Below are 53,547 nucleotides of genomic sequence, written 5' to 3'. Positions count from 1 at the left end.
CTGTGGAGTCTCATGACTTAATGGACGTTTCTGTCTCAAGACATCGTGGACAGTGTGTCTCAGGACATCGTGGACACTCGGACCGGTTTTGCTCGGGTCATGAGCAAAATGCACCCCGATATCAAGATCCGGCATTTGGTGGCGACATGGCCTGACGACGCTGAGAGGGGTGCGGTTACACAGTTCTGCGAACGTCATAAGGTGTCCCGGGCCTGGTTTTACAAGATCCGGGCCGCGGCTGCCGCCGGGGGGACGATCAAAGCCTTGGAAACTGCCTCGACCAAGCCGGCGACCAGCCCGGCCAAGGTCGATGCCTCTTTGGCGCAGCTGGCTCTCGCGACCCGGGAGTCCCTGAAGAGCCTCGGCTATGACTACGGGCCGCTGAGCGTCGCCGCCAAACTCCGACGCCAGGGGGTCCAACCGCCATCACGTGCCACCTTGGCCCGGATCTTCACCCGGGCCGGAGTCGTGGTCCCGGAACCGAGGAAGAAACCGCGCAGCGCCTACCAAAGATTCGTCTATCCAGAACCCAACGGCTGCTGGCAGATCGACTCGACGGAGTGGCTGCTGGCCGGCGGAGCCAGGGTGGCCATTTTCCAGCTCATCGACGATCATTCCCGCCTGGCACTGGCATCGCTGGTCGCAGACGCAGAGACATCCGAAGCGGCCATCCGGGTGGTGCGAATAGCTATCGATCGCCACGGAGTGCCCCAAAAGTTCCTATCGGACAACGGGGCGGCGTTCAATCCCACACGGAGGGGCCGCACCGGGGCCCTGGTGGAATACCTCAAGGCTCTCGGCGTCGTGCCGATCACCGGAAAACCCTACAAACCCACCACCCAGGGCAAGAACGAACGCTTCCACCGGACCCTGCACACCTACCTGAACCGCCATCCCCAGGCCGCGACCGTCGCCGAACTACAGGCCCGTGTCGATGTCTTCGACACGTACTACAACACCGAGCGTGAACACCAGGCGCTGCCGCCGGGCACGACCCCGGCCGAGGCGTGGAACGCCAGAAATCATCAGCCACCCGCGCCCGCCCAAAGGAACCGTCTACATCGGCCTCAACGGCACGGGCAGGCAACCGTCCACGAAGTCCTGAGACATGAACCGTCCACGATCAGTTGAGACATGAAGTGTCAACGATGAGGTGAGACAGCACAACGCCGAATGACGACCAGGACTGATAGCGCAACCAGGTTAGGCAGGGTGGATTTAGTAGGCCTTGACCCGCTGTTCGACGATGAGGTGGACCAGGGCGAACACACCGTCCCGGTCGATGGCGGCCAGCGCCGCCTCGAGGGCGGCCGGCACATCCTTATCCTCGGTGACGGTGATGCCGAAACCGCCGAACGCCCGGGCCATCATGCCGAAGTCGGGGTTCTTCAGCTGAGTGCCTGACACCCGGGACGGGTAGTGGCGTTCCTGATGGGTGCGGATGGTGCCGTACTCCTGGTTATCCATCACGATGATCAGCGGCGTGGCTCCGTACTGGGCGGCCGTGGCGAGCTCCTGGCCGTTCATGAGGAATTCTCCGTCGCCCGCGATGGTGACCACCCGGCGCTCCGGGCTAGCCAGGGATGCGGCGATGGCCGAGGGCACCGAGTACCCCATGGAACCGTTCCGGGCGCTGATCATCGAGGCGTAGCGCCGGGTGGGGAAGTACCGGTGCGCCCAGTTGGTGTGCTCGCCCGCCCCGAACGTCACCAGGGCGTCCTGCGGCAGCAGCGGCACAAGGTTCGCCATCAGGGTGTCCATCTTCGCGGGACCGGCACCGGGGACGGACGGCGGCAGGCTGGCGAAGGAGCACTGCTCGGCGCGCATCCGGGCCGTCCACGCCTTCCACTCCTGCCTGACGGGCAGGTCGATGTTGACCAAGTCCCGGACGAAGGCGTCCGGCTTGGCCAGGATCTGGCGGGAGACCGGACCGGAGCGGCCGCGCAGCGAGGGATCGATGGAGACGAGGAAGTTGTTCTTGTTCCAGTCCTGCCGGCAGACGAAACCGTCCGTGATCACGTCCCCCGGGACCGTCCCGACGAAAACGAGCAGATCGGTTTCCTCCAGGAGGTCATACGTCGGGCGGGGCCTGCCGTAGCCGATCGGCCCCACGTAGCTGGGCGAATCAAAGGAGACGGTCCCCTGTGTACGCCACTCCGCCGCGGCCGGGATGTGGTGCTTTTCGAGCCAGCGGGTTAGTTCCGAGGCGGCTTCCTGGGTCCAGTCGTTCCCGCCGGTGACAAAGAGCGGCTTCTTCGACTGTGCCAGCGCCTCAGCCAGCGCACCGGCATCGGTGCTGCTCATGCCGCCCGCGGCAACCGGGATGGCCGGGTGCAGGGCCGGATCAATCTGTGCGCGGATGATGTCCTCCGGCAGGCCCACCACCACGGGCCCGGGACGGCCGCTCATGGCCGCGAACATTGCCTCCGCGACAATTTCGGAGGCCCGCTCGGGGTGGTCGAGGACCATCACGCGTTTGGCGCCGGTGTCGAACCACGCCTTGATGTCGAACTCCTGGAACGCCTCGCGGTCCCGGTGCGCGAACGGAATCAGTCCGACGAAGAGCAGCATCGGGGTGGAGTCCTGCCACGCGGTGTGCAGGCCCACGTGGGCGTTCGCTGCCCCGGGGCCGCGGGTGACCATGGCGACGCCGGGGCGCTGGTTCATCTTGCCGTCTGCCTCGGCCATGTAGGCGGCGCCGCCCTCGTGCCGGCAGACCACGGTCTCGATCTCAGAGCCGTGCAGCCCGTCGAGGACGTCCAGGAAGCTTTCCCCCGGGACAACAAACGTGCGTTCCACCCCGTGCGCCGCGAGCGAATCAACAATCACGTGGCCGGCGGACTTGAGGGTGCTGGCGCCGTTGCGGTTATCCAGGACAGCCCCTGGGGCCGTCTGAAGGGGTTTGATGGTGTCGCCTTCAACTGGGTGCGTGTCGGTTGCGGTCATTGTGGATGCAGACTCGGTTTTCATCACTACTTGTCTTCTTGGGTTGGGTTGGCGGGCATGGCATGTCCACTGAATCCAGCGGAACGGTGGCTAGTCTGTTTCCGGTCCGGTGCAGAAGAAGCAGCCGTCCTCGCAACTGTCGTTCGACGCCGGCGGCTTGTCCTTGTGCGCGTCTGGCGGGCGGCGTTCCTGCAGAGTGCTGGTTCGGCCGGGACTCAGCGGGTTTAGTGGCTTCATGAAGGCTTTCGCGTTGGGTGCCGGGTTGCGGGATTGGTCGGCACTGGGATGTTCGATTAGCGGATTGGAGTCCGGTTGGCCAGCACGGGCGCGGCGCCCGTGAAGCCGTCGCGGGTTTCGGCGATGTCGTGGATTTGTTTCCGGCAGGCGTACCAGCCGCCTACCATCAGCGCGCAGGCCACCAGTGTCACCAGCAATGTGAGCGGGGAATCGATGAAGACCATGACGAGGACGCCGAGCAGGAATACCAGGGAGAGGTACCCGGTGTAGGGGGCGCCGAACATCCGGAAAGAGGGGCGCTCAAGCCAGCCTTTGTCTGCCCACCGTTTGAGCTGGATCTGGCAGAGCACAATGGTGGCCCAAGTGACGACGATGCCTACGGCGGCGACGTTCAGGACGATCTCGAAAGCCTGGCCGGGGACCAGGTAGTTCAGCGGGACCCCGAGGAGGGAGACTCCGGCGGTGATGGCGATGCCGCCGTAGGGGACACCGGCCTTGTTCATCCGCTGGGCGAACTTCGGGGCCGATCCGGCCACTGACATGGAACGCAGGATGCGGCCGGTGGAGTATAGGCCGGCGTTCAGCGAGGACAGGGCGGCTGTGAGGACCACGAGGTTCATGATGACGTCCACGCCTTGGATACCGATGGATCCGAAGAACGTCACAAACGGGCTGACGCCTTTTTCATACGAGGTGTAGGGCAGCAGCAGGGCGAGCAGAATGACCGAGCCGACGTAGAAGACGGCGATCCGGAAGACCACGGAGTTGATGGCCTTGGGCATGATTTTTTCGGGGTTTTCGGTTTCGCCGGCGGCGGTACCGATCAGTTCGATCGAGGCGTAGGCGAACAGCACGCCCTGCATGAGGATGATCATGGGCAGCAGGCCGTTGGGGAAGAGGCCGCCATTGTCGGTGATGAGGCTGAATCCGACTTCCTGGCCTTCCACGGGCGTGCCGAACATGACGAAGTAGGTGCCGACCAACAGGAACGCGACCAAGGCCGCGACCTTGATCAGGGCGAACCAGAACTCGAGCTCGCCGAACACCTTGACGGAGACGAGGTTGAGGCAGAGGACCACGACGAGGGCGATCAGCGCCCACGCCCACTGCGGTACGGCCCCCATCCAGGGGATGTATTTGCCGAAGAAGTTCATGTAGAGGGCCGCGGCGGTGATGTCCACGATGGTGGTGGTGGCCCAGTTGATCCAATAGAACCAGCCGGAGATGAACGCGGCCTTCTCTCCGTAGAATTCGCGGGCGTAGGACACGAACGATCCTGACGAGGGCCGGTGCAGCACCAGTTCACCCAGGGCGCGCAGGATCAGGAACGCGAAGAAGCCGCAGACGGCGTAGGCGATGACCAATGACGGGCCGGCCGCGTTGAGCCGGCCGCCGGCACCCAGGAACAGGCCGGTTCCGATGGCCCCGCCGATCGCGATCATCTGGATCTGCCGGGGCTTCAGGCTCTTGTGATAGCCCGAGTCCTCCGCGTGGATCAGGGCATCCGAAGCGTGGGCGTGGCCGCCATCGGCCTGGTACAAGCCAACCTCGTCATTGGGGTTGTTGGGCATGGGTGTTCCTTTCGATCTGTCAGAGATCTAAATGGGGTTCTGGAGTGAGATTGTGGGGACAGCCGGGCGTCAGATCAGAAAATCGACCACCCGGTCCGGTCGGACAGGTCAGCGAGAGCCGCCGTGCCTGCCAGGGAATTTCCTTTGGAATCCAGCCGGGGGCTCCAGACGCAGATGGCGCACTCCCCGGGGACGATCGCCAGGATGCCGCCGCCTACACCGCTTTTCCCGGGAAGTCCCACGCGGTAGGCGAACTCGCCGGCTGCGTCATACATGCCGCAGGTCAGCATGATGGAGCCGATGCGCTTAGCCTCGCTCCTGGAGATCACCGCGCCTTGTACTCCACGACCATCCTGCGCGAGGAATAGACCCGCCTTGGCCACCTCCACGCAGGTCATCATGATTGAGCACTGCCTGACGTAGTTCTCCACCACTGCCTGTGCGGGCCGCCGCAGGTTGCCGAATTCCTTCAGGAAGTGGGCGAGGGCCAGGTTGCGGCTGCTGCTGGAGAGTTCACTCTTTGCGGCCATTTCGTCGATGAAAGGACCCTGTCTTCCATTCTGGTGACCCACCTGGCCGGTGAGGAAACGCAGGACCTGGGCGGCGGCGTCGGGAGTTCTTTCCATCAGATGGTCGGTGACCACCAGGGCGCCCGAGTTGATGAACGGGTTCCGGGGGATCCCGTGCTCGACTTCAAGCTGGACCAAAGAGTTGAAGGACGTGCCTGAAGGCTCGCGAAGGACCCTGGACCACAACGAGCCGGAGTCATCGGCGCCGAGCGCCATCGCCAGGGTGAAGACCTTGGAGATGCTCTGGATCGAGAACGGAAGATCGGCGTCGCCGGAACTGAATAGTTCCCCGGACGTCGTGGCAACCGCGATGCCGAAACGGTCGAACGGCGGGGACTGCATGTGGGGAATGTTTGCGGGGACTGACCCCGCTTCCGTCCGGGGCCGGTGGCCGCGGACAATGTCATCCAGTAATAAGGCAAGCGGCGGCGAATCAAGTGTTGTCATCATTTCTTGCCCACATGCTCCTTCTGCGTGCCGGACCACTCCTGAACATGCAGCAGCGCGACCAGTGCATGGCGGGGATTGCCGAAGTCCAGGCCGGTGACCCGGCTGACCTTGCCGATCCGGTAGTAGACGGTGTTCTTATGCAGCTGCATCCGCTTCGCGCACTCGGCCACGTCGAGTGACGCGTCGAAGAAGGCACGCAGGGTTACGGCCAGTTCCGCGTCGTCGCGGAGCAGGGCCCAGAGGCTGCGGTGCCGGAAGGCCGCCGTCGTAAAGTTCTCCACGGCGTCGTGGAAGAGGATCTCGGCTTCGAAGTCGTCCACCGTGGCAACCGAAACTTCGCCGGAGCGGCGCATGCAGCCCAGCAGCGCTTCGCATATTCCGGTCACGGAATGGATTGATAGCAGATCGGGAACAGCGGGGCCGACGGCGGCAAAGGGGCTGATGCCGAGGTGCTTGTTGGCGTCCTTGACGATTGCCTCGGCCAGGCTCCGCAGACCAGCCCCGGCGTTGGCGGACTGCAGCCCGGGAAGGATCACGGCGGTGTCGCCGTGAAACTGTCCCACGATGGCTGAGGACTTGTAGGCGGCTGCATGGATTGAAGCGAGGTTGGCCAGCTCGCCGTGTTTGAGTGCGGCGTCGTTCTCCTGGGCTTCGGACGCCGAGAGGCCAATCAGGATCAGGGCCGCGGGGCGGTCCGCAGGGATTTTCTCGCTGTGCGCGCTCGCCGCAGCCTCCGCGGGACCCGAAAGGAGGCGCACGATCCGGTCCTCGCGCATGTGCACGGATTGCTGGTTGCGGTACCGGATCAGCTCGGCGGAGGCCCGCGCGGCCGAGCCGGTGAGCACATAGTCGACGTCGTCGCCGAAGCCGCCGCCGGTTTCCTGGAGCCAGATGTAGCCCATGATGCGGTCACCGGCGAACAGGCTGATGGCGACGCGCTCCCGCAGGCCGTCCTGGGGCCGGGCGGGAACCCGGACCGGCAGGCGCGTCCGGTGCAGCTCGCGGTAGGCGCCGAGGTCCTTGAGGAGGAGTTCGTATTTGCGCGGGCCGCGCCGGGCCAGAATCGAGGCCTTGCGCAGTTCGTCAATGGCGTTGGTGACCGTGGAGTAGGCCAGGACCTTGTTGGCGGCGTCCTCGATCACCACGTGGCTGGAGGTCAGGCGGGCCGTGGTCTGGGCGATGGCGAAGAGGTCTTCTTCGAGCAGGGTCAGCACTTCGCGCTGGTAGCTGGGCGGCTGGATTCGGTCCTTGGCGATGGACAGCAATCGGTCCCAGTCTGCCGCCGGGTCCACCAGCAGCAGCCCGGTTCCGGCGGCGCGCAGCAGCTCTTCCGCTTCCACCAGTTCCTCGTGGCTGCCCTTGACGGCCAGGACCAGGGGCGGGCTTTTCAAGAGGCGCCGCACTGCGGGCAACGCGGAGCGTCCGCGCACGCCGATCAGCAGGACAAACGCAGACCCGCCGTCGGCGGTCTCGTCGTCAGCGTCGACGATCAGAAAGCGTTCGATCGCAGCATCCGTGCGGGACGGCCGAAGCATCAGGCTGGCGAAACCCAGCGGAAGATCCGCGAGGATGTCGTCCACTGTAGCTGCGGCCATGGGCTTCTTTCTGACATTGGCACCGCCCGGACGGCTTTGTCCGGACACCTCAGCCTATCCAGCAGACATCGCCGAAAGTATGGAAAAGCTCCTAAATTACGCGGCCCGTTTTAGGTCTACGGACCAAGGCGAGGTCTGCAGAGCTGCGGGGCCCCATCGATTGCTTCGTAAGTGCCGTAATCACTCGTCAAAAGGGCAACTACGGAGCAACCGACGGGGTTTGAGGACCGGAAGGGGACCGGTCATCATGGAGTGTTGGTGCGTCATTGCGGAACCCGACGTCCGCCGCACCCGCCGCCACTGGCGCTGACGCCCCTAGGAGAACCCATGGAGACGCCCCCGGACCTGATCGACTTCACGGCAGGCCGCGCCCGGTCCGGAGACCTGGAGGTGGCCTGGATCCACGGCTCGGAATCGGCGAAGCACAACACGGACCCGGACATCCAGGTCCACGCCTACGACCGGCACACGTTCATCCTGCGCCAGAACATGGCGGTCAACTACGAGGCGCCGTTCATGTTCCTGCTGTTCGGCAACGCGCGGGCCGTCCTCATCGATACCGGCGCGACCGCATCCGCGGACTTCTTCCCGCTGCGCCGCGTTGTCGACGGCCTTGTGGCGGCCTGGCTTGCCGCCCATCCCCGCGACGGCTACGGTCTCCTTGTCCTCCACACCCACCCGCATGGCGATCATGTCGCAGGCGATGCCCAGTTCGCGGGCCGTCCCGACACCGTTCTGGTGGACGCGGCCCGGGACAATGCCTGGGAATTCTTCGGATTCAGTGACGCCAGCGACTCGGACGACGGCGACCCGGACGCCGGCGGCGGCGCCGTTCAGCCCGCGCAGGTGGACCTCGGCGGGCGCGTCCTGGCATGCTGGCCCAGCCCGGGGCACCACAACGCGGCCGTGACGTTCTACGATCCCCACACCGGGTTCCTGCTCACCGGAGACACGGTCTATCCCGGCCGGCTCTACATCCAGGACTGGCCAGCGTTTGTGAGCACCATCGAGCGGCTGATCGGGTTCTGCGCCACCCACCCCGTCACCCATGTCCTGGGCTGCCACATCGAAATGTCGCAGCAGCCCGGCGTCGACTATCCAATCTTCACCACCTACCAGCCCGACGAACCACCGCTGCAGATGACCGTGGAGCAGCTCCGGCAGATCCGCCGGGCCATCGACGAGGTGGGCGGACGCCCCGGCCGGCATGTGTTTCCCGGGTTCATCCTCTGCCTCGAGGGGGAATGAGCGGGCGGGACCACCGGCCTCCAGCCCTCAGCGCCCCCGCAGCGACGCCGCGGCCGGGACGCCGGGCGGGAAATCGGGCAACGCCCCTGCGGGCGTGTGGAAGATCCACAACGAGAGCGCACGGTAGGTGGCCCAGTCGTCGTCGGCCGCCCGCAGGGACGCGATCTCGGTGCCGTCGGGTTGCCCTGTGGTGCGGATGACCTGCAGCCGGACCGGCGCGGCCTCCGGCAACCGGAGCATGACGGACCCCGAAGCCGGCAGCGTGCCGTGGGGGAAGCGGACTGCGGCGCCGCCGACCGAAATGTCCAGCAGCTCTCCGCTCGTGCCCTCGGCCTCCACCGGCGCGGACACCTCCATCCGGTAGGCGTTGCGGCGGGATGTGGCGAATTCGGCGGCCCGGATCCTGCGTGTTCCGAGCACCAGGACCGCGCCGGCGAGCACCAGCCAGGCACCGGACGCTACCGTAGAACCGGGCGTCGTGCGCCAGGGCACCAGCCCGGCCAACCCGGCCGCCGCATACAGAATCACCGCGGAGATGAGGACAACCATCACGATCAGGATGCGCGGCGTCCGGCCCCGGAGTCGGAGGTCGGCGGCACCCTTGGGCGTCACCTGGAACTCCAGGATGTTCCGGGACATGAGCCACCAGAGGCACGCCAGGCCGACCGGGACGCGGAAAATCCGCAGGACGAAGGCCGTGGGCCAGTGGATTTCGTTGCGCATCAGCTGCTTGGACCCCCCCAGGCGCACGGTGAACATGACCAGGAAGACCCCGGTGAAAAGCAGCGGCCCGGCAGTGGAGGTCTGCGCCCCGGACAGCATGATCACCACCGGAATCAGGAAGGCCACGAGCGTGGCGATGCCCTCCAGCCACCACAGCGTGCCGTTGAGGTACTCGTGGTAATTCCGCCACGACAGCCACCCCTTCGCCGCCCACAGCTTCTCGTGGACGAGGATCTGCATGGCACCCATGCCCCAGCGCCGGCGCTGCAGCAGGTACTGGTCCGGGGTCGCCGGCGCGAGCCCGACGGCCAGCGTCTGGTGGTGGTAGACGGTCCGCCAGCCGCGCCGGATGAGTTTGAGCGTGGTGTGCATGTCCTCGGTGATGGTCTCGGTCGCCACGCCGCCCACCTCCTGCAGGGCGCTCAGACGCAACAACGACGTCGACCCGCACCAGAAGGGTCCGGCGCCGGGTACGTTGCGGGACGCCATGAGGACGTTGAAGAAGGTGCCCTGCTCACCCGTGATTCCGTCGTCGTCGAACGCGCCGCCGTTGTAGAACGACTGCGGACCCTGGATCAGGGCGATCCCGGGGTCTTCGAACCAGCCCAGGGTGGCGGTGAGGAAAGTGGGCAGCGGGACGTGGTCGCAGTCCAGGACGGCGATAATGTCGATGCCGGGGCCGCCGGCGGCCTTCTCCGAGGCCATCAGGCCCAGGGCGTGGTTCATGTTGCCGGCCTTGGCGTGGTCGTGGACGGGCCGCCGGACATACCGGGCGCCGTAGGCGACGCACATTTCCTCGACCCAAGGCCGGTCGCCGTCGTCGAGGACCCACGTCTCATGCGCCGGGGCCAGCTCGCAGGCCGCCGCGACCGTGGGCGTCAGAACCTCGATGGGCTCGTTGTACGTGGGGATCAGCACCGCCACCCGCATGCCGTTCGGGGCCTCCGTCACGGGCGCCGGCGGATGGCTGTCAATGTTCCACACGGACCAGGCCTTCAGGATGAGGCCGGCCAGCGGCAAGGCCTCGAAGGTGACCAGGATCCAGGCGATGGCCAGGTTCCATTCCCCCGACGGCATCGTGAACAGGACGCGCCACGTCAGGTAGAGGACCAGGGCGGCGATGGCCGCGATACCGCCGACATGGGCCAGCCTCCGGGACCGGGGTGCTTCCGCTCCGGGAGGTCCGAGCCGGGCGGCCCAGCCGGCAATGCCGGCCCGGGTCAGGGCTGTGGCGTCCAGTGGTACGGGCCGCGGCGCAGCGGATAATCTTCCAGTCGGCAGTCCTTGAGCCGATGCGTTCTCGGCGTGCTGCAGATCTTCACGCAGATTCTCTCGAGGCACGTGATCTCCCTCAGCTAGATCCGGTGCTCAATGTCCGATCAGCGTAGCCGCGGCATGGCACCAGTGACCGGAGCCGCCGGAATCCTTGCGCAAAACTGCGGAGGGCGTGCGCTTCGTCCTACTGCTTTGATCTATTGCTTTGCGACGTGCTCCGCGTCCTCGGGCCCGACGAAATTGCACGAGCCGGGGTGGCGCTTGGGCAACGTGCACGTGCGCCCGGTGGGCAGGTGGACGTTGGCGCACCGGCCCGCCATGGCCACGTCTTCGCGGACATGCGTGACATGCGTGCTGCTCTGATCCTCTGGCGCTTCCTCGCGGCTGGTTTGTAGGGGGCTTCCGGACGCGCTCTGGTTTTGGCTGTTCACGGCTGCAACTCCTCGGGATCTGCTGTGCAGAAAAGATGGGAAGGATGCTTAGTTTTATCCGAAGTCCCCAGCTTCGCACGGGTGAGTTAACGCCGGGTTACGGGAGTGTAAGGATCCCGTCTCGGCGAGGGGGCGGGTTGCCATCGTCGCGGTTCGCCGCCGCGCGGACCTTTTGCCGCCGCCCCGCTGTTCCTCATACTGGAAGGCAGATCCGCGATTCCGACAGGCGAGGACGGTGGTGACTGATGAGCAGCGGGTTCAGTGGTTCCAACAGCGCTTTCCGGCGCCGGGTGGAGCGTGCCGCGGAACTCCGGGCCGTGCGGGCCTCGGGCAGCACGGCGCAGGAGAACGACGAGCTCAACGCCGCCGAGGAGGAACTCCGGCAAAAGCGCGCCAAGATCGACGACGCCGCCAAGGCCGAGTACCTGATCCGGGATGCCATGGCGCAGGGCAAGTTCGACAACCTCAAGTACGCCGGCAAACCCATTCCCGGGCTGGGCGAGGCGTACGACCCCGACTGGTGGGTCAAGGGCCTGATCCAGCGGGAGAACATCTCCGGCCTGGGCCCGAAGGCGATCCTGCTCCGCACCGAGGACGCCGAGCTCGACGCGCGGCTCGATGCCCAGTTCAGCGAAAAGCAGGTCCGCGAGATCGTGGAGGACTTCAATGCCCGGGTCATCGATGCCCGGCGGCAGCTCCAGGGCGGGCCGCCCGTGATCACCAAAACGCGGGACGTCGACGCCGAACTGGACCGCTGGCGGGGTCGCCGGGCTGCCGCGGCCGCCATCGCCCCTCCGGAGCCGGAGCCGAAGCGGCCCTGGTGGCGGCGGCTGTGGAGCGGGGCGGGCCAGGCGCCGCCGAACTAAACGCTCACAGGCTACGGGCGCCGTCGAACTCCTTCGGCTCATTACCCGGGGGCCGGCCCTTCGCAACTGCCGCAGAGATAACATTTAGGAGATAACAATGTCTGAACAGGAACCCGTGCTGGTGGTCGGTGCAACGGGATCGCTCGGTGGGCAGGTCGTCGACCGGCTTCTTGACCGGGGCAAGAAGGTGCGGGCGCTTGTCCGCCCGAGCTCGGACGCGGGCAAACTCGAGGCCAAGGGCGTCGAGATAGCCCGCGGCGACATGCTCGACCTCGATTCGCTCGTCGCCGCGATGACCGGCGCCGCCGCTGTGATCACGACGGCGGCCGGGTACACCGGGAAGAACAAGAACGCCCACGAGATCGACACGCGTGGCAACGCCAATCTCGCCATCGCCGCCAGCAAAACCGGGGTGCCGCGCTTCGTGCTCACCAGCATCCTCACGAGTGACCAGACACCCGGTGTGCCGCATTTCTGGCACAAGAAGCTCGCCGAGGACAAGCTCGAAGAACTCAACGTCCCGTTCGTCGCGCTGCGCCCCGGAGCATTTTTCGACCAGATTGCCCGGCTCGGCGGTGACCCGTTCGAGAAGGGCCGCATCATCTGGCTCGGCTCAAAGAGCGTCCCCCTGACGTTCGTTCTGACCAGCGACCTCGCAACCTACCTCGCCGAAGCCGTCGACGCCGACATCGCCGACGGCGAACGCATCGAAATCGGCTGGACGCGCCCCATCAGCATGCGGGAAGGCGCTGAACTGGCGTCGCGGCTGGCGAACAAGAAAATTAGGGTGCTCTCCCTTCCCACCGAACTGCTCCTCAGGATAGGCAAGATTTCGGGAAAGTCCGGCTCGCGCATGAGCGACATGGGAGCCATGGCGGCGTGGTTCGAAACCGGCCGCTACGTGGCCAACACGAGCCGCCAGGCAGAACTCTTCGGCCCCGCGCCAACTCCGGAAGACGCGGTCGCGCGCTTCGCTGCGCGGTTGGGCCACGGACGAGCGCAGTCCTAGTGGGTGCGGCGGTGTCCGGATTAACGGGCGGTCCCGCCGGGTCACACGTGCCGCCGCCACATGCCGGTCAAAGGCCCGTGGCTCCGCGGAAGCAATCGGCGTAGCCTGCGCTTAGGCGCGCACTTCGCGCACCGGCGCGTCGGCACGAAACGGGCGATGCCATGAAGAAATACGGCACAGATCATAATCCGCGGCCGGCGGCTTCGGCCGGGTCTGGGCGCCCGGCATCAGCCCGTGCACCGCTTCGCCTGGCCGCCACCCTGGCGTTTGCCGGCTTCGCGCTGTCCGTGGTCGCCGGGCTGCTCCATGCCGATACGGCCAGCGCAAATGACCACCCGGCGACGTTCGCGGAGTACGCCCGCAGCGGTATTTGGACGGGGGTCCACCTCGGCCAGTTCGTCGGCATGGCGCTTCTCATCTCCGGGCTGCTGGTCCTGCTGGTGGTCTTGAAAGCACCGGCCGGGGCCATGGCCTGGACGGCCCGCTTCGGCGCTGTCGCTGCGGTCGCCGCGCTGGCACTTTACGCCGCGCTCCAAGCCGTCGACGGCGTTGCCCTCAAGCACGCAGTGGACGCCTGGGTTGCGGCTCCGGAACCGGAGAAAGCTGCGCGGTTTGCGACGGCCGAGGGTATCCGTTGGCTGGAGTGGGGCATGCGCAGTTACCAGAGCTTTGTGCTGGGCGTGGCCCTGGTCCTGACCGGTGCCGTGGTTGTCGGGGCGCGCCGCGTCTCCAGGCTGATCGGCTACCTTATGGCGCTGTCCGGGCTCGCCTACCTCGCGCAGGGCTGGATCGTCGGCGCCGAAGGCTTCTCTCCGGCCAACTCCATTCCTACACTCGCTGGGATTGTCCTCGTCCTCGTGTGGTCCGTGTGGCTGCTGGTCAGTGCATGGTTCGGGAAGGACGCGCCCGCCCGCGACAGGTGACGCGGCTAGCGGACCCCGACGGCGGGAGGTTCAGCCGCCGTCGTCGTCGTCGCGTCCGTCAGAGTTCCGGGACGCAGGGTCCGGAGCCCAGCAAAGCCAGTCCGGCGAGGTCGCCGGCGGCGAACCCGGTCAGCCCACTGTTTTCGGCGTGCATCAGCTGGGTCGGATCGTCCACGTGGTCCAGTCCTACAACGTGCCCGAGCTCATGCAGGATGACGGCGCGGACATCGGCGGGACCGTCCGGCCGCAGCATGATCCTGGCGAGATCGGGAGCGTCCAAAGCCACCTGGCCCGACACCAGGACGGCGGGGCGTCCGGAGACACTCACGGCTGTGCTTCCGCCACGCCCGGCAACGTTTCCTGCAAGCTGCGGGACTTCCTCCGGAGAAGACCACGCGATCAGAACGGGGGCCCACCTCCGGCCGTAGCGGTCCGGCTGATAGGTTCTGCGCTGCTCGGTGGGTGCCTCGGAGGTGACGCCATCGGCCGCGAAGTGCAGCCCGGTGGCAGCCGAAACCTCATCCACAGCCTCGCTGATCAACCGTTCTGCGCCGGGCGGCGCGTTGTCCGGCCGGACGACGTAGTGGACCGGCCGGCAGGGGTCGTAGGCAGCGAAGCCCTGAACGCCGTCCGGAGCCGGATGCAGTGCGTAAGCATACGAGCCGCTGCTGACCGGCGGCCTTCCCAGCGGGGAATTTGCGGCGTCAACCCCGGGCGGCGGCGCGGTGGCGCCGGGCAGGTAGGGGCGCACGGGGGCCATTACAAACTGCTCGAACAGCGGAGGGAGGAAGTTCAACCCCACGATCAGAGCAAGGGCAACAAAGGTGCCGGATTTGCCCCATTGACGTGGCCGCCGTGGCCGCTTCCGGCGGGGCCGAACAATTTTCGGAGTTTTGCCGCCAGTGCCGGGGACTTCGCGCCACGGGGCGGGGTCCTCGAGCTTGCCCAGGGCCTCGTCGACTGCCCACTGTGGAATTCGCCCGCTGGCGGAGCGGCGGACGCCGCCCCGTGGGGCGCCTTCATGGAAGCGTGAGTCGTCCGCAGTCGGATAGCCCCGGTCGCCAAAGTCTGAACGCAACTTGTCCCCCTCGTTGCATGCAACCCATCTCCCCAGATGGATCCACTACAGCATAGGGGAATGACCATCCGTGAATCGTCCCCCGTTCAGGGTTTCCCCGGGTACTGCGGTGGCGTAGCCGCGCGCTCCCGTCCGGATTCGCCGGATAGCTGCGAGAGCGCCGGAAAGGTCCGGCGACTTCGCGGGCTTCCGGCGAATGCGCGCGTCGGGGGGAGTAACAGAGGGGCGAAGGCGTTAGGCGGTTCAGCCTCCGGCGGAGCCCTGGTCCGCGTCGAATCCGGCCAGGAGGCGCCGGGAGGCCGTGTCCATGTGGGAGCGCATGGCCGCCGTCACGGCGGCCTCATCGCGTGATTCCAGGGCAAGGAAGATCCCGCGGTGCTCAGCCAGGGCCGATGCCGCGTGCCCTTCGTCCGTCAGGGCGCGGTCAACCCAGATGCGCAGCAGCGACCGGATGCTCTGCAGCAGTTCCTGCAGGACCTGGTTGCCGGAGGCTGCGGCGATTTCACGGTGGAAAGCCGCATCCGCCTCCACGAACGTCACAAGGTCCTCCAGGCTGCCGTCCATCGTGGCCAGATTGGCGCGCATCCGGTCCAGGGCATCGTCGGTAATCCGCTGCGCCGCCAGCTGGGCGGCCTGTACCTCGAGCCCGCCGCGCAATTCCACGAGTTCGCGCGTGCGGGGGGCGCCCAGCATAAGGCCCCAGCTCAGCGTGCGGGGGAGGAGCTCGGAAATGCCGTCGCGAAGGTACGTTCCGGAGCCCGGCCGGACAATGACGATCCCGAGGATCTCCAGCGCCGCGAGGGCTTCCCGGACCGCGGAGCGACCGACCCCCAGAGATGCGGCGAGTTGGCGCTCGGCCGGCAGACGGGTTCCCACGGCAATTTCACCGCTCGTGAAGTAGCCCAAGAGGCGTTCCGCGACTTCGGACACGACAGAGCCTTGCTCCATAGAACCGAGCGCGGCACTGATTTTGGCCGTCGAAGCGGCGGAGTTAGCGGAGTTAACGGACACCTTCAAAGCGTAACAACACGCACCGCCCGGGCCATGCCGACGGCCGCCGCAGTAAATAAACATGTCAACCGGTTGACCAATTCGAGTTGGACGCCTTATGGTTTTTATCACACGCTTAGTTGGGCCTGGCCAGCTCCCTGGAACTACGCGGTGAGACCAATCCCCATGCTTCCAGCGCAGGAGGCTGCGGGATCCCGACATCAAGGAGTCAATGTGGACACCACGCAATCAGTGGTCGAAAGATCTGCAATCAAGAAAGTGGCAGTGCGGCTGGTGCCGTTTGTCGCTCTCATGTTCTTCATCAACTATCTGGACCGCACGGCCATCTCCTTCGCCGGCCCCAACGGCATGAACACTGATCTGGCCCTCTCGGCGGCCCAGTTCGGCTTCGCCTCCGGTGTCTTCTTCATCGGCTACATCCTGCTGGAAGTCCCCAGCAACCTGGCCCTGCACAAATTCGGAGCCCGCCGGTGGCTGGCCCGCATCATGGTCAGCTGGGGCATTGTCTCCCTGCTCTTCACCTGGGTGGGCAGCGTGGAGCAGCTCTACATTTTGCGCTTCATCCTGGGTGTGGCCGAGGCCGGATTCTTCCCCGGCGCCATCCTCTTCCTCAGCCTGTGGGTCCCGTCGCGGCACCGCAGCAAGATCCTGGCACTGTTCTACCTGGCCCAGCCGCTGACCACGGTCATTGGAGCCCCGCTCGCCGCCCTCCTCATCCAGCAGCATGGCCTCTTCGGACTCGAAGGCTGGCGCGTCATGTACTTCGGTGTCGCCATCCCCGCCATCCTGATCGGCGTCGCCGCCTGGTTCTACCTCGCGGATTCCCCGGCCAAGGCCAAATGGCTGACATCGGACGAAAAGACCTGGCTGACCGGCGCGCTGGAGAAGGAAAAGAACGCAACCGCCGCCACCAACAAGCACGTCAGCGTCCGCACCGTCTTCGGCAACGGCCGCGTCTGGATGCTCGCCCTGATCTACTTCGGCTTCATCTACGGCCTGTACGCGCTCGGCTTCTTCCTGCCGACCATCATCTCCGGCTTTGAGGGCCTGTACGGCACCAAGTTCGACGTCGTCCAGAAGGGCCTCATCACGGCCATCCCGTACCTGCCGGCCGCCTTTGCCCTGTACTTCTGGTCCAAGGACGCCACCAAACGGGGCGTCAAGACGTGGCACATCGCCGTCCCCGCCCTCGTCGGAGGCCTGAGCATCCCGCTGGCCCTCTTTGCGGGATCGCCGGCGGCGACGATCGCGATCATCACCCTCACGGCGATGTCCATCTTCGCGGCGCTGCCGAACTTCTGGACCGTCCCCACCCAGTTCCTCACCGGGGCAGCGGCCGCCGCCGGGATCGCCCTGATCAACACCGTGGGCAACCTGGCCGGCTTCAGCGCGGGCTACGTCACCGGCTGGCTCAAGGACTGGACCGGCGGCTACACCGTCCCCATGTTCGTCGTCGGCGGCTTCATGCTCCTCTCCGCCGTCCTCATGATGGTGCTGGCCCGCAACGGCGCCGGCAACGCAACGGCCGCCCCTGAAGCAGCAGACTCAGCGGCCGCGGAGTCAGCCGCCGTTCGCTAACGGACGCAGCCTGCTCCCAACAATCCGGTGCCCGCCGCGTGCCACACAGCCGCGGCGGGCACCCACCAAGCAGCTTTCCCTCTTCCAGGAGTACCCCCATGACCCGCCTGTTCAATGACCCCGCAGCCTTCGCTGACGAAATGATCGAAGGCTTTGTCGCCTCCCACAGCCGCTGGGTCAGGCGTGTCTCCGGCGGCGTCGTCCGCAACACCCGGAGCACCCCGGGCACCGTGGCGCTCGTGATCGGCGGCGGTTCCGGGCACTATCCTGCCTTCGCCGGGCTCGTGGGCCAGGGTCTGGCCCACGGTGCCGCGATGGGCAACCTCTTCGCGTCGCCGTCCGCCCAGCAGATCTACACCGTGGCCAAGGCCGCCAGCAACGGCGGCGGCGTCCTCCTGGGCTACGGCAACTACGCCGGCGACGTCCTGCACTTCAACCAGGCCCAGGCCCGGCTGCGCGCCGAGGGCATCGATTGCCGCAGCATCGCCGTCACCGACGACGTCTCGTCCGCCCCGCCGGCCGAGCATGCCAAGCGCCGCGGGATCGCCGGTGACCTCACGGTCTTCAAGGTCGCCGCCGCCGCCGCCGAGGCCGGGTACACCATGGACCAGACAGTCGAGATCGCCGAGCGCGCCAACCACCGCACCCGCTCCTTCGGCGTCGCATTCTCCGGCTGCACCCTGCCGGGCGCGGACCACCCGCTCTTCTCCGTCCCCGAGGGCCGCATGGCCGTCGGGATGGGCATCCACGGCGAGCCCGGCATCGGCGAAACAGGCGTCCCGACGGCGGATGAACTCGCCGAACTCCTCGTCGCGAAACTCCTCACCGAAATTCCCGACGGCGTCGAAGGCTGGATGGCTTCCGGCGGGACACGGCGCGTCGTCCCGATCCTCAACGGCCTGGGCAGCGTCAAATACGAGGAACTGTTCGTGGTCTACCGCCGCGTCGCCCAGCTCCTGGCCGAGGCCGGACTGGAAGCCGTCGACCCGCAGGTGGGTGAGCTCGTGACCAGCTTCGACATGGCCGGCACCTCCCTGACCCTCTTCTGGCTCGACGACGAACTTGAGACCCTCTGGCACGCGCCCGCCGACGCCCCGGCCTTCCGCCGCGGCGCCGTCACGGCGGCGGCCCTGGAAGCCACGGACTTCACCGACCTCGCCGAGATCGAGGCGGCCATCCCGGATGCCTCCGACGAATCCCGCGCCACGGCCGTCCGGGTCCTGGCCGCGCTGGGAGCCGCGAAGGACGTGGTGGACGCCAACGCCGAGGAACTGGGCCGGATCGACGCGGTCGCCGGCGACGGCGACCACGGCATTGGCATGGAGCGCGGCGTCCGCGCCGCCGTCGACGCCGCGGCAGCCGCCGTCGCCCGCGGAGCCGGCGCAGCCACCACCCTCCACCTTGCCGGCGACGCTTGGGCCGACAAAGCAGGCGGCACCTCCGGCGCACTGTGGGGCATGGCCCTCCGGGCCGTCGGGGATGCGCTCGGCAACACCGCTGCCCCCGACGCCGGCGCTGTCGCCGCCGGAGTCGCCGGCGCCGCGGCCGCCATCATGGACTTCGGCAAGGCCGCGCCGGGCGACAAAACCCTCGTGGACGTCCTGGTCCCGTTCCGCGACGCCCTCGCCGGCGGCGTGGACGCCGGGGGATCCCTCACGAAGGCCTGGGGCGCCGCGGCCGCCGTTGCGCAGCAGGCCGCAGAAGACACCGCCCAGCTCCTGCCCCTCGTGGGCCGAGCCCGCCCGCACGCCGAGAAGAGCCTTGGCACCCCGGACGCGGGCGCGGTGTCCATGGCACTGATCGTCCGAGCAATTCACAACACTCTCCTCGCGGAAACAGTCGAGGGAAAAACAGTCAAGGAGAACGCATGAGCGCCAAACTGCGCCTGGTCATCGGGGCCGACGACGCCGGATTCGAGTACAAGGAAGCCCTGAAGGCAGACCTGGAAGCCAGCGGGCTCGTCGAGTCCGTCCGTGACGTCGGCGTCGACGCCACCAGCCACACCCCGTACCCCTCCGTGGCCATCGCGGCCGCCGAACTCATCGCCTCCGGCGAGGCCGACCGCGCCCTGTTAGTGTGCGGCAGCGGCCTCGGCGTGGCCATCGCCGCCAACAAGGTCCCGGGGGTCCGGGCCGTCACGGCGCACGACAGCTTCTCGGTGGAACGGGCCATCCTCAGCAACAACGCCCAGGTCCTCACGTTCGGCCAGCGCGTCGTCGGCCTGGAACTGGCCCGCCGGTTGGCCCGGGAATGGCTGACCTACACGTTCGACGAAACCTCCGCCTCGGCCGAGAAGGTCACACTGATTAAGGACTACGAGGGTGTCACTTCCTGCTAACCCCGCGACAGGCGGTACAGGCGAAGCCGCCGGCCGTGCCGCCCGTACAAAGCAGCCGCAAGCCGTCATCGGCGTCAGCCTGAAAATGTACTTCGGCTACCAGCGCACGCTGGACTACTGCCGCGAGGTCGCCGTCGTCGCACTGGCACACCCCGCCGTGCAGAACGGCGAGATCGAACTGTTTGTCCTGCCGGCCCTGCCCGCGCTGCCCGAGGCAGCCCGGGTCCTCGGAGTGGCCGGCGCGGGCGCCGGCGCGCAGGACATCTTCTGGGAAGACGAGGGCGCCTACACCGGCGAGGTCTCCGGCCGGACCGTCGCCGAACTCGGCGGCCGCTACGCCGAAGTGGGCCACGCCGAGCGGCGCCGAATCTTCGGCGAGGATGACAGGACAGTCGGCCTCAAGACCGCCGCCGCCTACCGCAACGGCCTCACGCCGGTACTTTGCGTCGGGGAACTGCAGCCCGGCTCCGTGGAGGAGGCTGTCCGTCACTGCACTGCGGACATCGACGCCGCCCTCAACCGGGCGCGGTCTCTCGGACCCGCGGCCCGGACCATCGTGGCCTACGAACCGCAGTGGGCCATCGGTGCCCCCGAACCGGCCACCCCGGAGTACATCAGCGCCGTCATCACCGGGCTGGACGCGCATCTGCGTTCCCTTCCCGGCCAGGCCGAGAGCCGGGTCATTTACGGCGGGAGCGCCGGCCCCGGCCTGATCGGCCGGCTCGACGACGCCGTCGCCGGGCTGTTCCTGGGCCGCTTTGCCCACGACCCGCAGGCGCTCAAGACCATCCTGGACGAAACTGCCGCCCGATTCGGACTCCTGCTGACCGCGGGAGGCCGGCCATGAGCTCCACGAACGGGCAGGGTTTAGAGAACGGACAGGGTTCACGAATCGGTCTCAGTAGCTACGCCTTCTTCTGGCAGCTCTCGGACCAGGTCTCCGCGCCGCTGACCCTCCAGGATGCGTTGGCCGATACCGCGGCCCTGGGCGTGGACCTCTTCCAGATCTGCGACTACGCCCCGCTCGAATCCATGACGGACGCCGAACTGGCCGCCGTCCGGGCCACGGCCGATGCCTTGGGGATTTCCCTGGAGCTCGGCACCAAGGGCATCCGGCCGGAGCATCTGAAGAAGTTCCTGCGGATCGCCGGGATCCTGGCCGCGCCGCTGCTGCGGACCATGTTCAACGTCCCGGGCCACACCCCGGACGCGGACGAGGCCGTGGCGATCTTCACCAGTCTCCTGCCCGAATTCGAGGCCGCAGGGGTGAAGATCGCCGTGGAGACCTACGAACAGGTGCCCACAGCCCGGGTCCTGGAGGTCATCGCCCGCGTGGACAGCCCGAACCTGGGCATCTGCAGCGATCCCGCCAACACCGTGGCGGCGCTGGAATCCCCGCGCGAGGTGATTGACGCCGTCGCGCCGTATGTCCTGAACATGCACATCAAAGACTTTGCGTTCAGCCGCAAGGAGGGATGGGTCGGGTTCACGTATTCCGGCGCTCCCCTCGGCGAAGGCCTCCTGGACTATGCCTACATGGCCCGGAAGCTGCAGCCCAAAGAAAGAAACATCAACCAGATCATCGAGCACTGGCTGCCGTGGCAGGCCTCCGAAGAAGAGACCCTCCGCCTCGAAAAGCAGTGGACCCAGCAAAGCCTCGATTTCCTAAGGAGTAACTGAAATGTCAGCAGAACAATTGACCGTGGCCGTCATCGGAGCCGGAGGCAAAATGGGGCTGCGTGTTTCAGCCAACCTCCAGAAGAGCGCCCACACCGTCTACTACAGCGAAAACTCGCCGGCAGGCCAGGACCGCGTCCGCGCCGAAGGCCGGGAAATCAGCGCCACCGAGGACGCCATCAAGGACGCCGACGTCGTGATCCTCGCGGTCCCGGACACCGTCCTGGGCGTCGTGTCCCACGGCGTGGTTCCGCAGATGAAGTCCGGCGCCATCCTGCTCACCCTCGACCCGGCCGCCGCCTACGCCGGCCTGCTTGCCAAGCGCGACGACGTCGTCCAGGCCGTGGCCCACCCGTGCCACCCCTCGGTCTTCCTCGAGCGCACCACCAAGGAAGAATGGGCCGACACCTTCGGCGGCCAGGGCGCCCCGCAGAACGTGGTTGCCGCGATGGACGAGGCCGCCACCGATGCCGCCCGCGCCGCCGCCGAGGCCACCATCAAGGTGATCTACGCCCCGGTGATCGACGTCCACTGGGTCACCGTCAAGCAGCTCGCCATCCTCGAGCCCACCCTCGTGGAGACCGTCGCCTGCATGATCGGGACCCTGCTCAAGGAAGCCCTGCACGAGACCGTGCACACCGCCGGCGTCCCCGAGGAAGCAGCCAAGGCCATGCTGTTCGGGCACGTCCAGATCGCCCTGACCAACGCCCTGCGCGGCTCCAACCCGTTCTCCGAGGCGTGCGAAATCGCCATCCAGTACGGCAAGGACACCATCATCAAGGACGACTGGAAGAAGATCTTCGACGACTCCGAGCTCGATTACGTCATCGCCAAGATGCTCAAGCTCGAGCCCGCCGTCCAGCGCTGACCCCTAACCCCCCCCGGCCGAATTCGCCGGAAGCCTGCGAGCCCGCCGGAAAAGTCCGGCGACCTCGCAAGCTTCCGGCGAATTCGCGCGCCCGGGCCAGGGCGGGTCAGATGGTGCGGGGCAGGACGGGTCAGATGGTGCGCGGAGCCTTGGCCAGGTTCTCCGTGAGCTCGGCCGCGTTCTGCCGGATCACGTAGGCCGGGCGGTCCCGTTCCGTGCGCCAGCTTTCGGCGAGCGGGCCCATGTTGACGGTGTCGAAGCCGAATTCGTCGTAGAGCCTGGTCACCAGCTCAGCCGCCTCCGGGAAATCGCTCGCCGTGGCCATGGCCCGGCGGTTCGGGGTGCCGGCCGGCGTCCCGTCCGTGGTGATCTGGGAGTACATGATGTGGTTGAAGGCTTTGGCCACCTTCGACTGGGGAAGGTGCTCCTGCAACAGGCCGGACGTGGTGGCCTCGCCGGCATCCAGAGCCGGGATATGCCCGTCGCGTTCCCAGTAGTAGTTGTTGGTGTCGAGGACGATCTTGCCGGCCAGCGGTTCCACGGGGAGGTCCGGGAGGCTCCTGAGCGGCACGGTGACGACGGCGAAGTCGCCGGCTGCGGCCGCCTCGGCCGGCGTTCCGGCCCGGGCCCTTGGCCCCAGTTCCGCGACGAGCTCCGCCAGAGTTTCCGGCCCGCGCGAGTTGCTGATCACGACGTCGTAGCCGACCTCCAGGGCCTTGCGGGCGATCTGGCCGCCAATGTGTCCTGCACCGATGATTCCGATTGTTGTCATGCCGGAGAAACACCCGGGCGAGCGAAGATATTTCGCCGGTTCAGGACTGTGTGCGCCGGGACCGTCAGGACACCGGTCGGGGCAGGCGAGTCCAAGTCGCCGGAAGCCTGCCCGCTCGCCGGAAAGTTCCGGCGAGCCCGCAGGGTTCCGGCGAGTTCGCACGTGGAGAGGCTAGCGCGTAGGGAGGCTAGGCCGTGGGGCCCGGTTCGTCGTCGGTGTCCGGGCCTTCTGCCGCGTCCTGGGAATGGGCGCGGTCGTCGAAGGGTTCAGCCGTTGCATCACCTTCGGCCGGGGTCTCGCTGTGGTGGCGCTCCGGCGCCTGTGAGTCGTCGCTCATGTCCGCTCCTTAGCTGCTCCTGCGGTGGATTGCTGGCTATTTGAACATCTAGCTCCCGCAGCGAGAGGGCTGTCAAGGGCCCCTGGATCCTGCGGATTCAGACGGGCGTCCGGCCGCCGGGACGGCTGGAATCCCGTTTGATTACCTTGCGGGGGCGCATGGCATAGTCGCGGGACCGCTTGCTGGAGAGCGCCAGAAGCAACAGGATGTCCAGGGTCAGGCCGGGGAGATTGGACTTCAGGGTGATGTCCGGGCCGCCGTAGAAAACATCGGCGGCCTGGAAGCAGATGGCGGCCGTGCTCAGCGCCATGGCCACCGTCCGGGCCCAGTTTCGGCCGAGGAAGACGAACCACGCCAGCAGGATCTCGGCCACGGCAAAGAGCAGGACAACCACCGTTGCGGCGCTGACGGCCAATTCCGCCTGGGCTTCCGTGACCGCCGGGCCGGCTACGGGCTGCACCAGTGAGCTGACGTGCGCGTCCTTGAAGAGCACCAGGGACAGGGCCAGCAGCGCGGCCGCCGCCGCGCGGGCACCGACGAAGACCGCCCCGACAATCGTGGTCGAAGGACGCCTGGCGCGGCCCTCGCCCGGGGGCGTGTCGCTCCCAAGCGAGCCCGTAGCGGTCGGCTCCGCGACGGTCTGCCTGAGATCGACGATGGGGAGATTGCCATCGGTGGTGATGGTGTCGCCCCCGCCGTTGCGCGCGTGATAGCCGGTGGAAAAATCACGGATCACCCTGAGCCCGGCCGCGGGATCGGCCCCGGTAATGGCGCCGACCACATGGTCGCGTTCGGCGTCGGTGTTCTCATCGATTTTGTGGGTGATCTGCAGGGTAAACAGGGACAGCCCGACGCTGCGGTCATACGTGCCGGCCGCCAACCAGTCGACGGCCAGCCCGCCCGGCAGCAGCCAGCCGGGCGGGCACCGCCAGAAGCGGACGTGGTGCCGTTTGCCCGGGGTGCCGTCGACTTCCTGCTGGTAGGCAAAATCCTGCTGGCGGCCGAACAGGAACAGCGGACTGACCGGGGCCTCGAGATAGCTGCGGCGCAGGAGGGTGGAAGAGACGATCCGCCGGCTGCTGGCCAGGGTCACGTCATCGGCCCTTGTCCAGCCCGCGGACCGCATCACGCCATGGATCTGCGGTTCCGATCCCAGCAGGGCTATGTTCACGGGATCGCCCAGCAGCCCGTCGCTGGTGCGCGCCCGGCCGATGAAGTAGTCCGGAACGTAGAGCCGGGTCAGGATCCGGTGCAGACGGGGAAGCACCAGATAGGCGAGCAGGGCCCAGAAGATGAAGAGGAACCAGACCTGCGCCCAGCCCCATTCGAAGCTCAACTGCACCAGCAGCGCGGTCAGCCACACAGCCGCAACGCCGCCCACCACGAAGAACACGCTGTCCAGCACGGAGTACGGCACCGCTTCGGCGGGAGCTGTGACCTCAACCGCTGCCTTGGTCATGGCCGCCATACTACGCCCGCTATCGACGGAGGGCTGGCTCGAAAGATGAATCTTCTGGCCCCAAGGTGGAGTGCGGCCGGATGTGACCTGCCTGTGACAGCCGCCGTGGATAGGGTGACAGCATGGAACCACTACTGAAAGTTTTGCGGCATTGGGGCGCCCCCGCGGCGGCCGTTCTCTTCTTCACGCTGTGGTGCGTGGCCGAGGCCGGGCGGATGGGCCCCGGCCTCCACACCTGGGAGGGGACGTGGCCGCTGATCCTCATGACGGCAGCGATTGCCTGCGCCGCCTGGAAGCCCTACGCGTCGCTTGGATTCACGGCAGGGCTGCTCGCGGGCCAACTGGGGTACGCCATTCCCGCGATGCACGCCAACCACTGGGCCATCTACCTCGGGGCGTTCGTGTCCCTGGCTTTCATCCAATGGACGGCCCGGCGAAGGACACGCTTCATCGCGGCGGCCGCCAACGTGGTGTTCGCCGGCGCCATGGCCTTCCTGATGCTGTCCTGGCGCTACGGCAACGGCGTCGGCTGGTTCCTTCCGCTGTACATGGGCGACCGGTGGACCTTTCAAGCCTACGGCTGGCAACTCTTTTCGCTGCTGCTGGTGATCGCGGCAGCCTGCGCCGCCGTCGGACTTCTGCTGGCGATGTACCAGGAACGCGGCAGCCTGTTCCAGGCCAGGACCATCGCCCAGACCAGCCTCAGGGAAGCCGAGGTGGACCTGATCGTGGAGCAGGAACGGACCCGGATCGGCCGGGACCTGCACGACGTGCTGGCCCACTCACTCGCCGTGATCGCGGCGCAGGCGGATGGCACCCGCTACCTGAGCAAGGACCAGCCGAGGGCAGTCCTAAACGCCCTGGAGAACATTGCGACGTCGGCCCGGAGCGCCCTGGTGGACGCGCAGCGCGTCATCGAGGGGGTGCACGACGACGGCATGGTCACGCCCCAGCCCCGGCTCAGCGACGTCGGGCCCCTCGTGGCGCGTATGCAGGGCAGCCTCGAGATCGAACAGAGCGAGTCCGGCGCACCCGCCGAGCTTTCCGCCGGGCAGCAACTCGCCGTATTCCGGATCATCCAGGAATGCCTGACCAACGCACTGAAACACGGCGGCCGCGGCACCGCGGTGCGGCTGCACCTGGACTGGAGCGGCCCGGGGCTGACCCTGCATGCAGCGTCCGGGATCCCGGAGACCACAGGCAGGGACAGCCCGGACCCCGCCGCCGAAACGCGGGTGGGCCGCGGCCTCGCCGGGATGCGGGAACGCGCCCACCTCGCAGGAGGCTGGATGACGTCCGGCCCGGATGGCGAGCAGTACCGGGTGACAGTCTTTATCCCCTACGGCACAAGGACGGCCGACGCCGATGCTGCCGCCGCCAGCGCGGAGCCGGACCTGGTTCCCGCGGGAAGCCCTGCAGCGCGCCCGGGAATGCCGCTGGCCGAAGCCGGCGACCGTGGCTGATGCCGGGGCGGCCATTACCGTGGCGATTGTCGATGACCAGGCCCTGTTCCGTGCGGGAATCCGGATGCTGGTGGAGAGCCAGCCGGACATGGCGATGGCCTGGGAAGCCGGCGACGGCGCGCAGGCGGCGGCATTCGCCGTCGAACGGTGCCCCGACGTGATGCTCATGGACCTGCGCATGCCGGTCCTTGACGGCGTCGGCGCCACACGGCGGATCGTGCGGCAGGCGGAGGCCGCAGGCACCGGCGCGCCGAAGATCATCGCCCTGACCACCTTCAACAGGGACCAGGCTGTGGTTGACGCCGTGCACGCCGGGGCCAGCGGCTACCTGCTCAAGAGCGCCGAACCGGAGTTCCTGCTCGCCGCGATCCGGACGGTGTACTCCGGGTACTCCGTGATTGCGCCGGGATCAGTGCAGGATTTGTTCCAGCATGCCGCCCGGACCGTGCCGGCCGGGGGACCGGACCTGTCCGCGCTGGAGGTGCTGTCTGTCCGGGAACGGGACGTCTTCCTGCTCGCGGCCAAGGGGCTGGCCAACGGTGAGATCGCCGGAAGCCTGTTCGTGTCCGAGGCGACGGTCAAGACGCACCTCAGGAGCGTGCTGGGCAAGCTGGGCCTCGGGACCCGGCTCCAACTGGTGGCCTTCGCCTATGAGCGCCGGCTGCTGGGCTGAAACCAGCTGTTGGGCTGAGACGCGGCTGGGCCCCCGGCTGAGACTCGCCGAGGGCCGCTGGCACGGCGACTTGCGCCGCCGGATTCCTCACCGCCGCAGCGTCAGAAGCTCACCGTCTGGGTCAGGTATCCGTAGTACTGTCCCCCGATTGGGTGGATGGGATCGCCGCCGAAGCCGTAGTCGTGGTGCCGCTTCGAGTACGACTTTGTCAGGTCCAGGTACTGCTCCATGACGTGCTCGGCTGAGCCCGTGCAGGCCTTCTGGCTGATACAGAGGGCCACGGACCCTGCCACGGCCGGGCTGGCGAAGCTGGTGCCGTTGCTTACGTTGTAGCCTCCGGGCCAGGTGGAGAGCATGCACACACCGGGTCCGGCGACCGTGTGGGCCTTGTCGTCACTCGTGGTGGCGAAGTTGGAGAAGAATGCAGGCTGGTCATCCTTTTGCCCGTACTTCGAAAAGTCGTCAGGGCCGCAGATCGGGGCGGCATCCCCGCCGGACTTTCCGTCGAAATCGCCCATGGCGGTGGCGGTCAGTACTTGGTCGTACGTGGCCGGCACTGTGTTGGCGAAGTCCTCACCGGCGTTGCCGGCCGCGACGGCATAGGTGACACCGGCCCGGACCGAGCGGCAGATGGCGTAGTGCATTGGGTCCGTGCCCTTGCCGCAGTTGGGCGTGTCCGCGGCGCCGCCGGCGATGCTGATGTTGGCCACGGCGATGTCGTTGCTGTCGTCATGGTCCTTGCGCGTCGAGGTCACCCAGTCAATCGCGCAGATCAGGCTCTGCTCGGAGATCAGGCCGTTGTCGTCAACCACCCGGACAGACCACAGCGGAGTGCCCGGGGCGGTCCCGATGACGCCCAGGCGGTTGTTCCGGGCGCCGATCACGCCCGCAACGAATGTCCCGTGCCCCAGGACGTCAACGGGGGTCACCTCGACGGGCGAGCCGGACTGGCAGTCGACGCCGCCCTTGACGTTCAGGTCCGGGTGGGTCGCATCGATGCCGCTGTCGATCACGGCGACGTTGACGTTGATCCGGCTTGGCCCCCGGTCGAGGGCCTTCCGGACGTCTGAGCTGGTTCCGGCGATCCGCTTGCGCCAAAACGGCGTCTCCTGGGTGGCCGCGGTTCCAAGATCCCGCGGTTGCTGGAAGGTCCGGCCTGCCGTGACGAAGTCGACGTTGGGGTCGGCCTGGACGCGTTGCGCCTGGGCCGCCGTCAGAGTGGCAGAGTAGCCGTTCACAGCGTTGCGGTAGACCTTTGATGCCGTGAATCCGTAGGCGCTTTGCTGGGCGGCCGCCGCCGCTCCGGCGTCCACGACGCCGTCCTTGAGCACCACGATGTAGTTTTGTGCCGGGTTGGCGGCGTTCGAAGGAGCTGCCGCCACCAGGCTGCCGCCAGCCGCCAGGGCAAAGGCCGCCAGCGAGGCCAGCCCGCGCCTGAACCAAAATGTGTCCGGTCTGGGAAGAGAGCTGCGCCGGTGTCTGCGCGGGGTCCGCGCCACCGATGTTAGCTTCGGTTTTGATGCCTTGCGGCTGGCTTGGCTGAACATCGTGGCCTCCCATTAAGCGAGTTCGCTAATTCGAGTGCCCCCCGCCCATATCTTAAGCCTCCGACCGCGTCTTACACCCGGGCCCTTTGGAAAAACTTGAGCCGGCCCCAGCGGCCGGCTCAGACGAGGCTGTCTTCCTTTGCGCGTGCGGAGGCATTTTCCGGTGCCCGGCCGGCCGCGTGGGCGGACGTCGCGGCGTGGGCAGGCGTCGCGGCGTGGGCCGCGCCGGTGTGGTGGCCGAACGGGTTGAACCGGCTGAAACCGAGCTCGGCAAAGGCATACGCGGTCTCGGCGTGTTCGGACCGGTCGACTCCGGCGAGTTCGTCCTCGCGGCTGACCCGGAAACCCAGCGTCTTGTGGATGGCGAGTCCGATCACCGCGGTCCCGAGGCCGGACACGGCCACCGTGATGAGAACGGCCACGGCCTGCGCGATGACCTGGTGGAGGCCGCCGCCGTAGAACAGCCCGCCGCCGGCACCGTCCACCGGGAGCGCAATGAAACCGAGGGCGAGCGTGCCGATCAGGCCGCCGCCGAGGTGGACGCCGACGACGTCGAGCGAGTCATCGAAGCCAACCTTGAATTTCAGGTCCACGAACACGGCGCAGGCCGCACCGGCCACGAAGCCAAGGCCCAGCGCGGCGAGCGGGCTGATGTTGGCGCACGACGGCGTGATCGCCACCAGGCCGGCGACGGCGCCGGACGCCGCGCCCAAGGAGGTGTGGTGGCCGTGGCGGACCTTCTCCGTCACCAGCCAGCTGATCATGGCTGCGGCAGGGGCGGCCAGGGTGTTCACCCAGATCAGGCCGGCCTGCTCCACTGTGGTGGCGGCGCCGGCGTTGAAGCCGAACCAGCCGAACCACAGGATGCCCGCGCCAAGCATAATGAAGGGAATGTTGTGGGGGCGGTGGCCGGGGTCCTTGCCGAAACCGTGCCGGTTGCCCAGGATCAGGACCAGGACCAGCGCCGCGGTTCCGGACGCGATTTCCACTACGGTGCCGCCGGCGAAGTCGATGACCTGGCCGAAGACGGCACTTACGGCGCCGCCGGCACTCATGAGGCCTCCGCCCCAGACCATGAAGGCCAGGGGGCAGTACACGAGGGTGATCCAGATGGGGACGAAGAGGGCCCAGGAGGTGAACTTCGCGCGGTCCGCGATGGCGCCGCTGATAAGGGCCACGGTGAGGATGGCAAAAGTGGCGCTGTAGCCGGCCTTGATCAGATCCGGCGAACCGATGAGGCTGCTCAGGCCGAAGCTCGCGAACGGGTTGCCGAACACGCCGAGGACACCTTGCCCGGTGCTCATGGAGTAGCCCCAGAGGACCCACACCACGCCGACGATCCCCACCGAGACGAAGCTCATCATCATCATGTTGAGCGAGGCCTTGGCCCGGGTCATCCCGCCGTAAAACAGGCCCAGGGCCGGGGTCATCAGCAGAACCATCGCTGCCGACACAATCATCCAGACGCTTCCAGCAGTGAGCTCCACCGGCGGGTCCCTTCTCGTCAGTCTTCCGTACCGGGACACGTCGCCGCCGGCCCCCCCGATCCGGATTTAATCCTCGCGGAGCCATGTTTCCGGGAGTGAGGCGAAAAGTTGCGGGCACGTTACGGGAATCGCGACGGCGTGAAGTTCGCGTGACCGGCATGTTTCAGAAATGTAAACGGGACCTCAATCACCAGCCGGTTTTGATGCTGCCGGGTAGGCCAGGAATGAATTCAAATAATTGAATGTTCAATAAATATGGACTTTGGTATCTTCACTTTCGGCGAGCTCACCCGCGATAGCAGCACCGGCATCGCGCTGTCCCCGCAGCAGCGGCTAAAAGAGATCATCGAACTCGCCAAGCTGGCCGATCAGGCGGGCCTCGGTTTCCTGGGGTTGGGGGAGCATCATCGGCGCGACTTCGCCCTCTCGGCCCCGGAAGTCGTCCTGGCCGCGATCGCCCGGGAAACATCCAATCTCCGGCTGGGCACGGCCGTGACGGTGCTCTCCACCCAGGACCCCGTGCGGCTCTTTGAACAGTTCGCCACTCTGGACCTGATCTCCGACGGCCGGGCCGAGATCATTGCGGGCCGCGGCGCGTTCGTGGAGTCGTATCCATTGTTCGGCCACAAGCTCGACGACTACGACGCCCTGTTTGATGAGAAGCTGCGCCTGCTGCTGGAACTGCGGGACAACGCCCGGGACAACTCCACAGTGCAGTGGGCCGGAAGACTGACTCAGAGCATCCCGGACATGGACATCGCCCCGCGCCCGGTGCAGGCGAAGCTGCCAGTCTGGGTGGGCGTCGGTGGCACCCCGGCCAGTTTTTCCCGGGCGGGCAGGCTCGGGCTTCCTCTTTTCATCGCCCTGCTGTCAGGGCCGGCCCGCTTCCGCCGCCTTGTTGAGCTCTACCGCGAGAGCGCTGCCGAGGCCGGCCACGATGCCGGCGCGCTGCCGGTGGGGGCCGGCGGTCACTTCTACGCGGCGCCGACGTCACAGCAGGCGCGCGACACGTTCTACCCCTACTACCGGGCCTACTTCGAACAAAACATGCCGCGACCCGTAGACCACTTCCCCCGATCCACCTTCGATTCCTGGACCGAGCCCGGCGGCGGGTTGCTGGTGGGGAGCCCGCAGCAGATCACCGAGAAGCTCCTGGAGATCCACCAGACTCTGGGGAACTCGCGATACCTGGCCCAGATCGGACTGGGCGGCCTACCCTTTGCCGAGACGGCCCGGTCGATTGAACTGCTGGCCACGGAGATCATGCCCGCCGTCAACAGGGAGGTCTCGGCCGCCCTGGTAAGCAGCCGGCCCGGCAAGCAACCAGTCTGACAATCAGCCCGCCGGCTGGCCCACTACAGCGATTCAGTTTTGGTCCAGCGGAATCTCCAGGCAGCGGCCGGAGGCGTTCCAGTAGCCCAGCGTGCCCAGCGGACCGCTCAGCCGCTGCATCCGGGCGGCAATGCCGGGTGCCGATCCGCGGGCCAGTCGCGCCTGGAATCCGTCGATGATGGTCGGATGCAGCCGAAGCGTTCGGGGTGCGCCGGCGTCGGTGTCGAGCATGAACACGAAAGACTGGTCATTGCGCTCGACCGGGTCCACAGCGTAGTCGTCAATGAAGTCCCCGGCGCTGAAGATGATGGGACGGTTCCGGTGGATGCCGACGCCGCGAAATATGTGCGGCGAGTGGCCGAACACGACGTCGGCCCCGGCCTCGATGAGGTCCCGGGCAAGGTCCAGGTGCCCGGCCGGGACGTCGTAGCCCCAGTTGCCGCCCCAATGGGCTGACACGATGAGGACCTGGACGCGGGCCTTGGTCCTGGCGACCAGTTCCAAGAGTCCGTCCAATCGTGTCCCGCGGCGCCGGCCGGCGTCATCGACGGGAACGTCGTCTACCGGGACGTAGTAGACCCCGGGAGCCGCGGTGCCCGCCTCCCAGCCGGGCTCGTTGTCCGTGAAGGCAATGAATCCGACGGCGACGGCGCCCACGCGCCACACGGCCGGGCGGCGGGCGGCCTCCAGGTCGGGGCCGGCCCCGGCATGGAGGATGCCGCAGCCATCCAGCGCCGGCAGCATCTCCCCGAACGCGTCCTGGCCGAAATCCAGGACGTGGTTGTTGGCGAGCGAGACGACGTCGATCCCGGCCGCGAGGAGGCTGGCGACGTTCTTCGGGTCCGAGCGGAAATGGAAGATCTTGCCGGGTTCGGGCTCGCCGCCGGCCGCCAGGACACACTCGAGGTTGGCGATGCGGACGTCCGCCTGCTTCAGGACCGCCAGCGTGTCGCCCCACGGATAGGCAGGCCTGGCCGCTGCCAGGTGCCGGTTCACCAGCCGGCCCAGCATGACGTCTCCCAGCAGCGCGATCAGCATGGACTGCCTGCCTGCCTGCCTGCCTGCCTGCCTGCCTGTCAGGTCAGGGCCCGGGGGCTAGCTTTGGTAGCCTTCGACCTCGCTGACCGGCCGCACTTCCGCCTCGTCGGGGTTCTCGCCATAGTCTTTTTTCGCGCGCCGCTGGCGGAGCAGGTCCCAGCACTGATCCAGTTGTTCTTCCACCTGCTGCAGCCGGAGGATGTCCGGGCCTCCGGTCCCGCCAGACTGGGTTGAGCCTTCGCGGAGGCCGTGTTCCTCCTCCACCAGGGCCTTGATGCGCTCCAGGATGTCTTGATTGTCCATGGTGTCCTCTTTTCGTCCGACGGCGGCAGACAGCCTTCTCTTCGCAGGGTCCACTTCCAGCAGGTCCCCTTCCAGCCTACGGAGGGGATGGTGCGGTGAACAGGGGCGCCCGGGACCGACGCCGGACGGCACTGGCCGGCGCCTGCGGCCTAGCCAAGAAGTTCGTCCGGGTAGCACCAGCGCCAGTCCTCGCCGGGCTCGACGCTGCGCATGACGGGGTGGCCGCTGAGCTGGAAGTGTTTGTACGCGTGGGTTCCCGGCGAGGAATCGCAGCAGGCCACGTTGCCGCACTGCAGGCACATCCGCAGATGCACCGTCGTCGTCCCCTCCCGTTCGCACGCCTCGCAGAAGGGGCCAGACGGGACGGTGGGATCGGGGGCGGACTCCAGGTGCGGACAAACGCCGCGGGGCCGGGCGATTCCCTCGCCGCCGCTGCCGTCCGCGTCCGGTTCCTCCAGTGCGGCGTCCAGCATGGACTCTTCGACGTCGAGGCGGTCAAGGACGTTGACCAGGACCTCGTGCGCGTATCCGCCGCCGCGCCGCAGCTCGAGGACCTTGGTGCGCTCGGCGTCCAGCATCGCCAGCCGGAGTTGGGCGTACCGCTGGCTGGGGGTGGCGGCTTCGGCGGACGGCCGGCCCAGCCGCTCCCATGCGGCCAGCCCGCGCTCCTGGGTGCGCCGTTTGAGCATCGCCACGACTTCGGGGGGATCGGCGTCCGAACGCAGTTCCTGGAGCCGCTGCACGCCAGCCGCCGTCGCCATCTGCATCAGCGACGCCTCGTTGAGCGCGTCCTCGCGCGGGTCCGGTCCCTTCACGCGCAGCAACCGGACCAGCGCCGGGAGCGTGAAACCCTGCAGGGTCAGCGTGCCGGCCACCACCACGAGGGCCATCAGGATCAGGACCGACCGGTGCTCCAGCTCCGCCGGCAGGACCAGGACGGCGGCAAGCGTCACCACGCCGCGCATGCCGGCCCAGGAGACGATCGCCGGAAATTGCCAGGGCGGCGCGGGATCCTTGCGCCGGACCGCGGGAATGAGCCGCGGCAGGTACGTTGCGGGGAAGACCCAGACCGGGCGCAGGACCAGCACGGCCAGCAGCACGGCGGCACAGCCGAACCAGATCCGTTCCGGCCCCAGCGAGTCATCCCGGACGCCCTCGATGATGGTCCGGACCTGCAGCCCGATCAGCAGGAAAACGGAGTTCTCCAGCAGGAACTGGACCGTGTGCCAATTGCTGCGCTGGCTCAGCCGTGCCGCCCCGTTTGGCATGGACGGCGCCTTGGTCCCCATGATCAGCCCGGTGACGACGACGGCCAGGACGCCGGAGGCGTGGATCGCTTCCGCCGGGAGGTAGGCGACAAGCGGGGCGATCAGGGAAGTGGAAGTGTTGATGGCCACGTTGCGGATCCGCTTGCGGAGCGCTGTGAGCACGAAGGCCGCGGCAACGCCCACCGCCACGCCCCCGCCAACCGCCAGGACGAAGCCGCCGGCAATCTCCGCGGCGGAGACAACTCCGGCGATCGCGGCGATGGCAGCACGCAGGCAGACCAGCGCCGTGGCGTCGTTGACCAGCGATTCGCCCTCCAGGATGGTGACAACCCGGCGGGGCATGCCCACCTTTCGCGCAATCGCCGTCGCCGCCACGGCGTCAGGGGGCGCGACGACGGCGCCCAGGGCCATGGCGGCCGCCAGCGGGATCTCGGGAAACAGCCAGGCGACCACCAGCCCGACGCTGACGGTGCCGAAAATGACGTAGCCGACCGACAACAGGCCGATGGAGCGGCGGTTGGAACGGAAATCGAACAGCGAGGTCTGCAGCGCCGCCGCATAGAGCAGCGGCGGCAACAGCCCGACCAGAACGATTTCGGGGTTCAGCTCGATGGTCGGAACGAACGGCAGGAACGAGCACACCACGCCGGCCAGCACCAGCAGCAGGGGGACGGAGATGTTGATCCTTTGGCCCAGTGCGCTGCAGGCACAGACGACGGCGACGAGGGCCAGCAGCCCGAAAGCGACTTCCATGGGCCCATTCTCTCAGCTTCCCGTCCTGTGCCGGCGGGAGCCCTGCAATGCATCATCAGCTTGCTTACGACTTGGCGGCTTTCTAGAGTTAACACTGCAAACCAAGTGGGACACTGCGCGTGGCGCCGGCACTGAACGAATGTTGCCCGGCCCGCGCCCGGCACGAGGAGGACACATGTCAGAGCACAATCTTTCCGGCAAGAAAGTCGCGTTCCTGCTGACGGACGGTGTGGAGCAAGTGGAGCTGACCAGCCCGTGGGATGCCGTCAAGGAAGCCGGCGGCGTGCCCACCCTGGTCTCGCCGAAGAGCGGAGAGCTGCAGGGCTATGACGGCACCGAAAAGGGACAGCGGTTCGCCGTCGACCTCGCCGTGGGGCGGGCCGACGCCGCCGATTTCCACGCCCTGGTCATCCCCGGCGGCGTGGTCAACGCCGATCACCTCAGGGTCGACAAGGAGGCCCAGGCGTTCACGCGTGCCTTCTTCGAGCAGCACAAGCCCGTCGCCGCCATCTGCCACGGCCCGTGGCTGCTCATCGACGCCGGCGTGGTCAGCGGCAGGAACCTGACTTCCTACCACACGCTGCAGACGGACCTGAGGAATGCCGGCGCGATCTGGACTGACGAACAGGTCGTGGTGGACCAGGGCCTGGTGACCAGCCGCAGCCCGCGTGACCTTCCGGCCTTCAACGCCAAACTCCTTGAGGAAATCGCCGAAGGCGAGCACGCAGGCCAGACGCCGTAGCCGCAATCCCGCCGCAGCGTCCGACGGCGGCACCGGCCGCCGTCGGACGCATTCGGCCGGCCGTTCACCTGCTTAGTCGCCGGCTGCCCGGTTCCGCGGCCGAACACCTACCCACGCTGTTGGTTTTGCGGCAGGATATGCCCTGTACCGTGCACCGTCGTCGTTGCCGCCCGGCCGGCGCCCCCAACAGCAAGGAGTTTCGGACATGACTACGCTCAATCCCTACCTCGGCTTCCGCGACAACGCGAAAGACGCCATGACCTTCTACCAGTCGGTGTTCGGCGGGGAACTGACCATGAGTACCTTCGCCGAATACCACGCCAGCGAAGACCCGGCGGAGCAGGAGAAAATCATGCATGCCCAGCTCAGGACGGACGCCGGCATGGTGCTGATGGGCGCGGACACGCCCAACAGCATGGACTACACCGCGGGCAACAACTTTTCCGTGTCCCTGAGCGGTGCCAACGAAGCTGAGCTCCGCGGCTACTTCGACAAGCTGGCCGATGGCGGCACAGTCGCCATGCCGCTGGAGAAGGCACCCTGGGGCGACGTCTTCGGCATGTGCAAGGACCGGTTTGGTGTGGACTGGCTGGTAAACGTAGGCTCCGAGCCCGCCTAAAACGGGCCCTCGGCCGCGCCGGCAGTAAGGGCTATCCTGAATGCAGCCAGGACAGTGCAAGCGCGAGTCCATCCCCTGGCCAAGGGAGCCATGCAATGACCGAGAAGCTGCACCTCAGCCCGGAAGATGACTTCCCGGAGGATCTCAGCAAGTTGCCGGACAAGGATCTTCAGGTCCTCGACAGCCAAGTCGAGCGCCAACTGGACTATGAGTACGTGGTGGAGGGCGAGCCGAATCCGGAGACGGAATTCCGGCACTATGACCTCGATGAGGAGTTCGAGGAGCGGGACAAACGGGACAACTGATCCGCCCGATCATCCTGAAGGGCCGGCCGCCCCGCATGGCGTCAGGGTTCTAGCCAGCAGGCTTACTAGAATGGGCTGACCACCCGGCGACGAAACGAGCCCTTCATGACCCCGGCAGCTGCCACGCGGTCCCTCCTGTACCCGTGCTCCCCGCCGCGGTCGTTTACAGCATGACCGGTCCGGTCCGCCTGGAGATTTCAGCCGCGGGCCACGCCGGCCACGTCTTCGCCTCGCGCGAAATGGCCGGCGGGTCCGCGCCCGCCGTCGTGCTCATCCACGGAATCGGCGCGTCACACCGCTACCTGCGCCGGCTGCACCGGCTCCTGGCCGGGTCGAGGGAGACCTACTCAATCGACCTGCCGGGATTCGGTGCCACCCCCAAGCCCGCGTACCAGCTGTCCATTGCCGACCACGCCCGTTACATCCTCGGCGCCATGGAACAGCTTGGCGTGGCGGAAATAGTGCTGGTGGGGCACTCAATGGGAACACAGATGGCTCTGGAAGCGGCCCTTCAGCAGCCGGAACAGATCTCGAATGTGGTGCTGATGGGTCCCGTGGTGGACCCCAGGCACGGATCCGTGGCAAAGATGGGCCTGGCGCTGGGCCGTGACTGCCTGTTCTACGAGAGTCCCTCCTCGAACGCCTTGGTTTTCACCGACTACCTGCGTTGCGGCCCGTCCTGGTACTTCAAGACCCTGCAGGTCATGATGGAGTACCCGATGGAACAGAAGATCGCCGGCGTCAGCGCACCGGTCCTCGTGGTGCGCGGCGCCAACGACCCCATCGCGGATGCAGACTGGTGCCGCCGGCTGGCCGGGCTCGCCAGCCGCGGGCGGCTGCTGGAAGTGCAGGGAACCGGGCATGTCGTCCAGCACAACCGGGCCCTCGAAGTGCGGGACGGCATTCTGGCGTTCACGGGCCTTGGCGCGGCGGCGGGCGAGCCGCTGCCCGGAAGCCCGGCCTGACCGCACTGGCTGCTCGGGGCCGGGGTTAGACGTCGAAGTGGGTCCGGGTGGGGCCCTGCCCGAGTGACTCGACCACCCCGGCCGCGACGGCGTGGAGCTTGATGTTCCGGGCGCTCGAGGCCGACTTCAGGAGCTCGAACGCCTCGTCCTGGCTGCAGCGGTTCTGCGCCATGATGATGCCGACGGCGACGTCGATCACGGTCCGCGTCTCCAGGGTGGCCTTGAGGTTGGCGGCTGTATCGCTGCTGTGCGCGAACCGGACGGCGAGGCGCAGCGCCATGGACGTCTGGTGGACGAAGTCACGGGCCAGCTCCGTGGCGCGGTGATCGAACCGGCCCGGCCGGTGCGAATAGAGGTTCAGGGCGGCCCGGGTCTCGCCTTCCAGCAGGAACGGCAGCGCCAGGATCGACCGGAAGCCGTGCCCCCGCACCGCCGCGGCGTACTGCGGCCAACGGCCATCGAGTTCAAGGTCCCCAACGTGGACGGTTACCTGTTCCCGGGAAGCCGTCATGCAAGGGCCGTCACCGAAGGTGTACTGGATTTCGTCCATGGCCTGCGCGGCGGGGCTGCTGCTCGCGACGGTGGCCGCCTTCTTTTCCCGAAGAAGCGTGATGCCGCACAGGATCTCGTCCCCGGGCTCGGACAGGCTGCGCGCGGATACGCGGGCCAGCTCCCAGAGGAAGTCCTCGACGTCGGAGCTGCTGAGCACCAGTTCATGCAGCTGCTGGTTTATTGAATTTGCGGTTGACTCGCTGACCACTTATCTGTTGTGCCGTTTCACTCAGGTCAAGACGACCCGGCCGAGCTTCCCACCGCGGCAAGGGGCGGATACGGCAGCGGCCGGATCGAAGAACAATCCAACGGCTCGCTGCAAAACCGTACCGGGAGACTATATACATCCGGGAAACGCAGGTTCCACACAGGGCTCCGGGCCGGACGGCTCCTGAACCGTTCGTCCCGGGCATAAGCTGTGCCTTAGGCGAAATGTCGCGAACGGATTCCGTATGCCAGAGCTGGACGTCAAGGACTTACCCTCCGCCCCGCTGGCGATCGCCCGCGCCGCGGGCCGGCCCGTTGCCGCCGTGTTGGCCGAGCTGGGCTCGGGCGGGAACGGACTGACGGGTGCCGAAGCGGGCAGGCGCCTGACCCAAATGGGGCCGAATGCGGTGCGGACACACATGGCCAGCGGGTGGTCGGTGCTGGGCCGGCAGCTGGCCAGCCCCATCCTGCTCCTCCTGCTCATCACCGCCGGGCTTTCACTGTTTCTCGGGGACGCCACGAACGCGATCGTCATCGGCGTGATCCTGCTGGTCAGCGTCGGGCTGGGGTTCAGCAACGAATACCGGGCCGAACGCGCTGCGGAGGCCTTGCATTCCCGCGTCACGCACCGCGCCGTCGTCGTCCGCGACGGAAGTCCGGGCGAAATCGAGGTCACCGCGCTGGTGCCCGGCGACGTCGTCCACCTGGGGATCGGCGCGATCATTCCGGCGGACATGCGGGTGCTGACGGCCAAGGACCTCCTGTGTGATGAAAGCATCCTGACCGGGGAATCGCTGCCGGTCGCCAAGGATCCTGCGCCCGTGCCGCAGGATGCCCCGCTGGCGGACCTGACCAGCTGCGTCTTCATGGGGACCGTGCTCCAGTCCGGCAGCTGCACGGCAGTGGTGGTCGCCACCGGAGGCCGGGCGGAATTCGGCCGGATTGCACTGGGCCTGGGCGAACGGCAGCCGCAGACCGAGTTCCAGCTGGGCCTCAAACGGTTCTCCTTCCTGCTGCTGCAGGTGGCCATCGGGCTGAGCTCGCTCATCTTCGTCGCGAACCTGCTGCTGCACCGGCCCGTGATCGAATCCCTGCTGTTCTCCCTGGCGATCGCGGTCGGCATCACTCCGCAGCTGCTGCCCGCGGTGGTCAGCACCAGCCTGGCCACGGGCACCCGGCAGCTGGCCCGGCGCAAGGTCCTGGTGAAGCGCCTGGTCTGCATCGAGGACCTGGGCGACATGGACATCCTGGTCACGGACAAGACCGGGACGCTGACCGAGGGCCGGATCAGCTTCACCGCCGCGCTGCCCGTCGGCGCGGGCATCGAGCCCGCTGAGCTGCTCACGCTCGGACTGCTGGCGACAGAGGCCGAATACGCCGAGGCGAGGCTCTCTACGGTCGGCCTGAACCCCTTGGATGCCGCCCTCTGGGAATCACCCGACGCGGCGGGCTTCCGGCCGGAGCGCTACGAACGCCTGGACGTCATAGACTTCGACCACCAGCGCCGCCGGACCAGCGTGCTGGTGCGCGAAGCGAACGGACCTGCCCGCATCATCACAAAGGGCTCGCCGGAAGACGTCCTGGCCCTCTGCGTGGGCACGCCGGCGGACGTGCAGGCGATGCTGGACAAGCAGTTCGACGCCGGATCCCGGGTGGTGGCTGTCGGAACGCGACCCGCTGGCGGCCTGGAGGACCTGACGCCGCCCGACGAGAAGGATCTGGTCCTTGCCGGTTTCCTCATCTTCCTGGACCGGCCCAAAGCCAATGCACGGGCCTCCCTTGACCAGCTCGAGGCGCTCGGCATTACGGTCAAGATCGCCACCGGCGACAACGCCAGGGTCGCCGAAAAGGTCTGTGACGAACTCGGCGTGCTCTCCGGCGGGACGCTCAGCGGCGCCGCCGTGGAGGCCATGTCCGATCCGGAGCTGGCCGCCGCCGCACGGGAGGCGAGCATCTTCGCCCGCGTGTCGCCGGAACAGAAGGCGCGGATCATCCGGCTGCTGCGGCTAAGCGGCGGCGCCGTCGGGTTCATGGGCGACGGCGTCAACGACGCCCTCGCACTGCATGCCGCGGACATCGGCATCTCGGTCGACAGCGCCACCGACGTCGCCAAGGACGCCGCCGACGTCGTGCTGCTCGACAAGGACCTGGGGGTGTTGGCCGAGGGCGTCATGGAAGGCCGGCGGATCTTCGCCAACACCATCAAGTACGTGCTCATGGGCACGTCCAGCAACTTCGGCAACATGTTCAGCGCGGCCACGGCCTCCGTGGTGTTGAGTTTCCTGCCCATGCTGCCGGGCCAGATTCTGCTCAACAACCTGCTCTACGATGCCGGCCAGCTGGCCATTCCGGGCGACCGGGTGGACAAGGAACAGCTGGTGGCCCCATCGCACTGGGACATCGGCTTCATCCGGCGTTTCATGTTCCTGTTTGGCCCCATCAGCTCCATCTTCGACTTCGCGACCTTCGCCCTCATGCTTTTCGTCTTCGACGCGGTTCCGGGCGAATTCCGGGCCGGCTGGTTCATCGAGTCCATCGTGACGCAGACGCTGATCATCTTCGTCATCCGGACCCGGCGCGTGCCCTTCTTCCGGAGCAGGCCGTCGCTGGGCCTGGTCGGGGCCTCCCTGGGCGTGGTGGCCCTCGGGGTGTACCTGCCGTTCTCGCCCCTGGCCGGCGTGCTGGGCTTCGATCCGCTGCCTGTGCCGTTCTTCCTCGCCCTGCTCGGGATGGCAGTGGTGTACCTGGTGCTGGTGGAAATGGCGAAAGTCTGGTTCTACTCCCGGGCCGCCCAGCAGCCTGTCTCACGCGAGCCGGCGCTCCGGCACCGCGGCCAGACCCACCGCATTGCCCGCCGGGCCGCCCGCTTCAGCATCCCGGCGGCCAGGCCGCTGCTCGTCCACCGTGGCCCGGGCTGGCGCCGCCGACGCAAACTCGGGCATAAAGGCCCTCACAGGGTTTCGGGCGCGGGCGGATAGTTGGAGTCAGCGGCCACCTGGTCCTGTTCGGGTTAGGGGAACCCGTAGGAGCGCACCAGTTTCAGCAGCACACGACTGATGGCCGATGGCCCACGCTTCGACTTGAAAGCCATAGCCCATGAGCATCTTTGAAGACAGGGTCGACGCCGGCAGGCAGCTCGGCAGGCGTCTGGCGGAATTGCGTGGCCAGGACATTGTGGTCCTTGGCCTGCCGCGCGGCGGCGTGCCTGTGGCCTTCGAAGTCGCCGCCGCCCTGGATGCTCCCCTGGATGTGATTGTGGTGCGGAAACTTGGGCTTCCCTACCAGCCCGAGCTCGCCATGGGGGCTATCGGTGAAGGCGGCGCCAAAGTCCTGGACGAGGAGGTCCTGGCCCATGCGCGGATCAGCGGTGCGGAACTCCAGGCTGTTGAAGAACGCGAACGCGGCGTGCTGGAAAACCGGGTGGTCCTGTTCCGGAAGGGCCGGACCCGGCACGACCTGACCGGACGCATCGCGGTGATCGTCGACGACGGGATCGCCACCGGCTCCACCGCCCGCGTGGCCTGCCGGGTCGCCCGCAAACAGGGTGCGGCCCGCGTGATCCTGGCCGTTCCGGTTGCCCCCGCCGAGACCCTCGCCGACCTGACGGAACCGGACGAAGTGGTCTGCCTGGCGACGCCGCGCCAGTTCACCGCCGTCGGATACCACTACCGGGACTTCTCGCCGACTGACGACGACGAGGTGCTGCGCCTGCTCGATCTTGCGGCCAAACGCGTCGAGGCCGCACCGCCGCCCTTCTGGACCTCGACGGCGATCCGCGCCGACAACGCCGCCGACGTCGACGAGGAAGTGGAAATCCCGTCCCGCGCGGTGCGGCTCCAGGCCCAGCTGCACCTTCCGGTGCCGGCCAGCGCCGTGGTGCTGTTCGCCCATGGCAGCGGCAGCAGCCGCCACAGCCCCCGGAACCGGTACGTGGCCGGCGTCCTGCAACAGGCCGGTCTCGGCACGCTGCTGCTGGACCTGCTGACGCCGGCGGAGGAGCGCCACCGCGCCAACGTCTTTGACATCGAACTCCTGGCCCGCAGGCTGTCCTCGGCAACGGACTGGCTTTCCACCCGGGCGGACACGGCCTCCTGCGCTCTGGGGTACTTCGGTGCGAGCACGGGAGCCGGGGCTGCACTGTGGGCGGCGTCGGAGCCGTCGGCGCGGATCGCGGCTGTCGTGTCCCGCGGCGGCCGCCCCGACCTCGCCGGCCCGCGGTTGTCCGCCGTCAAGGCGCCCACGCTCCTGATTGTGGGGAGCCTGGACCACGAGGTCCTGGAACTGAACCGCCGGGCGAAGGCGATGATGCGCAGTCCCAGCCAGCTCGCCGTCGTGCAGGGGGCAACGCACTTGTTTGAAGAGCCGGGCACGCTCGCGGCGGCGGCCATCCTGGCGCGGGACTGGTTTGTCGACTACCTGCTTCCCCCGAACGGTGCCGGCGCGCGGGCCGCGGGCGTCTGAGGGGCCGCGGGCGTCTGAGGTGGCCAGAACCGGGGAGGGCCGGGACCACGAATCCCGCGGACCCTAGCGCCGGCGGCCCTCTGCCCTGGACCGGATCCCCAGGAGCATCCGCCGTTCCATCAGGAACTGCACCGGTTCCAGCAGTGCACGCAGGGCCAGACCCTCCGCCAGGGGCGAAAAGTCGTACCGGGTGCGGGACAGCAGCCTGGTGGCCTGGGGCCCAGCAGGTCGCAACACGAACGTCCAGCCGACGTCCAGCCGGCGCCCGATGGGACGGACCCCTGCCGGCGACATCCTCCCCGTGCGCAGATCGATGGTTCCGCCCAGCCCCAGCGCCGCCCCGGACTGGATGAGCCGGACCGGAAGGCCGCCGTCGGGGGACAGCGGAACGACGTCGCCAACTTTCAGGCGCTGCAGCTCCGGAAGAATCCGGTCCGCGCTCCGGATGCCCAGACCCGCGCCGCGTTCGAGCCAGTCGTAGGAGTAGAAACCGCCCCGCCCGGCGCCCATCTGGACAAGCCACGGCCAGACCTCTGCCACCGGGGCCGCAATAGTGATCGCGCGGGTGCTTTGCATGCGCGGGGCGGGCACGATCTCGTCCCCGGCGAGCGGGCCGGCGGCCTCCTGGGTGGTAGCCCCCCAGCGCAGGAGCCGCGGCCGGACAGCCAGGACGTAGGCTGCGCCCGCCGATGCCGCAGCCAGCGCCGCGAGCGGTCCGCGCAACCGGCCGGGGACGTGCTGACCGCTCACGCGAGGGACCTCATGCGCTGGTCCGGCCCCTGGGGTCATCCGATTCCGGCCCAACCACCACCACCGGGCAGTGGGAGTGGGCCGCGACGGCCGCGCTCACCGAGCCCATGACCTGATGGAGGAAGCCGCCCTTGCCGCGCCGGCCCACCACGAGCATTTCGGCGTGCTGGCTTTCCTCGACGAGGACCTTGGCGGGCGCCCCGAACTTGACCGAGCGGGTAAGTCCTTCCGGACGCGATTCGCCGAAGGCCCGCTCCAGTGCCTGGTCCACGAGGCGTTCGGCGGTCTCCTCCAGCTCATCGAGGGTGGGCGTTCTGTCCTCGGGCAGGTGGGAGGCCAGGAAGAAATCGGAAGTTCCCAGGCATGTGATGACTTCCAACGGGATGTTCAGAGCGGTGGACATGCGCCCGGCGAGGCGGAGCGCCGTCGTCGAAAACTCGGAACCGTCCACACCCACGACAATGCGCTGATCACCGTTCATGGTCCCCAGCCTTGCCCCTGCCCCCGGGACTGCCTAGGGCCGAAAGTCACGCGGGGCTGGGCACCGTGGCCGCCTCCGCTTAGGGTGGAACGGTGACCGCCGGCACCGGAGCAGGTGCCGGCCCCCCGGCCTGACCATGACGGTCAGCCGAGCCTGCCACCCGAGGAGTTCCTGATGAAAGTTGCTGTTACCGGAGGAAGCGGAAAGCTGGGCCGAAACGTCGTGCGGCGGCTCAGCGATGACGGGCACGAGGTGACCAACCTTGACCGCACCGGTGTGCGCGGCCCGGGCTTCACGGAGGTGGACCTGCGCAACTACGGCCAGGTGGTGGACGTGTTCCTCGGCCTGGAGGACCGCCATGCCGGCTTTGACGCCGTGGTGCACCTGGCCGCGATTCCCGCACCGGGACATGCCCCGGATGCCGCCACCTTCGAGAACAACATGCAGTCCACCTACAACGTGTTCCAGGCTGCCCGGCGGGCCGGGATCAAGAAAATCGTCTACGCGTCCAGTGAGACGGTGCTGGGGTTGCCTTTCGACGTCGACCCTCCCTACATCCCGGTGGACGAGGACTACCCCGCCCGGCCGGAAAGCACGTACTCCCTGGTCAAACACCTTGAGGAGCAGATGGCCATCCAGCTGACCCGCTGGGACCCGGTCCTGAGCATCACCGGCCTGCGGTTCTCCAATGTGATGGACCCGGAGGACTATGAGGAATTCCCCTCCTTCGACCACGACGCGCGGGCGCGCAAGTGGAATCTCTGGGGCTACATTGACGGCCGGGACGGCGCCCAGGCCGTGGCCCGAGCCCTGGAGCACGGCAAGCCCGGGTTCGAGGCGTTCATCATCGCCAACGAGGACACGGTGATGAGCCGCTCCAGCGCCAGCCTGGCCGCCGAGGTGTTCCCGAACGTCAAAGTGGTCAAGGACCTGGCCGAGCACGAGACCATGCTCTCGATCGACAAGGCCAAACGGCTGCTGGGTTACGCGCCGGAGCACACCTGGCGGACCTACCACCCGCTGCGTACCACCCCCACGGAAGACTGACCCCAACTTGAGGAGCTCCATGCAATACCGCACCCTGGGCAACAGCGGCGCCGTCGTCTCCAACTATGCGCTGGGCACCATGACTTTTGGCGCCGAGGCCACCGAGGAGCAATCCCGCGCGATCCTGGATGACTACTTCGCGGCGGGCGGCAACTTCATCGACACGGCCGACGTCTACAGCTCGGGGGTGTCGGAGGAAATCATCGGCCGGTGGCTGGCGGACCGGGCCGAGGTCCGGGACCGGGCGGTGGTGGCCACGAAGGGCCGCTTCCCGATGGGCCAGGCCCCCAACGACGTCGGAACCTCCCGCCGGCACCTTGTCCGGGCACTCGATGACTCGCTGCGCCGGCTCGGCGTAGAACAGATCGATCTCTACCAGCTGCACGCGTGGGACCCTGTTACGCCTCTCGAGGAGACCCTCCGGTTCCTGCACGACGCCGTCACCAGCGGCAAAATCGCCTACTACGGCTTCTCCAACTTCCTGGGCTGGCAGTTGACCAAGGCGGTCCATGTGGCGAAGGCACATGGCTGGAATGCCCCGGTGACGCTGCAGCCGCAGTACAGCCTGCTGGTCCGTGAGATCGAGTCGGAAATTGTGCCGGCCGCACTCGACGCCGGGATCGGGCTGCTGCCGTGGTCGCCGCTGGGCGGCGGGTGGCTGTCCGGCAAGTACAAGCGCGACCAGCCGCCGGCCGGGGCCACCCGTCTGGGCGAGAACCCGAAACGGGGGATGGAGGCCTGGGAGGCCCGCAACGCCGATCCGCGCACCTGGGACGTGATTGCCGAGGTGGAGCAGACCGCCGGGCGCCACGGCGTGAGCCCTTCCCAGGTGGCGCTGGCCTGGCTGGCGGACCGGCCGGCGGTCACCTCGGTGATCCTGGGCGCCCGCACCACCGCGCAGCTGGCGGACAATCTCGCGGCCGCGGATCTGCGGCTCACCGCGGGGGAGACGGAGCGGCTGACCGAGGCCAGCCGGCCGCGCGTCGGAGTCTATCCGTACGGGCCGATGGCCCAGGAACAGCGCAGCCGGAAGCTCGAGGGCGGCCGCTAACAAGGCAACGGGCTAACAAGGCAACGCGGGGTCACTTAGCGCCGGTCCGGGGGGTGGCGATGGGCCGGAGGTGACCCCGCGCTGTCATTCGGGGGAGTGCTGCCCTTCCGGGGAGGCGGGGCCGCCGGCATGATAGCTGGACCAGATGTCGCCCATTTCCTCCGTGGACTGCTCCACGATCCTGCTCATGGCGGCGTGCGCGGCGTCCGCCTCGCCGCGCTGAATGGCGCTGGCCACATCGACGTGCAGCTGCAGGGCCTCGTGGTGTGGCAAGTGCGGCATGAGGCCGTGCTGGGTGCGCCCTGTCAGGACCTCGGTGACCAGGTTATGCAGCTGGGCGAACATGGCGTTGCCGGAGGCCCGGAGTACTGACGCGTGGAATTCGATGTCGAGCCGCAGGAACTCGTCCCGGTCTCCGCGCTGGCCGGATGCCCACAGCCGTGCGGCCAGCGAGACGAGGTCGCTCCCGGCATCCCAGGAAGCCCTCCCGGCGGCGAGGCGGGCGGCCGCCGGTTCGATTGCCCCGCGGAGCTCGTTCAGGGCCTGCAGCTGCTCCAGCCGCTTTGACGAGGCCAGCCGCCAGCGGATTACCTGCGGGTCGTACGCATTCCACGATTCCTCCGGCTGCACCACCGTCCCCAGCCGCCGCCGCGACTCCAGCATCCCCTTGGAGGACAGCACGCGGGTGGCTTCCCGCACCACGGACCGGGAGACGTTGTGCCGGGCCTCAATCTCGTCCAGGCGCAGGATCGAGTGCGGTGCCAGCGTCCCTTCGGCGATGGCAAGCCCCAGGTTCTGGAGCAGCACGGCGTGCAGGTCTGCTGTTGGCTCCGCCTTTGGAGTTTTCATAAATAAATCATACTGGGAGCCCTCAGGGTCTTGTATAAATCTGCTTTATTTACCTAAGATCACTTCCAGAGCAGATGTAAAGATGCATTTGCAGCCGGCTGGACAGAGACGCCCAGCCCTGAAAACCAAAGGAAGTCGTAATGAAGCGACGTTCAATTGCGAAGTACGCGGCCGTCGCCGCCGTCCTGTCCCTGGGCCTGACTGCCTGCGGCGGGGCCAGCGGCAGCGCCGACGCCAAGACCTCCGGCACCGTCCGGGTCACCCTCGCCAACCACGTCTGGACCGAGGGCATCAAGGCAGCCATTCCGGAATTCGAGAAGTCCAGCGGGCTCAAGGTCGAACTGACCCAGCTGGGCGAAGACCAGCTCTCGGACCAGTACAACGTCAAGCTCAACGCCGGCAGCGACGAGATCGACGTCATGATGTACCGCCCGCTCCAGGAAGGAAAGGCGTTCGCGAAGAACGGCTACCTCGCGGACCTGACGTCCAAGGTCTCCTCCGACGCCGCGTGGGACTGGAAGGACTACCAGGAGGGCCCGGTCAAGGCCACCACCGCTGACGGCAAGGTGGTCGGCGTCCCGATCATCACCGAGCGCGAGGTCCTCTACTACCGCAAGGACCTGCTGAAGGCCGCCGGCCTGGAGGTTCCCAAGACGATGGACGAGCTCGAGGCCGCGGCCAAGGCCATCAAGGCTTCCTCCCCGGGCACGGCCGGCTTCGTGGCCCGCACCGGCAAGTCCGCCGCCGTCACCCAGTTCTCCAGCTTCCTGTACAGCTTCGGCGGCGACTTCACCGACGCCAGCGGCAAGTCCGCCGTCAACTCCGACGCCGCGAAGAAGGCCTACGCGTTCTACGGCGGCCTGATCAAGAACTACGGCCCCGCCAACGTCAGCACCGACATGAGCTGGCCCGAGGCAATGGCGATCTTCACCCAGGGCAAGGCCGCCTTCTACACGGAGGCCGACTCGCTCTACAAGAACGCCACCGACCCGGCCAAGTCCAAGGTCGCCGACACCGTCGGCTTCGCCGCACTGCCCGCCGGCCCCGCCGGCTCCAAGCCGTACAACATCCCGTCCTGGGGCCTCGCCATCAACCAGGCATCCAGCAACCAGGACAACGCCTGGAAGTTCATCCAGTGGGCCACCAGCAAGGAACGCACCCTCGAGGCACAGAAGGCCGGAGTCCCCGGACCCCGCGCCTCGGTCTGGGCGGACCAGGCCGGCACCTCCACCTACCCGAAGGACCTCGCCGAGGCCATCTCCGCCAGCGCCAAGAACGGCGTCGGGCACGACCGTCCCGAGGTTGTCACCGTAGGCAAGGCCCGCGAAATCGTGGGCGGCCCGATCGTCGCCACTATCACCGGCTCTGACTCGTCCGCCGCAGCCGACACGGCGCACGACGCCTTCCAGAAGTTCCTGGACAGCGAAAAGAAGTAGCGCCCCCGGCGCGCCAGCCAGGCTTCGCGCCTGAGCACTGCGCCTGAGCACCAAACAGCCCGGCGGGACGGCGGTCCGATGCCGTCCCGCCGCGGCCAGCTTTTCACTTCACCCCCAACTCCTTAGGTGAACCATGTCTGTATTGACCACTCCCCGCAGCGCCCAGACCCAGCCGCCGTCCGGCCGCAAGGGCGCCCGCACCCCCGGTGCACGCGAGAACTTCTCCGGCTGGGCCAACCGGCACCGCAAATGGCTCTTCGCCGCCCCCGCCATGATCTTCGTCGGCGTCCTGATCGTTTTCCCCCTCGGCTGGACCCTGTACCTCAGCCTGACCGATTCGCAGGGCTCGGTCCGGGCGGCCTCCGATTTTGTCGGCGTGCAGAACTACCTCACGGTCCTCTCCGACGTCGAACGCTTCTGGCCCGCCGTCGGCCGCACGCTGAGCTTCACCGGCGTTGCCCTTGTCTGCGAAGTGGTCCTCGGCATGTGCATTGCGCTGCTGCTGTGGCGCCCGTTCCGCGGCGAAAAATGGGTCCGCGTGGCCATCCTGCTCCCGCTCGTCGCCACTCCCGTGGCCGTCGGCATGATGTGGCGGCTGATCTTCGATCCCAACATCGGCTTCGTCAACCAGCTGCTCGGCATGGTCGGGATTCCCGCCCAGCCCTGGCTCTCCGGCCAGGACACGGCGCTCGGCACCACCATCTTCATGGACGTGTGGCAGTGGACCCCCATGGTGGTCCTGATCCTCCTGGCCGGACTGACCTCGCTCTCCGAGGAACCCGACGAGGCGGCCCGGATGGACGGCGCCAACGCCTTCCAGCGCTTTTTCTTCATCACGCTGCCCCTCATGATGCCGACCGTGATCGTCGCCATCCTGCTCCGGGGCATCGACGCCCTGAAGACCTTCGACATCCTCTACGCCACCAAGGGCAAGGGCGGCGGGTCCTTCCACGAAGTGGAAACGCTCAACGTCTACGCCTACGGGCTGAGCTTCGACTACAACCAGTACGGGCTCTCCTCCGCGGTGCTGATCCTGTTCTTCATGATCATCATCGGCTCCATGTGGCTGCTGACCATGCGCAAGAAAGCGGTAAGCAAATGACCGTACTGACAGAAAACACAGAAAACACCGAACCCCGGACCGCAGACCCCGCCCGGCCCACACCGGCGCCGCGCCCCCGGAAGCCGCTGGGCACCCGCGCGTACAAAGTGTTCCGCGTGGCGGCACTGGTGGCCGTGGTGCTGTTCCTGATCGCCCCGCTGTTCTGGATGCTGCTGGCCTCCCTCAAGACCAACGTGGACATCTACGACACCGGCAAGTCGTTCCTGTTCACCCCCACGTTCGAGAACTACGCCAATGTGCTGCAGCGGAACAACTACTTCGTCTTCATCTTCAACAGCTTCTGGGTGGCCTTCGTCTCCACTGCCCTGTCGCTGGTCCTGGGCGTGCCCGCCGCCTACGCCATGAGCCGGTTCACGATGCACCGCTCGGCCCTTGTGGTCCTGATGGCCCGCGTCATCCCCGGCGTCTCCCTGCTGGTGCCCTGGTACTACGTCTTCTCCAACCTGAAGATGGTGGGCGGCTTCGAGGTGCTGATCCTCAGCCACATGTTCGTCGCGCTGCCGCTGATCGTGTACATCATGATGAGCTACTTCGATTCCCTGCCGCTGGAGCTGGAGGAGTCGGCCCAGGTGGACGGCCTCACCCCGATCGGCGCCTTCCGCCGCATCACCCTGCCGCTTTCCGTCGCCGGCATGGCCACCGCCGGCATCCTGTCCTTCATCTTCTCGTGGAACAACTTCATGTTCGCCCTGGTGCTCTCCGGCTCCAAGACCAAGACCCTGCCGGTCGCGATCTTCGACTTCGTCTCCTACGCCAGTATCGACTGGGGCGGACTCATGGCGGCCGCCACCGTGGTCACCATTCCGATCATGATCATTGCGCTCTTCACGCAGAAGTACATCGTCTCCGGCATGACCGCCGGCGCGACCAAGGGCTAGGCAACAGATGACACTCATCAGCAGGATTGAAACGTTCCTCGTCGCTCCGCGCTGGCTCTTCGTCCGGATCGAGACGGACAGCGGGATCGTCGGCTGGGGCGAGGCGAGCTGCGAAGGCCGCAGCGAAACCGTGCGCACCGCCGTCGACCAGCTCTCCGAACTGCTCATCGGCAACGACGCGCTCCGGATCGAGGACCACTGGCAGGTTATGACCAAAGGGTCCTTCTATCGCGGCGGGCCCATCCTGGCCAGCGCCGTGTCCGGCCTGGACCAGGCCCTCTGGGACATCGCCGGCAAGCACTTCAACACGCCCGTGCACCAGCTGCTCGGCGGCCACGTCCGGGACCGGATCCGGATGTACGGCTGGGTGGGCGGGGATGAGCCCAACGAGGTGGCGGACCAGATCAGCGCGCAGCTGGAGGTCGGCCTGACGGCGGTCAAGATGAACGCCAGCGGCCGGATGAGCCCCATCGCCTCCGTGGCCGAGCTCGACGGCGTCGTCCGCCGCGTCGCCGCCGCCCGCGAGGTCCTCGGCGACCACCGCGACGTCGCCGTGGACTTCCACGGCCGCTTCAGCCTCGCCAACGCCCGCAGGGTGGCGCCGCTGCTGGAACCGTACCGGCCCTTCTTCCTCGAAGAGCCGGTGGTCCCGGAAAACACGCACCTGCTGCGCGAGTTCACATCCTCCACGACGACGCCGGTCTCCACCGGTGAGCGGCTCTACAGCCGGCAGGAATTCCTGCCCGCGCTGCAGGCCGGCATCGCCGTGGCCCAGCCGGACCTCTCCCACGCCGGCGGCATCACCGAGGTCCGCAAAATCGCCTCGCTCGCCGAAATCTACGAGGTCCAGCTCGCCCCGCACTGCCCGCTGGGCCCGCTGGCGCTCGCCGCCTGCCTGCAGGTGGGCTTCGCGACGCCCAACTTCCTGATCCAGGAGCAAAGCATCGGCATCCACTACAACCAGGGCGCCGAAGTCCTGGACTACGTGGTGGACAAGTCCCCGCTGAAGTTCGTGGACGGACACATCGAACGGCTCACCGGCCCGGGCCTGGGCATCGAGATTGACGAGGCCGTGGTCCGGGCCGCGGACAAGCGCGGGCATGCCTGGCGCGGTCCCGTCTGGCGGCACCCCGACGGCGCCTTCGCCGAGTGGTGAACGCCGGAACGCTGGGACCGGACCTGTTGCCCCGGCGTATTCGCCCTGACGTATTTGCCCCGAAGGAGAAGCCTGACATGGAGAACACCCTGACGCCCGAACTGCTGCTGGCCGGGATCCAGGAAAGCCGGCTGGTGGCCATTGTGCGCGGCACGGACGGCGCGGCCGCCGCGAAGGCAGCCCTCGCGGCGATGGAGGAGGGCTTCCGGTATGTCGAAATAGCGCTCACCACGCCGCGGGCCCTTGAAGCCATCCGGGAAGTCCGCGCGGCCGCCCCCGCGGGCTGCTTCGTCGGTGCCGGAACGGTGCTGACGGCCCGGGACGTTGCCCGCGTCGCCGAGGCGGGCGGCCAGTTCATGGTGACCCCGTCGCTGGCAGAGTCGATTGCCGAGTCGGCCCGGCTGGCACTGCCTGTGCTCGCCGGTGCGCTGACACCCAGCGAAGCCCACGAAGCCATGAACCGCGGCGCCACGGCCGTCAAGCTCTTCCCCGCTTCCATCGGCGGTCCGGGCTACCTCAAGGCGCTCCGCGACCCGTTCCCCGGGATCCCGTTCATCGCCGTCGGCGGCGTCGGGCTGGATGAAGCCGAGGGCTACTGGGAAGCCGGCGCCATTGCCGTGGGGCTCGGCGGACCGCTGTTCGGCGATGCCGGCTCCGGCGGCGACCTCGCCCCGATGCGGGAGCGGGCCCGCGGTTTCGTGACCCTGGCCGCCGGGTTCGGCCGCCCCCGCGCGGAGAGCCTGCGGTGATGGCCGCCGTCGGCCCGGCTCTGGTTGGGGAGGGCGTCGACCTGCTGACGTTTGGCGAGTCCATGGTCTCGCTGCGGTCCACAGGCCCGCTGTCCGCCGGCGGCAGCCTCGGCATGCACGTGGCCGGGGCCGAATCGAACGTGGCCGTCGGGGTCGCCCGGCTCGGGCACAGCGTCACCTGGGCCGGGGTTGTCGGCGCCGACCCGCACGGGGAGTACATTCTGCGGCAGCTGCGCGCCGAGGGGATCGGGCTGCGGCACCGGATTGACGCAGCAAGGAACACCGGGGTGATGTTCCTTGAACAGCGCACCGCGGATGTCACCCGGGCCTTCTACTACCGCGCCGGATCCGCCGGGTCCACCCTCGGCCGGGAGGACCTGGACCGTGCCCTGGCGGCCGGGGCCCGGATCCTGCACCTGACCGGCATCACCGCCGCCCTCAGCCCCGACGCCCGCAAGGCCGTGGAGTACGCGGCCGAGCGCGCCGCCGCCGAAGGCATGGAGGTCTCCCTCGACGTCAATTACCGCAGCAAGCTCTGGACCCGGGAGGAGGCCCGCGCCGCGCTCTCGCCGCTCGCCCGGCACGCCAGCATCGTGATCGCCTCCGACGATGAGCTCGGGCTGGTCGCTGCCCCGGGGGGAGCTGGCCCGGAGGGATCACCGCACCCCGGCGATGCCGATACAGATGCAGATGCCGCCGAAACAGCCATGGCCGCCGAACTGCTGGAGCGCGGCGTCCGCGAAGTCGTGGTCAAGCGCGGCGCCGCCGGCGCCGGTGTCCACACCGCCGACGGGCGATGGGAAGTGCCCGCCGTGCCTGTGACCAGCATCGATACCGTGGGCGCCGGGGATGCCTTCACCGCCGGCTACCTGTCCGCCCTGCTCGACGGCGCCGACGTCGCCGGCCGCCTGCAGCGCGGCGCCCTGGCGGGAGCCTTCGCCGTCAGCACCGCAGGGGACTGGGAAGGCCTGCCCGGGCGTGCGGAGCTGGCACTTCTCGGGACCACGCCGGGCGGAACCACCCAGCGCTAAGCCCCCCGCGCTGAACCACCCGTGCTGAACCACACTGGCGGCTATCCGGCGCGCCCGACATTCACCGACCAAGAAAGCCTGGACCTGTTGTGAAAATCATTGCCGCTGAAGTGTTCGTCACCAGCCCCTCCCGGAACTTCGTGACCCTGCGGATCACCACCGAGGACGGCGTGACCGGGATCGGGGACGCGACCCTGAACGGGCGCGAGCTCGCCGTGGCCGCCTATTTGAAGGAGCACGTCGCGCAGCTGCTGATCGGCAAGGACCCGCACCGGATCGAGGACACCTGGCAGTTCCTGTACCGGTCCTCGTACTGGCGC

General features: G+C 67.6%; 48 protein-coding genes and 1 pseudogene. 29 read left to right on the top strand and 20 right to left on the bottom strand.

Annotation, left to right across the window (positions count from 1 at the left end):
• Positions 1-264: 264 nt before the first annotated feature.
• Complete coding sequence (locus tag AC1DGD_RS20205; RefSeq protein ID WP_476858010.1) at positions 265-1,131, top strand: DDE-type integrase/transposase/recombinase; 867 nt, start codon at positions 265-267, stop codon at positions 1,129-1,131.
• An 87-nt stretch (positions 1,132-1,218) separates the two neighbouring features.
• On the opposite strand, the gene AC1DGD_RS20200 is transcribed toward AC1DGD_RS20205, so the two are convergent.
• The 4 genes from AC1DGD_RS20200 to AC1DGD_RS20185 form a co-directional block, all read right to left on the bottom strand.
• Entirely contained in the window at positions 1,219-2,946 is a 1,728-nt protein-coding gene (locus AC1DGD_RS20200) for a thiamine pyrophosphate-dependent enzyme (protein WP_476858009.1), read from the bottom strand.
• A 293-nt stretch (positions 2,947-3,239) separates the two neighbouring features.
• Positions 3,240-4,754: an amino acid permease gene (locus AC1DGD_RS20195; RefSeq protein ID WP_476851757.1), complete on the bottom strand. Its 1,515-nt coding sequence runs from the start codon at positions 4,752-4,754 to the stop codon at positions 3,240-3,242.
• Positions 4,755-4,828: 74 nt separating this feature from the next.
• On the bottom strand, positions 4,829-5,773 hold the full coding sequence (locus AC1DGD_RS20190; RefSeq protein WP_476858008.1) for a glutaminase: 945 nt from the start codon (positions 5,771-5,773) through the stop codon (positions 4,829-4,831).
• Entirely contained in the window at positions 5,770-7,368 is a 1,599-nt protein-coding gene (locus AC1DGD_RS20185) for a PucR family transcriptional regulator (RefSeq protein WP_476858007.1), read from the bottom strand. Before AC1DGD_RS20185 ends, AC1DGD_RS20190 begins: the two co-directional genes overlap by 4 nt.
• Before the next feature lie 327 nt (positions 7,369-7,695).
• Here AC1DGD_RS20185 and AC1DGD_RS20180 point away from each other — a divergent pair, with 327 nt between their 5' ends.
• A complete protein-coding gene (locus AC1DGD_RS20180) occupies positions 7,696-8,616 on the top strand; it encodes an MBL fold metallo-hydrolase (RefSeq protein WP_476858006.1) in 921 nt (306 codons plus the stop codon).
• Between the two features lie 27 nt (positions 8,617-8,643).
• On the opposite strand, the gene AC1DGD_RS20175 is transcribed toward AC1DGD_RS20180, so the two are convergent.
• Together AC1DGD_RS20175 and AC1DGD_RS20170 are read right to left on the bottom strand one after the other, a co-directional pair.
• Complete coding sequence (locus AC1DGD_RS20175; RefSeq protein ID WP_476858005.1) at positions 8,644-10,680, bottom strand: glycosyltransferase family 2 protein; 2,037 nt, start codon at positions 10,678-10,680, stop codon at positions 8,644-8,646.
• Between the two features lie 131 nt (positions 10,681-10,811).
• Positions 10,812-11,045: a hypothetical protein gene (locus AC1DGD_RS20170; RefSeq protein ID WP_028276090.1), complete on the bottom strand. Its 234-nt coding sequence runs from the start codon at positions 11,043-11,045 to the stop codon at positions 10,812-10,814.
• 245 nt (positions 11,046-11,290) lie between these two features.
• Between AC1DGD_RS20170 and AC1DGD_RS20165 the strand changes: the two genes are divergently transcribed.
• The 3 genes from AC1DGD_RS20165 (at position 11,291) to AC1DGD_RS20155 (ending at position 13,843) form a co-directional block, all read left to right on the top strand.
• On the top strand, positions 11,291-11,911 hold the full coding sequence (locus AC1DGD_RS20165) for a DnaJ family domain-containing protein (RefSeq protein ID WP_476858004.1): 621 nt from the start codon (positions 11,291-11,293) through the stop codon (positions 11,909-11,911).
• Between the two features lie 97 nt (positions 11,912-12,008).
• On the top strand, positions 12,009-12,920 hold the full coding sequence (locus AC1DGD_RS20160; protein WP_476858003.1) for an SDR family oxidoreductase: 912 nt from the start codon (positions 12,009-12,011) through the stop codon (positions 12,918-12,920).
• Between the two features lie 161 nt (positions 12,921-13,081).
• Positions 13,082-13,843 carry a DUF4386 family protein gene (locus AC1DGD_RS20155; protein ID WP_476858002.1) on the top strand — a complete coding sequence of 254 codons (762 nt, stop codon included), beginning with the start codon at positions 13,082-13,084 and terminating at the stop codon, positions 13,841-13,843.
• A 58-nt stretch (positions 13,844-13,901) separates the two neighbouring features.
• Here AC1DGD_RS20155 and AC1DGD_RS20150 read toward each other — a convergent pair whose 3' ends face one another.
• Complete coding sequence (locus tag AC1DGD_RS20150; RefSeq protein ID WP_476858001.1) at positions 13,902-14,603, bottom strand: matrixin family metalloprotease; 702 nt, start codon at positions 14,601-14,603, stop codon at positions 13,902-13,904.
• 561 nt (positions 14,604-15,164) lie between these two features.
• Positions 15,165-15,851, bottom strand: a complete 687-nt coding sequence (locus AC1DGD_RS20145) for a FadR/GntR family transcriptional regulator (RefSeq protein ID WP_476858000.1) — start codon at positions 15,849-15,851, stop codon at positions 15,165-15,167.
• 294 nt (positions 15,852-16,145) lie between these two features.
• Between AC1DGD_RS20145 and AC1DGD_RS20140 the strand changes: the two genes are divergently transcribed.
• From AC1DGD_RS20140 to AC1DGD_RS20115, 6 genes are all read left to right on the top strand, one after another.
• Positions 16,146-17,510, top strand: coding sequence for an MFS transporter (locus AC1DGD_RS20140; RefSeq protein WP_476857999.1), 1,365 nt, complete (start codon positions 16,146-16,148; stop codon positions 17,508-17,510).
• A gap of 98 nt (positions 17,511-17,608) precedes the next feature.
• Positions 17,609-19,381 carry a dihydroxyacetone kinase family protein gene (locus AC1DGD_RS20135; protein ID WP_476857998.1) on the top strand — a complete coding sequence of 591 codons (1,773 nt, stop codon included), beginning with the start codon at positions 17,609-17,611 and terminating at the stop codon, positions 19,379-19,381.
• A complete protein-coding gene (locus tag AC1DGD_RS20130) occupies positions 19,378-19,848 on the top strand; it encodes a ribose-5-phosphate isomerase (protein ID WP_476857997.1) in 471 nt (156 codons plus the stop codon). Before AC1DGD_RS20135 ends, AC1DGD_RS20130 begins: the two co-directional genes overlap by 4 nt.
• Entirely contained in the window at positions 19,832-20,695 is an 864-nt protein-coding gene (locus tag AC1DGD_RS20125; RefSeq protein WP_476857996.1) for a triose-phosphate isomerase family protein, read from the top strand. The genes AC1DGD_RS20130 and AC1DGD_RS20125 overlap by 17 nt, the downstream gene beginning before the upstream one ends.
• Positions 20,692-21,528, top strand: coding sequence for a sugar phosphate isomerase/epimerase family protein (locus AC1DGD_RS20120; RefSeq protein WP_476857995.1), 837 nt, complete (start codon positions 20,692-20,694; stop codon positions 21,526-21,528). The genes AC1DGD_RS20125 and AC1DGD_RS20120 overlap by 4 nt, the downstream gene beginning before the upstream one ends.
• Position 21,529: 1 nt before the next feature.
• A complete protein-coding gene (locus AC1DGD_RS20115; protein WP_476857994.1) occupies positions 21,530-22,393 on the top strand; it encodes a phosphogluconate dehydrogenase C-terminal domain-containing protein in 864 nt (287 codons plus the stop codon).
• Between the two features lie 130 nt (positions 22,394-22,523).
• Here AC1DGD_RS20115 and AC1DGD_RS20110 read toward each other — a convergent pair whose 3' ends face one another.
• From AC1DGD_RS20110 to AC1DGD_RS20100, 3 genes are all read right to left on the bottom strand, one after another.
• Positions 22,524-23,165: an NADPH-dependent F420 reductase gene (locus AC1DGD_RS20110; protein WP_476857993.1), complete on the bottom strand. Its 642-nt coding sequence runs from the start codon at positions 23,163-23,165 to the stop codon at positions 22,524-22,526.
• Positions 23,166-23,352: 187 nt separating this feature from the next.
• Positions 23,353-23,502 (bottom strand): hypothetical protein, encoded by a 150-nt coding sequence (locus tag AC1DGD_RS20105; protein WP_164468554.1) that lies wholly within the window; start codon positions 23,500-23,502, stop codon positions 23,353-23,355.
• Between the two features lie 97 nt (positions 23,503-23,599).
• The gene (locus tag AC1DGD_RS20100; RefSeq protein WP_476857992.1) at positions 23,600-24,961 is read right to left on the bottom strand and encodes an LssY C-terminal domain-containing protein; all 1,362 of its coding nucleotides are present in this window, start codon (positions 24,959-24,961) and stop codon (positions 23,600-23,602) included.
• A 122-nt stretch (positions 24,962-25,083) separates the two neighbouring features.
• Here AC1DGD_RS20100 and AC1DGD_RS20095 point away from each other — a divergent pair, with 122 nt between their 5' ends.
• Both AC1DGD_RS20095 and AC1DGD_RS20090 read left to right on the top strand, forming a co-directional pair.
• Positions 25,084-26,424: a sensor histidine kinase gene (locus tag AC1DGD_RS20095; protein WP_476857991.1), complete on the top strand. Its 1,341-nt coding sequence runs from the start codon at positions 25,084-25,086 to the stop codon at positions 26,422-26,424.
• Positions 26,417-27,097: a response regulator gene (locus AC1DGD_RS20090; protein WP_476851746.1), complete on the top strand. Its 681-nt coding sequence runs from the start codon at positions 26,417-26,419 to the stop codon at positions 27,095-27,097. The genes AC1DGD_RS20095 and AC1DGD_RS20090 overlap by 8 nt, the downstream gene beginning before the upstream one ends.
• 101 nt (positions 27,098-27,198) lie before the next feature.
• Here the strand turns inward: AC1DGD_RS20090 and AC1DGD_RS20085 are convergent, their stop codons facing one another.
• A complete protein-coding gene (locus AC1DGD_RS20085) occupies positions 27,199-28,479 on the bottom strand; it encodes a S8 family peptidase (RefSeq protein ID WP_476857990.1) in 1,281 nt (426 codons plus the stop codon).
• Positions 28,480-28,763: 284 nt separating this feature from the next.
• Positions 28,764-30,131: an ammonium transporter gene (locus AC1DGD_RS20080; protein WP_476857989.1), complete on the bottom strand. Its 1,368-nt coding sequence runs from the start codon at positions 30,129-30,131 to the stop codon at positions 28,764-28,766.
• A gap of 255 nt (positions 30,132-30,386) precedes the next feature.
• On the opposite strand from AC1DGD_RS20080, the gene AC1DGD_RS20075 reads away from it, so the two are divergent.
• Positions 30,387-31,463: an LLM class flavin-dependent oxidoreductase gene (locus AC1DGD_RS20075; RefSeq protein ID WP_476857988.1), complete on the top strand. Its 1,077-nt coding sequence runs from the start codon at positions 30,387-30,389 to the stop codon at positions 31,461-31,463.
• 33 nt (positions 31,464-31,496) lie between these two features.
• On the opposite strand, the gene AC1DGD_RS20070 is transcribed toward AC1DGD_RS20075, so the two are convergent.
• The 3 genes from AC1DGD_RS20070 to AC1DGD_RS20060 form a co-directional block, all read right to left on the bottom strand.
• A complete protein-coding gene (locus AC1DGD_RS20070) occupies positions 31,497-32,501 on the bottom strand; it encodes a CapA family protein (protein WP_476857987.1) in 1,005 nt (334 codons plus the stop codon).
• Positions 32,502-32,558: 57 nt separating this feature from the next.
• Positions 32,559-32,804, bottom strand: a complete 246-nt coding sequence (locus tag AC1DGD_RS20065) for a DUF2630 family protein (protein ID WP_223913561.1) — start codon at positions 32,802-32,804, stop codon at positions 32,559-32,561.
• A 149-nt stretch (positions 32,805-32,953) separates the two neighbouring features.
• Positions 32,954-34,825, bottom strand: a complete 1,872-nt coding sequence (locus AC1DGD_RS20060) for a Na+/H+ antiporter (RefSeq protein ID WP_476857986.1) — start codon at positions 34,823-34,825, stop codon at positions 32,954-32,956.
• A gap of 175 nt (positions 34,826-35,000) precedes the next feature.
• Here AC1DGD_RS20060 and AC1DGD_RS20055 point away from each other — a divergent pair, with 175 nt between their 5' ends.
• The 4 genes from AC1DGD_RS20055 (at position 35,001) to AC1DGD_RS20040 (ending at position 37,456) form a co-directional block, all read left to right on the top strand.
• The gene (locus AC1DGD_RS20055) at positions 35,001-35,567 is read left to right on the top strand and encodes a type 1 glutamine amidotransferase domain-containing protein (RefSeq protein WP_476857985.1); all 567 of its coding nucleotides are present in this window, start codon (positions 35,001-35,003) and stop codon (positions 35,565-35,567) included.
• 205 nt (positions 35,568-35,772) lie between these two features.
• Positions 35,773-36,186 (top strand): VOC family protein, encoded by a 414-nt coding sequence (locus AC1DGD_RS20050; RefSeq protein WP_476857984.1) that lies wholly within the window; start codon positions 35,773-35,775, stop codon positions 36,184-36,186.
• Between the two features lie 95 nt (positions 36,187-36,281).
• Entirely contained in the window at positions 36,282-36,491 is a 210-nt protein-coding gene (locus tag AC1DGD_RS20045; RefSeq protein ID WP_028276113.1) for a hypothetical protein, read from the top strand.
• A gap of 170 nt (positions 36,492-36,661) precedes the next feature.
• Positions 36,662-37,456 carry an alpha/beta fold hydrolase gene (locus AC1DGD_RS20040; RefSeq protein ID WP_476857983.1) on the top strand — a complete coding sequence of 265 codons (795 nt, stop codon included), beginning with the start codon at positions 36,662-36,664 and terminating at the stop codon, positions 37,454-37,456.
• A 25-nt stretch (positions 37,457-37,481) separates the two neighbouring features.
• On the opposite strand, the gene AC1DGD_RS20035 is transcribed toward AC1DGD_RS20040, so the two are convergent.
• Positions 37,482-38,216, bottom strand: coding sequence for a GAF and ANTAR domain-containing protein (locus AC1DGD_RS20035; protein WP_476857982.1), 735 nt, complete (start codon positions 38,214-38,216; stop codon positions 37,482-37,484).
• Between the two features lie 244 nt (positions 38,217-38,460).
• Here AC1DGD_RS20035 and mgtA point away from each other — a divergent pair, with 244 nt between their 5' ends.
• Positions 38,461-41,193, top strand: a complete 2,733-nt coding sequence (mgtA, locus tag AC1DGD_RS20030) for a magnesium-translocating P-type ATPase (protein ID WP_476857981.1) — start codon at positions 38,461-38,463, stop codon at positions 41,191-41,193.
• A 118-nt stretch (positions 41,194-41,311) separates the two neighbouring features.
• A complete protein-coding gene (locus tag AC1DGD_RS20025; RefSeq protein ID WP_476857980.1) occupies positions 41,312-42,676 on the top strand; it encodes a phosphoribosyltransferase family protein in 1,365 nt (454 codons plus the stop codon).
• 63 nt (positions 42,677-42,739) lie between these two features.
• Here AC1DGD_RS20025 and AC1DGD_RS20020 read toward each other — a convergent pair whose 3' ends face one another.
• Together AC1DGD_RS20020 and AC1DGD_RS20015 are read right to left on the bottom strand one after the other, a co-directional pair.
• On the bottom strand, positions 42,740-43,426 hold the full coding sequence (locus AC1DGD_RS20020; protein WP_476851736.1) for an SRPBCC family protein: 687 nt from the start codon (positions 43,424-43,426) through the stop codon (positions 42,740-42,742).
• Between the two features lie 10 nt (positions 43,427-43,436).
• A complete protein-coding gene (locus tag AC1DGD_RS20015) occupies positions 43,437-43,907 on the bottom strand; it encodes a universal stress protein (RefSeq protein WP_223913569.1) in 471 nt (156 codons plus the stop codon).
• 174 nt (positions 43,908-44,081) lie between these two features.
• Here AC1DGD_RS20015 and AC1DGD_RS20010 point away from each other — a divergent pair, with 174 nt between their 5' ends.
• Together AC1DGD_RS20010 and AC1DGD_RS20005 are read left to right on the top strand one after the other, a co-directional pair.
• Positions 44,082-44,954 carry an NAD-dependent epimerase/dehydratase family protein gene (locus tag AC1DGD_RS20010; protein ID WP_476851735.1) on the top strand — a complete coding sequence of 291 codons (873 nt, stop codon included), beginning with the start codon at positions 44,082-44,084 and terminating at the stop codon, positions 44,952-44,954.
• Positions 44,955-44,973: 19 nt separating this feature from the next.
• On the top strand, positions 44,974-46,005 hold the full coding sequence (locus AC1DGD_RS20005; RefSeq protein ID WP_223913571.1) for an aldo/keto reductase: 1,032 nt from the start codon (positions 44,974-44,976) through the stop codon (positions 46,003-46,005).
• A gap of 84 nt (positions 46,006-46,089) precedes the next feature.
• On the opposite strand, the gene AC1DGD_RS20000 is transcribed toward AC1DGD_RS20005, so the two are convergent.
• On the bottom strand, positions 46,090-46,854 hold the full coding sequence (locus AC1DGD_RS20000; RefSeq protein ID WP_476857979.1) for a FadR/GntR family transcriptional regulator: 765 nt from the start codon (positions 46,852-46,854) through the stop codon (positions 46,090-46,092).
• A gap of 140 nt (positions 46,855-46,994) precedes the next feature.
• Between AC1DGD_RS20000 and AC1DGD_RS19995 the strand changes: the two genes are divergently transcribed.
• The 7 genes and pseudogenes from AC1DGD_RS19995 to AC1DGD_RS19965 form a co-directional block, all read left to right on the top strand.
• Positions 46,995-48,290 (top strand): ABC transporter substrate-binding protein, encoded by a 1,296-nt coding sequence (locus tag AC1DGD_RS19995; RefSeq protein WP_223913573.1) that lies wholly within the window; start codon positions 46,995-46,997, stop codon positions 48,288-48,290.
• Positions 48,291-48,423: 133 nt separating this feature from the next.
• Entirely contained in the window at positions 48,424-49,392 is a 969-nt protein-coding gene (locus tag AC1DGD_RS19990) for a carbohydrate ABC transporter permease (RefSeq protein WP_476851732.1), read from the top strand.
• On the top strand, positions 49,389-50,291 hold the full coding sequence (locus tag AC1DGD_RS19985) for a carbohydrate ABC transporter permease (protein WP_476857978.1): 903 nt from the start codon (positions 49,389-49,391) through the stop codon (positions 50,289-50,291). Before AC1DGD_RS19990 ends, AC1DGD_RS19985 begins: the two co-directional genes overlap by 4 nt.
• Before the next feature lie 7 nt (positions 50,292-50,298).
• Positions 50,299-51,447: a galactonate dehydratase gene (dgoD, locus tag AC1DGD_RS19980; protein ID WP_056430100.1), complete on the top strand. Its 1,149-nt coding sequence runs from the start codon at positions 50,299-50,301 to the stop codon at positions 51,445-51,447.
• A gap of 77 nt (positions 51,448-51,524) precedes the next feature.
• The gene (locus AC1DGD_RS19975; RefSeq protein WP_476851730.1) at positions 51,525-52,196 is read left to right on the top strand and encodes a bifunctional 4-hydroxy-2-oxoglutarate aldolase/2-dehydro-3-deoxy-phosphogluconate aldolase; all 672 of its coding nucleotides are present in this window, start codon (positions 51,525-51,527) and stop codon (positions 52,194-52,196) included.
• The gene (locus AC1DGD_RS19970; protein ID WP_476857977.1) at positions 52,196-53,227 is read left to right on the top strand and encodes a sugar kinase; all 1,032 of its coding nucleotides are present in this window, start codon (positions 52,196-52,198) and stop codon (positions 53,225-53,227) included. The genes AC1DGD_RS19975 and AC1DGD_RS19970 overlap by 1 nt, the downstream gene beginning before the upstream one ends.
• Before the next feature lie 89 nt (positions 53,228-53,316).
• Positions 53,317-53,547, top strand: a pseudogene (locus AC1DGD_RS19965) (bifunctional D-altronate/D-mannonate dehydratase); the annotation flags it as partial.

The organism is Arthrobacter sp. 05T45, assembly GCF_056395875.1.
The sequence above is the reverse complement of the archived record's forward strand: the minus strand, read 5'-3'. Positions and strand labels throughout refer to the sequence as shown.

Bases quoted from the DNA above. Each gene is read 5' to 3' on its own strand.
- AC1DGD_RS20115 (WP_476857994.1), top strand. From the start codon at position 21,530: ATGTCAGCAGAACAATTGACCGTGGCCGTCATCGGAGCCGGAGGCAAA.
- AC1DGD_RS19985 (WP_476857978.1), top strand. From the start codon at position 49,389: ATGACCGTACTGACAGAAAACACAGAAAACACCGAACCCCGGACCGCA.
- AC1DGD_RS20130 (WP_476857997.1), top strand. From the start codon at position 19,378: ATGAGCGCCAAACTGCGCCTGGTCATCGGGGCCGACGACGCCGGATTC.
- AC1DGD_RS20185 (WP_476858007.1), bottom strand. From the start codon at position 7,368: ATGGCCGCAGCTACAGTGGACGACATCCTCGCGGATCTTCCGCTGGGT.
- AC1DGD_RS20045 (WP_028276113.1), top strand. From the start codon at position 36,282: ATGACCGAGAAGCTGCACCTCAGCCCGGAAGATGACTTCCCGGAGGAT.
- AC1DGD_RS20060 (WP_476857986.1), bottom strand. From the start codon at position 34,825: ATGGAAGTCGCTTTCGGGCTGCTGGCCCTCGTCGCCGTCGTCTGTGCC.
- AC1DGD_RS20095 (WP_476857991.1), top strand. From the start codon at position 25,084: ATGGAACCACTACTGAAAGTTTTGCGGCATTGGGGCGCCCCCGCGGCG.
- AC1DGD_RS20150 (WP_476858001.1), bottom strand. From the start codon at position 14,603: ATGGCCCCCGTGCGCCCCTACCTGCCCGGCGCCACCGCGCCGCCGCCC.
- AC1DGD_RS20200 (WP_476858009.1), bottom strand. From the start codon at position 2,946: ATGACCGCAACCGACACGCACCCAGTTGAAGGCGACACCATCAAACCC.
- AC1DGD_RS20010 (WP_476851735.1), top strand. From the start codon at position 44,082: ATGAAAGTTGCTGTTACCGGAGGAAGCGGAAAGCTGGGCCGAAACGTC.
- AC1DGD_RS20005 (WP_223913571.1), top strand. From the start codon at position 44,974: ATGCAATACCGCACCCTGGGCAACAGCGGCGCCGTCGTCTCCAACTAT.
- AC1DGD_RS20195 (WP_476851757.1), bottom strand. From the start codon at position 4,754: ATGCCCAACAACCCCAATGACGAGGTTGGCTTGTACCAGGCCGATGGC.
- mgtA (WP_476857981.1), top strand. From the start codon at position 38,461: ATGCCAGAGCTGGACGTCAAGGACTTACCCTCCGCCCCGCTGGCGATC.
- AC1DGD_RS20100 (WP_476857992.1), bottom strand. From the start codon at position 24,961: ATGACCAAGGCAGCGGTTGAGGTCACAGCTCCCGCCGAAGCGGTGCCG.
- AC1DGD_RS19975 (WP_476851730.1), top strand. From the start codon at position 51,525: ATGGAGAACACCCTGACGCCCGAACTGCTGCTGGCCGGGATCCAGGAA.
- dgoD (WP_056430100.1), top strand. From the start codon at position 50,299: ATGACACTCATCAGCAGGATTGAAACGTTCCTCGTCGCTCCGCGCTGG.
- AC1DGD_RS20105 (WP_164468554.1), bottom strand. From the start codon at position 23,502: ATGAGCGACGACTCACAGGCGCCGGAGCGCCACCACAGCGAGACCCCG.
- AC1DGD_RS20040 (WP_476857983.1), top strand. From the start codon at position 36,662: ATGACCGGTCCGGTCCGCCTGGAGATTTCAGCCGCGGGCCACGCCGGC.
- AC1DGD_RS19995 (WP_223913573.1), top strand. From the start codon at position 46,995: ATGAAGCGACGTTCAATTGCGAAGTACGCGGCCGTCGCCGCCGTCCTG.
- AC1DGD_RS20190 (WP_476858008.1), bottom strand. From the start codon at position 5,773: ATGATGACAACACTTGATTCGCCGCCGCTTGCCTTATTACTGGATGAC.
- AC1DGD_RS20050 (WP_476857984.1), top strand. From the start codon at position 35,773: ATGACTACGCTCAATCCCTACCTCGGCTTCCGCGACAACGCGAAAGAC.
- AC1DGD_RS20075 (WP_476857988.1), top strand. From the start codon at position 30,387: ATGGACTTTGGTATCTTCACTTTCGGCGAGCTCACCCGCGATAGCAGC.
- AC1DGD_RS20070 (WP_476857987.1), bottom strand. From the start codon at position 32,501: ATGCTGATCGCGCTGCTGGGAGACGTCATGCTGGGCCGGCTGGTGAAC.
- AC1DGD_RS20000 (WP_476857979.1), bottom strand. From the start codon at position 46,854: ATGAAAACTCCAAAGGCGGAGCCAACAGCAGACCTGCACGCCGTGCTG.
- AC1DGD_RS20180 (WP_476858006.1), top strand. From the start codon at position 7,696: ATGGAGACGCCCCCGGACCTGATCGACTTCACGGCAGGCCGCGCCCGG.
- AC1DGD_RS20135 (WP_476857998.1), top strand. From the start codon at position 17,609: ATGACCCGCCTGTTCAATGACCCCGCAGCCTTCGCTGACGAAATGATC.
- AC1DGD_RS20015 (WP_223913569.1), bottom strand. From the start codon at position 43,907: ATGAACGGTGATCAGCGCATTGTCGTGGGTGTGGACGGTTCCGAGTTT.
- AC1DGD_RS20155 (WP_476858002.1), top strand. From the start codon at position 13,082: ATGAAGAAATACGGCACAGATCATAATCCGCGGCCGGCGGCTTCGGCC.
- AC1DGD_RS20025 (WP_476857980.1), top strand. From the start codon at position 41,312: ATGAGCATCTTTGAAGACAGGGTCGACGCCGGCAGGCAGCTCGGCAGG.
- AC1DGD_RS20160 (WP_476858003.1), top strand. From the start codon at position 12,009: ATGTCTGAACAGGAACCCGTGCTGGTGGTCGGTGCAACGGGATCGCTC.
- AC1DGD_RS20165 (WP_476858004.1), top strand. From the start codon at position 11,291: ATGAGCAGCGGGTTCAGTGGTTCCAACAGCGCTTTCCGGCGCCGGGTG.
- AC1DGD_RS20055 (WP_476857985.1), top strand. From the start codon at position 35,001: ATGTCAGAGCACAATCTTTCCGGCAAGAAAGTCGCGTTCCTGCTGACG.
- AC1DGD_RS20065 (WP_223913561.1), bottom strand. From the start codon at position 32,804: ATGGACAATCAAGACATCCTGGAGCGCATCAAGGCCCTGGTGGAGGAG.
- AC1DGD_RS20110 (WP_476857993.1), bottom strand. From the start codon at position 23,165: ATGACAACAATCGGAATCATCGGTGCAGGACACATTGGCGGCCAGATC.
- AC1DGD_RS20120 (WP_476857995.1), top strand. From the start codon at position 20,692: ATGAGCTCCACGAACGGGCAGGGTTTAGAGAACGGACAGGGTTCACGA.
- AC1DGD_RS19970 (WP_476857977.1), top strand. From the start codon at position 52,196: ATGGCCGCCGTCGGCCCGGCTCTGGTTGGGGAGGGCGTCGACCTGCTG.
- AC1DGD_RS19990 (WP_476851732.1), top strand. From the start codon at position 48,424: ATGTCTGTATTGACCACTCCCCGCAGCGCCCAGACCCAGCCGCCGTCC.